Origin of the sequence: Imperialibacter sp. EC-SDR9, assembly GCF_902498805.1 — a bacterium.
GTDB lineage: Bacteria > Bacteroidota > Bacteroidia > Cytophagales > Cyclobacteriaceae > Imperialibacter.
In genome coordinates this window covers 1-57,671 of sequence record NZ_LR701578.1, presented here as the reverse complement: position 1 = coordinate 57,671, position 57,671 = coordinate 1, and the positions used below count along the sequence as shown (strand labels likewise).

Sequence of the window (57,671 nt, the reverse complement as noted above, 5' to 3'; positions counted from 1 at the left end):
CATTGCAGAGTACGGTGGGGTTTTCAAAGCGACGGATGGCTTTGTTGAGAAATTTGGAAAAGACAGGGTGCGCAACACGCCATTGTGTGAGTCGGCCATTATAGGCACCGGCCTTGGGCTTTCCATCAAAGGCATGAAGTCGATGGTGGAAATGCAGTTTGCCGATTTCGTAACTGAGGGCTTTAATCAAATCGTGAACAACCTGGCCAAAAGCCACTGGCGGTGGGGCCAGAAGGCAGATGTGGTAGTGAGGATGCCAACAGGGGCTGGTGTCGCAGCAGGGCCATTCCACAGTCAATCCAACGAAGCCTGGTTTTTTCACACACCAGGGTTGAAAATCGTCTATCCGTCCACCGTGTATGACGCCAAGGGTCTGCTGAATGCGGCTTTGGAAGACCCCAACCCCTACATGTACTTTGAGCACAAAGTGCTCTACCGCTCCCTTACAGAAGAGATTCCTGATGATTACTACACTGTCGAAATAGGCAAAGCCCGACTAGCGGCCGAAGGCGCCGATATTTCCATTATTACTTACGGCATGGGGGTACACTGGGCTCAGCATGTTTGTAAAGAACTGGGCGTGTCGGCCGACATTGTCGATCTGAGGACATTATTACCCTGGGACAAGGAAGCGGTAAGGGAGACAGTGAAGAAAACAGGCAAAGTGTTGGTGCTGCACGAGGATTGCCTCACGGGTGGCATCGGTGCCGAAATCGCTGCCTGGATAAGTGAGCATTGCTTCACCAGTCTTGATGCGCCAGTTATGCGTGAAGCAAGTCTTGACACGCCAGTGCCTTTTGCACCGGCATTGGAGCAAAATTTTTTACCAAAAGGCCGCCTGAAGGAAAGAATCGAAGAACTTTTGCGTTTTTAGTAAAGGCTGTCAATTCTTCATTTGGGCATTAATTTTATATATTGCCGCTTTAGGTTTACTTAATTGAGTTTAACGGGTGTTTATTTCTTCTTCTTTTAAATCTTTCACCTCATCAGCCTTGAGGCTTACCTGGATTAGCTTGTTGGCCGTTCTGTTATGGATGGCTTCTGCTGATGCGGCAAGGGGTCAGTTGCTGGAGGGGAGGAATAAACTAAAGACCGTTGACGAAAAGCCTGAAAACCCCGGTTTTTTCCTCAATAGAAAAAAGGGGCGATCCGAAAAAAACAATGCGGGACGTGTTTCAAGGAAAGACAGGAAAGTAGACACAAGAACCGTTAAGCGGCCAAAAAAGAATATCAGGCAGGGAGCCAACTATCAGTCAACTGGCGGCGGTGTTTCTATCGATAATTCGCCCCGATCCTCCGCCCGTTTTTCAGAGCCTGAAAAGGTCTCCCGAAGAAAATCAAAAGTTAAGTACAGGTCCAATAGCGAAAAGGCAAGCAAGCAACGCAGACGTGTGCCCATGATCAGGCTCTCGCCAAGAATTGGCATCTACAATCCTAATTCACCAAATCCCAGGTACTCAAAGAACCCCGGGTTTGATCGAACCAAACGATACGCCGCCTCACCCAGGTATTCTGTGCCGCAACCAAGAGTAAGCCCTCAGTCAGTTAACCCCCGGTACAGTCAAAGCCAGGGGTTTGTCGTTAAAAAGGGGGGCTATGTCATTGGCTTTAAGAATACCCCCGGAATACTTCCAATTGCCAAAGCGGGCCCCCGCTATAGCAAGCCTCAAAAGAGGGTGTCGCCCGGAAGTGTATCTCCAAGGTATAGCAAAGCACCTAAGCAGGTTTCTCCCGGAAGTGTTTCGCCACGGTACAGCGAAAGCCAGGGTTTTGTGACCAACAAGAGTAAGTGGATTTTTGGTTTTAGAAAGACCCCCGGAATATTGCCAATAGCCAAAGCTGGCCCGAGGTATAGCAAACCTCAGAAGCGAGTGTCACCCGAGAGTGTTTCACCTCGCTACAGTGTGGCACCCAAGCAGGTATCTCCCAAAAGTGTATCACCAAGATACAGTGTACCTCCCAAGCTGGTTTCTCCTGGAAGTGTGTCCCCCAGGTATAGCAAGGCTCCCAAACAGGTTTCGCCGGAAAGCGTTTCTCCGAGGTATAGCAAAGACCCCGGCTTTGTTGTAAAAAAGGGAGGTTGGGCAATTGGGTTCAATAATACATCAGGGTTTCTCCCAATAGGAAAGGCTACGCCGAGGTACAGCAAGGAAGCCGGGTTCTATCGGCCAGGGAACGGAGTTAACAGGTCAATCTCCGAGGAAGCAAGACAGTTTTCCCTGCCTGATAAAGAAAAGAGAAGAGACAATAATTATAATCCACTGGTGTCTACCCATATTCCCACCATCGTAACCACGCCAAGAGACAGGAGCTTCAGGAAAAGATATAATGAGATGATCACCGACTGGCAGGGTGACGAAAAAAGGGTGTCTAAGTTTGCTGAAAAGCTACAAGACAAAGGATACGCCTTGATGTACAATGAATACAGCGGCTTCTTGAAGGTGAGAACTGAGGGAAGAGAAAAGCATCACTCCGAGAAAGAGGCCGGACGCCTCGCTGAATATACCGGTGGTTTTAAAATAAAACGAGGAGCGGGTGATAACCACCCCAGTATTGCCTATGTCACAGGCAAGAAGATTAACTCCAGAAAGCTCAGAAAGGAGTGGCGGGAGCTTAATATCATATTGGTGAGAGTGAGCGGGAACAAAGAGGTAGCAAAGGGTGTTAAAAATGGGCCTGATAAGCCTAAGTACGACAAAAAAGAAAGAGACATCTGGAATTATTAGTATGATCAAATGGAATAAGCTCACCTCGCCTGAGCAAATTGAAAGCGTTATCGAAGAATCAAACTCCCATCCAGTGCTCATTTTTAAGCACAGCACCAGCTGTTCTATAAGTGCAGCGTCACTGGACAGGATCGAACGCAAATGGGACGAAAGTGAGATGAAGGACTGGAAACCCTACTACCTGGACCTGCTAGCCAATAGACCAACTTCGCACGCTGTGGCAAATGAGTTGGGTATTGAGCACCAGTCTCCACAAGCTATAGTGCTCTTTCAGGGCAAGCCAGTTTACGACGCCTCGCATTTCAGTATTTCGTATGATGCGATCAAGTCGGCGACCAAAGATGTTGTGCTTTAAAGGCGTCAGAGGAATTTTGTTTTCCTTGTCGACAGCCTGGCAGTCGCTGCTTAGAGTATTTGCCTACTAAGCGATAGGGGTAACAGGTGTTGATTTGTTATTGAAGTCCGAATCAATTTGTTGTCATGCCTTTGCCCCGAGGCAGTCAACCATTTTGATTCAAACTTAGTCTTGCTGATTAACGATTAAGCTAAAAATAGCTAATTTGGTGTAAAATATCTGGTTCCCTTATGAAACGTCTAAATACAGGACTTTCTATCTTTTGTTTGATTCTCCTGGCATCGTCAGTGGCCAAGTCACAGGACAACGGGAACTATGAATATTCAAGAGAATATATCTGGGGTATCAATAAAAACACCAACAGCGGACTCATCGGTGGCATCGTTCTGAAGTACTCTCAGGCTATGGATGAAAAGACCTTCCGAACTTTTGGAATGGAGCTGATCAATGTGAAGCACCCAAAAGAGTATAGGTATATTTCCCAATACGGCAATCCATTTGTCTGGGCTAAGAAAAACTACCTTTATGCTGTTCGCTTGCAGTATGGTAAGGACTATTTGATGTTCCGAAAAGCGCCACAACAGGGTGTTCAGATCAATGCCAGCTGGGCGGCTGGCCCCACTTTGGGAATAGTTGCTCCTTATTATGTGAAATACGCCACCGGGCCCAGTACTTTTACAGTAGAGCAGTTTGACCCGGCAAGACATAGTTTTGGAGGTATTTTGGGAACTGGGAGGCTTTTTCAGGGCCTTGGTCAGTCGAAAATACAGCCAGGTTTAAATGCCAAAGCAGCTATCAACTTCGAATTTGGCACGTTCAAGAGTAATGTCACTGGTTTTGAAATAGGTGTGCTGGCAGAAGCTTTCACAAAAGAGATTATTATCATACCGGCTGCCACAAACACGGCATTTTTCACATCGGCCTTTTTCACACTCTATTACGGCGCCCGCCGGTAACCTTTCCATTTTCCATTTGTTTGTGAACCATGGAGGGTATTATTTTGTAATAATTCAATTGGAAGAAGAAAGCTAACAATGATAGAGTTACCAGTAATTTCTCAGGATGCCACACAGCGGGTGAAAAAGCCCAACTGGCTAAGAGTAAAGCTGCCAGTGGGAAAGGAGTACGCCAAGGTTCGCCAACTTGTCGACACCCACAAACTGCATACGATTTGTGAGAGTGGCAACTGCCCAAATATGGGGGAATGCTGGGGAGCAGGCACCGCCACTTTCATGATCCTCGGTAATGTTTGTACACGCAGTTGCACTTTTTGCGCCGTGGCAACCGGCCGGCCACCCGAATATGATGAAGACGAGCCCAGAAGAGTGGCCGAAGCCATCAAATTGATGGGAGTGAAGCACGCCGTGATTACTTCAGTTAACCGTGACGAACTTAAAGATAAAGGCGCTGAGGTGTGGTACCAAACTGTGGTGCAAACAAAGCTTGCCAGCCCCGAAACAACCATAGAAACGCTTATTCCAGACGTAAAGGCTAATTGGGATGCTCTTTATAGAATGGTAGAAGGCGGACAAGAAGTAGTTTCTCACAACATGGAAACTGTGGAGAGCCTTTACCGCAGGGTGCGCCCGCAAGCCAAGTACGAGAGAAGCCTCGAACAGACCAGAAGAACCAAAGAGCTTGGAAAACGCACAAAGTCGGGTATTATGCTTGGCCTGGGCGAAACACAGGATCAGGTGTTCAAAGCCATCGACGACCTGGTAGCCAACGGGCTCGATATTCTGACGCTGGGTCAGTACCTCCAGCCGACCAAAATGCATATTGAGGTGGCTGAGTTTATCCACCCGGAAACCTTTGACATGTACAGAGAAGAGGGTTTGAAGAGGGGCTTGAAGTATGTGGAATCCGGCCCACTGGTTAGGTCAAGCTACCATGCTGAAAGGCATGTGAACGTGCCTATTTGACAAGAAGAAACTTTAGAAAAAATGAAGGCATGGATTCTACAATCCATGCCTTCATTTTTTTAACTGATCCGTGAACTTATACAACAGATACAGATAGAGAAGCGTAGGTATTGGTAGCACAAGCGCCAGCACATAGATAATTGCCTTCTTCCCCTCGTATTTTCTCTTGTTGACCCAAATGACAATTCCAGCACCGGCTATCAGGTTAACGATGAGCAGTAGCTGGTACTCATTCATTTTTTCGGGAAATCCACCTGAATGATCTCTTTTACATTCCTCTTGATATTCATTGAGATACGTTCCACGGGTAGGTCATTAATATCCTTTCCAAACGGATCTTCAATTTCCTCAGCGATGAGCTCAATACTCACTAAAATGTAGAAGATTAACCCAACGAGTACCACTGTCCAATAACCAAATTCAACAACGAAAGCCAATGGGAGGGTCATTGTGTAGATAAAGAGAAACTTCTTGATATACATGCTGTAGGAGTAGGGAATAGGGGTCGTTTTGATCCTTTCGCAGGCCCCCATGATGTCAGCAAAATTTTTAATTTCTTTGTCAAAAATAATGAGCTGTTCACCAGTGATTTCGCCCTTTTTAAAGATGGCGTTTATCCTTTGGAAAAGCATGGCGTTGATTTTGTTCGGTTTGTGGTCGCACGCCTTTACTTTCTGTTCATCATATTCGTTTTCAAACTCCAACTCTTCCATTTTCGTGCCGTGCCTGAGGTGCTCTTTCATGGCATATACAAAATTTGGAATCATGTGCTCAAAGTAAGAGCGGTCATCTCTGGATTTCTCAGGCAGATAGGCGTTGACCTTCATGGAAAGGCTCCGGGTATCATTCACGAGCTGTCCCCACAATTTTCGGCCTTCCCACCAGCGGTCGTAGGCTGTGTTGGTTCTCAGTACCAGGAAAAGACCGAGCACTACTCCTAATAGTGAGTGAAATACAATAGCTCCCTCGAAAAAAGTATGAATTTCAAATATATCAACGAGTACATAAGTCAAGAATGTGGAATACACCATCATAAATGCCAGCAGCGGGAAAAGCGATTTGATAACATATCGGCTGTAGACATCAAAAATTAGGGAAACCCAGGATTTGGGGTTGTACTCAATCATAGGATCAGAATTTAGGGTAGGTTTTGCTAAAAACAGCTCAAAAGATAGGTAACGAATAATAAACTCCCTAGCTCAAATGGCATCATTTTAAAGCCCTTGTGAAAAAAGCTTTCTAACTTACTGAGAATTCAGTCGCTATGAAAATTCTTTCTCCTCAACAAATCCGTGAAGCTGACGCCTATACTATAGAAAATGAGCCTATAACCTCTATTGACCTGATGGAAAGGGCCAGTAATGCCTTTGTTGCAGAATTTAAAAAGCACTTTTTTAGTGACCACGTCTTATGGGTTTTTTGCGGAACAGGTAACAACGGAGGAGATGGTCTTGCCGTAGCTCGCCTGCTGAAAGATCTAAAATATGAGGTAAAGGTGTGGCTGGCGGGATCGGCAGAAAAAGGAACTGAAGACTTCATGGTCAACCTTAACCGCCTTACAGGCGCTGTCAGCGTGGCCAAAGCGTCGGAGATATACGCTGCGGATATCCCAGACAAGCTGGTTATAGTTGATGCCTTGTTTGGCTCAGGTCTGAACAGGCCGGTTGATGGGGACTATGCGAAACTAATAGACTTTTTGAATGGCATTGAAGCCAGAAAAGTGGCCATTGACATCCCCTCGGGACTTTTTTGCGATCAACCCCAGAATGGCGCAATAGCGTTCCGTTCCGATATTACAATTACATTTCAGGCACCCAAACTAGCCTTTCTTTTGCCTGAAAACTACCCGTATGTGGGTGAATGGAAGTCGGTTGACATTGGTCTGTCGGCGCAGTTTGTGAAGGAAGTGGAATGTTCCTACTACTATCAGCAGGCGGGGGATGAGGATCTGAAGCTTCCCGACCGATCCACGTTTGCTCACAAAGGCGATGCAGGACGTACGCTGCTGATTGCTGGGAGCAAGGGTAAGGTCGGTGCTGCTATTCTTTCTTCGAAAGCCTGCATGCGGGCTGGTGCAGGCCTGCTAACGGTGCATACGTCAGGCTGTGCCGTAACGCCCATTCACGCCGCTGTGCCAGAGGCCATGGTCAGCGAGGATGCCAATAATGACCATATTACCCGAATGCCGAACGATTTGTCAAACTTTGATTGTGTCGCTATAGGGCCAGGTCTTGGCACGCATAATGTGACCGTTAAGGCCTTTGAAAGCGCTCTGAAGATTGTTTCAAAACCTATGGTCATTGACGCCGACGGACTCAATATTTTGAGCCAAAATCCACAGCTTTTCAAGCAAGTTCCAGCCAATAGCATATTAACACCCCACCCCGGGGAGTTCAGGCGACTGGTAGGCGACTGGAGCAACGACTACGAAAGGTTGAACAAACAAATTGAGTTTTCAAAAAAACACCAGTTGATTGTGGTTCTAAAAGGAGCGTACAGCAGCATTTGCACGCCATCAGGAGAGGTCTATTTTAACAGCACAGGAAACCCTGGCATGGCCACCGCAGGGAGCGGCGATGTACTTACAGGCATTGTAGCTGGACTGCTGTCCCAGGCATTTTCCCCAACAAAAAGCGCTCGTTTAGCAGTCTTACTCCATGGAATTTCAGGCGACTTGGGCGCTCAATCCAGGGGAGAATATGGTTTAATCGCCTCTGACATTATTGATTTTCTTCCAGCGGCGTTTACAAAATTGTAATATTCGAGCCGAATTTTGAGTCTGGTCTAATTTCACCGTTCATTTCACCTCCATTTTTGAGGAAACCGCAGATAACGAAAAAGACATTCAAAAATTTCAATTAGGCATTAGAACATTACTATTTTTTTTTCGTACTTTGTTACATAGCCTTATTGGCTCCAGATATGTAGATTATGCGCTTCATTAAATTTGTCATCGGATTGTTACTTGTCGCCCTTCTCGGGGTGAATGGGTATGCGCAATCTACCGAAGACAAGGAGCAAGTGACTACTGAAAGTGCTTTCAGACAGACTCCCACACTGGAGTTGAAGAATCAAATCGAAGTTTATCCTAACCCCGCCGTTGAGTTTATTGTGGTGGAGATAAAAGATTCGAACTTGAAGAAAGTGGAATTTGAGATGCACAGCATCATTGGGAACACTATTAGGATAGAACCTGAAGAAGTGGCGAAGGACACCTACAAGATTCCTGTGAAAACTTTCAATTCCGGGTATTACTTCCTGATCATCAAGGATGACTATACCAGGTACAAAAAGGCAATCAAGTTTCTTAAGAACTAACTATACAACCTTACTGTGAAATAAAAGAGGCAGCTCCAACTCGTTGGGGCTGCCTCTTTTGTGTGTACGGGATTAAAACTCTGCGTTCCCTGGCGTTCTTGGGAAGGGTATCACATCTCTGATGTTGCTCATGCCTGTAACAAACAGCATCAGCCTTTCGAACCCAAGGCCAAAGCCACTATGGGGTACAGTTCCAAACCTTCTGGTGTCCAGAAACCACCACATGCTTTCTGCATCCATATCAAGCTCCTTCATTCTGTTTGTGAGCTTGTCGTAATTCTCCTCTCTTTGTGAGCCCCCTACAATTTCGCCAATGCCTGGAAACAGGATGTCCATGGCTGCGACAGTTTTTCCATCGTCGTTTTGCTTCATATAGAATGACTTGATCTCTTTTGGGTAGTTGATCAAAATCACTGGCTTTTTGAAGTGCTTTTCAACCAGGTAGCGTTCATGCTCCGACTGTAAATCAGCGCCCCAGGCGTCAATCAGGTATTGGAACTTCTTTTTCTTGTTGTAGTTGCTATTTCTAAGGATATCGATGGCTTCCGTATAAGTGAGGCGCACAAACTCATTGTCAGCCACAAAGCGCAACCTTTCTAAAAGGCTGAGTTCGCTTCTTTCTTCCTGCTTTTTAGTGCTCTCTTCATCTTTGGCTCGCTGCTCAAGAAAGGCAAGGTCTTCCTGGCAGTTTTCCAGCGCATAAGTAACGAGATATTTGAGCATCTCCTCGGCCAGATCCATGTTGTCTTCCAGGTCATAAAATGCCATTTCAGGCTCAATCATCCAAAATTCAGCCAGGTGACGGGTGGTGTTGGAGTTTTCAGCCCTGAAGGTGGGGCCAAAAGTATAAATCTCCGAAAGAGCCAATGCGGTCAGCTCACCTTCCAGCTGCCCCGATACGGTGAGGTTTGCCTCTCTTTCAAAAAAGTCTTCCTTAAAGTCTACTTTTCCGTCTTCCGTCTTTGGCAGCTTGTCGAGGTCAAGCGTGGTCACCCGAAACATTTCCCCTGCCCCTTCGGCATCTGAAGCGGTGATAATGGGTGTGTGGATATTGAAAAAGCCCTTTTCGTGAAAGAACTTATGCACAGCAAAAATCATGGAGTGTCGTACTCTCAGTATAGCACTGAAAGTATTCGTGCGGGGTCTTAAGTGGGCAATTTCACGAAGGAATTCCAAAGAGTGCTTTTTCGGTTGCAATGGAAACTTCTCAGGATCAGCTACACCAAGCACATCAATTGTATCTGCTTGCAATTCAAACTTCTGCCCGGATCCCTGCGAGGCAACCAGTAAGCCCACAACAGACAATGAAGCCCCGGTAGTGATTTTTTTCAGCGTTGCCTCGTCAAATTTAGTTGGGTCGCCAACAATTTGAAGGTTATTGATAGTTGAGCCGTCGTTAAGGTTGATAAAGACAACATTCTTGTTTTCACGCTTTGTCCTTACCCAGCCCTTCACAGTCACTGTAACATTCGCTTCAGCTAGCTGAAGAATGTCTTTGATTTTAGTCCTTTTTTTCTGGCTCACCTTATTTATCGTTAATTAAAAAAGTACTCGGTTCTCTTTTTTCGCAAGGTAGCAGTATTTTTACCAAACCTATTTGTTCATCTCAGCTGAGAACTCTAAAATTGCCGCAAAAAAACTATATTGAGTACTTTTATCAAAGGTGAAAGGCATTAAAAATCAACCGGATGCGGCCTTTCTACTATTTCGACATTGCCGACTCAACCTATGGATTCGAATTGCGTAATGAAGTTGGCGGGAAGAATGGCCAAATACCTTATATTTCTTATTTTACAGCACTAATAGGCTAAACTAATCGAAGTATGCAAAAGCTGGGCTTAACCCAATCTCTGAGTCAGAAGCTGTCGCCGCAGCAGATTCAGTTCATTAAGCTCCTGCAAGTACCGACGGCGGAACTGGAGACCAGGATCGAAGAGGAATTGGAGATCAATCCTGCGTTGGAGGAAGGTAAGGAGGAGGAGCCTAAAGAGGCAGATGATTTTGATGATATAGACAATTCGGCAAGCGACGAACTGAACATTGATGAATACCTGCCAGACGACGACTACGCTGGGTATAAAATGCAGGGTGACGGCCCCGGTGGCGATGAAGAGGAGCGTGAGGTGCCATTTAGTGAGAGCTCCACGCTGTCAGAGCAACTGATCTCTCAACTCGGATTTCTCAAGCTGGACGAGCGTCAGTATGCCATTGGCAGGCAGCTGATAGGCAGTATTGAGGCCGACGGATACATCAGGCGAGACCTGGATGCCATAGTGAACGATATGGCCTTCTCTCAAAACATTGAATGTGAAGCCGACGAAGTGGAAGAAATTCTTCACCTTATCCAGGAATTTGATCCTGCTGGCATAGGAGCCCGCTCTTTGCAGGAGTGTCTGCAGTTGCAAATCGACCGGAAAATAGAAACTGGCGGCGAAGTAGCGCAGCTGGCACATCATGTAGTCACCGACTGTTTTGATGAGTTTACTAAAAAGCACTACGACAAAATTTCAAAGAAACTTGAACTTGAAGATGATGAACTGCTGAAGGAGGCGATCAAGCTCATTACCCACCTCAATCCAAAGCCCGGTGGCGTAGGGTCTGGCCTTGTTAAAACGCAGTACCTCATTCCAGACTTTATGCTCTTTAACAATCATGGAAACCTGGAACTCTCTTTGAATTCCAGAAATGCTCCTGAGTTGAAGGTAAGCCGGGACTATTCGGAAATGCTTCAGGCCTACGATAAGAGCAACAAGAAGGACAAGAAACTCAAGGAGACCGTCACTTTTGTGAAGCAAAAGCTTGATTCGGCGAAGTGGTTCATCGACGCCATCAAGCAACGCCAGCAAACGTTGCTCAATACAATGAACTCAATCATTAAGTATCAGTACGACTTTTTCCTTGAGGGAGACGAGAGCAAGCTGAGGCCAATGATTTTGAAAGATATAGCGGAAGAGATAGGAATGGATATTTCCACGGTGTCGAGAGTGGCCAACTCCAAAACTATTCAAACGGAATTTGGCATATATCCATTGAAGTATTTCTTTTCGGAGGGGATTTCTACCGACTCCGGCGACGATGTAAGTAGCAGAGAGGTGAAGCATTTCCTGAAAGAAATGATTGACGCCGAAGAAAAGCGCAAGCCGCTTTCGGACGATAAACTTGAAAAATTGCTTAAAAAGAAGGGGTATCAAATCGCCAGGCGAACTGTAGCCAAATACCGGGAACAACTAAATATTCCTGTGGCCAGATTAAGGAAGGAGCTCTAGTGCTAAGGTTTTTTATGCAGGCATTATCGGTGGTCTTTCACCCGCTTCTTCTGCCGACGATCATGTTTTTTGTTATTTTTCGGTACGTGCCTCAGGCGTTCAGGCCGCTGGCCGACGAAAATGTGCCGTACATTCTGCTGGCGCTGTCCACCACCACTCTGATTATACCTGTGCTGAGTCTTTTGGCGCTTAGGCTCACTTCAACTATCAAAAGCCTTCAAATGCACGATAAAAATGACAGGCTGGTTCCTTTTGTTTTTATTACTAGTTTTTATGGGGTAACTACCTATATGTTTTATAGTAAGCTTACTCTAAATCCTGTGTTGGTGCTACTGATGCTCACCACCACTTTGCTGATTGTGTTGCTTACGGGAATCACTTTCTTCTGGAAAATAAGTATTCACAGTGCCGGCATCGGAGGCGTGGTGGGCTTTATTTTGGCCCTGGTCCATATTTTTCCGGGAAGCGAGTTACTTATCCCTTTTGTGGCGGCAATTGTTGTGCTGGGATGGGTAATGACAGCCCGGTTGGTGCTGCAAGCCCATAGTTTTTCTCAAGTGGCAGCTGGCGCTGCTCTCGGAGGAGGATTTTGTTACCTGATGATGATGGTATTTTCCTAGCCTTAGAAGCCGTTAAACGAGATGCCGATTGTATTGGCAGTAACGTTGATGCCGTTCGGGCCTTTGCCACTTTGGAAAACGTCGCTCAATCCCATTTTGTAGTAGACAGAGAATCCGCCAATGCCCAGCCTGGCATGTACACTGTATCTTATTTTGTTAAGATTCCAATCTTCTCTCTGCTTGGTCATTTTCTTGCCTCCATCGTCCTCGTATTTGAACTTGGTATGCGCCTCAAACAGATAACCTATGGAGCCGCCAACACCAACAAACACACTACGCTCTTTGTTTTCCAAGTTGGGGACAAACCGCAGCTCCAATGGAACGTCTATGTAGTTAGTGATTAATTTACTCCTCAATACCTTTACATCGGCAATGGAATCCAGCACGAGGTTGGTTTCACCTCCCGTTGTTTCGTAGCTCAGCCCCACGGCTTTCTTAAAGCTATATCTATCAAAGCCAAAGCCGATGCCTGGCACGAAGGAAAGCTTCAAGCTGGGGATATCGAAGTGATAGGTATAATACAAATCCAATGGGCGTGATTCAAATACTTTCGTTTTCATTCCTTCCGGAGCATCCACAAAATAACTTGAGCCCAAATTGATCAGCAGCTTGCCTGGCAGGTCGGGCCTTGGCCCATGTACTTGTTGCGTTTCTTTATTGTCGTTAGGCTCTGTGCCGGCATTGCCAGACGCAGTAAAAGTGAATGTTAATACCGATAGAGCTAATAAAATGAATCGCTGCATGAATAGAAACGTTGCTTTTTTGAATAATAGAGCGCAAAGATAACTTAAAATTACTAACTAAGAATGTCAAAGTCTTTTTTAATGAATCAAGATATATTAACTTTGCACCCCGTAATTAATGATGAGGTGTAAATTCAGCATCTGATCAGTGATTCAACCGGAAAGCCTTGCCTCTTGTTTAACATGACAAGAAAGCTGGCGAGATGGTTGGGGAATAGCCGGAAATAAATAACTGGACCTGTAGCTTAACTGGATAGAGCATTTGACTACGGATCAGAAGGTTGGGGGTTCGACTCCCTCCAGGTTCACGAATCGGTTTCAGGAAAGCTTCTCAGCAATGGGAGGCTTTCCTTTTTTTGTGCTGTTCCGGTCAAAGACTTGCTTCGCTATAACCGAACTTAACTGCCTCCGTCCCTTTGAACCCGCAATTTTCTACCACAAAAAGTGACCCCGCCAGTGGCTGCTCTTCGAGCTGTTCGTTAGTGAGCCCTACTCTGGCCGATGTGATATAGAGGTCTCGTAGGTCATCCCCTCCGAAAGTGCAGGAAGTAATGCGGGCAGCTGGCATGCGGATGCTCAACAGCTTTTGCCCTGATAGCGGGTTCCAGCGGGCAACTTGCCAGCCGTCCCAGTGACCGATCCACAGCATGCCTTCGCTATCGATGGTCATGCCGTCGGGAGAGCCTTCTTTCTCAGGAATGGAGATCGCTACTCGCTGATTGGAAATATGGCCGGTTGCATGCTTGTAGTCATAAGCCACCACCTTTCGGGTGGGTGAATCGATATAGTACATTGTTCTATGGTCGGAAGTCCATGCCAGGCCGTTGGAGATGCTGACGCCGGGTATTTTTAACGTGCAAGTGCCATCGGTGTCGAGCATGTAAAGATTACCGGCTCCTTCCACTTCCGATAGTGCCATGGTGCCCGCCCAGAGGCGACCCGCCGGATCACATTTTCCTTCGTTGAAGCGGTTGCCTGGCAGGTGACTTTCCGGATCAACCAGCGGCTTTACAGCTCCATTGTTCCGTTCAACTATGGCTAGTCCGCTTTTCATGGCGGCGATGAAGTCACCGTTTTTGCACAAGGCCACTGCTCCGACCATATCGTGCAGTGGGATTTGCCGGTGGCTGTTTTTAGACGGGCTGTACTCATGAATAATGCCATTCAGGATGTCCAGCCAGCAGATGATTTGCCGTTGGCTGTCCCACACGGGGCCTTCGCCCAATAAGCAGCGGTTGGAAGTGACTACTTTGTAAGATTGGGCCAGGGGTTTGGTCATGGTATGGGGGTTTCAATTTAGCGAGAATCTATCGGAATAGGTTCGTTTTGGTCAGTCATCAACCCTTAAATATGTGGGAGTTAATTGGATTGTGCAACAGGGCACTTTTGAAACTACAGCTGTCCATTTCAATTTCATGACGTACGACAAGAACGTCTGCTCGATAGACGCCCTCATCCTGATAAATAGGATTCTTTTTCCTATTTTTCGCAAAATATCCGTTCCCTTCTACTCGTTGAAGTGTCAATGGCAATAAAATATCAAATATCCTCTGTTTTCGTATTGCTGCTTTTAGCCTCTGGCCCTCTTCAGGCGCAGGAGGAGGAATTTTCGTTTGAGCCCAAATATGATTCCCCCCTTACCATTGACCTGGATGCCCTGGACGAGGAGAATGAGAAAATCGACGTCAAGAAGAAAAAGCCAAAGAGGAACGTGTACTATGGAGTAAAGACGAAGAAGGGTTTCACCAGAACGGGCTTTGGAGAGAATACGGTACTGGAATTGTTTAGCTACCTGAAAGTGTATCAGGAGCCGGATGAATATGTGAGAGATATTTATTGGTACAATTTCAAAAGAAAGAAAATTGTAGCCAGCAGAAATATCGACAAGGAGTATGCCGGAATTTTGCACGGCCCCTACCGCAAAGTATTGGGGGATCAGGTGCTGGAAGAAGGGTTTTTCTACAAGGGTACGAAACACGGTCGATGGGTAGAACTCAATAAATCCGACATTCTCCTCAACAAGGAAAAGTACTACAAGGGTTGGCCAAGGGAGTCAAAAATTGCTTATTGGGACGTTGAACGAACCAAAATGAAGGAAGTAATTCCGATTGAGTATGGGGAGAAGGAAGGCTACTACTATGCTTTTCATGCCAACGGACAGATAGCCGTAATGGGCGAGTATAAGTTTGACCACAAAGTTGGCGTTTGGCGGGAGTATTACCCTATCAGGAACAGGAGAAAGCGTGAGGTCGAGTATTCAAAAGATCCTTTCGACGAAAGCTTTAGTCCAGTCATTCTGAGGGAATGGAATGACAAAGGAGAGTTGATATATGACAGGGAGCGCTTAATGGTGCAGCTAAAGTAAATCATTTAGTGAAAGGCATCTTCAAAGTGGGTTATTTCGGCACTGCGCTGCAAGTCGACGGAAATAATATCGAACCTAATGTTGCCCTCCCAGTTAACTTCTTCCATATACGCCTGGGCTGTTTCTATTAGTTTGTCAGCTTTTTTTTGAGTTACAGCTTCCTCCGGATAGCCAAATTTTCCATTGGATCGGGTTTTCACTTCAACAAATATCAGGGTGGCCGCAAGTTTTGCGATTATGTCAATTTCACCCCGACCAGCCCTATAGTTTTTTGCAATTATTTCATAACCTGCTTTTCGCAAATGGTCTGTGGCAATTATTTCTCCTTTTTTCCCTACGCTTTGGTTATGTGACTTGGCAGGCATTTATATATTTGCGGATTAGATTCGATAAACGTGATACAACTAAAATTATATCCTTTAAAGTTTAAAACCATCTTCAAAGACAAAATTTGGGGTGGACAGAAAATTAAGACCATACTTGGCAAAGACTTTGGCAAGTTGCCCAATTGCGGAGAAACCTGGGAAATCTCAGGCGTTGAGGGCAATATCTCCGAGGTGGCAGAGGGACATTTGGAGGGCATGAACCTCAAGGAGCTGATCCAGAAGTTTGAGGCTGCGCTGGTTGGTGAAAAAATCTATGAGAAGTTTGGCGACGAATTCCCTTTGCTGGTGAAGTTTATCGATGCCAATGATGATCTCAGCATACAGGTGCACCCAAATGATGAACTGGCCAAGGCTCGTCACAATGGACATGGTAAGACGGAGATGTGGTATATTTTCCAGGCCGACCATGGTGCGGAGCTCATCACGGGGTTTAACCGCAAAATGTCTAAGGAGAAATTCCTGGACTACTTCGAAAGAGGACGAATAATGGACGTGTTGAACCATGAGAAAGTATTCAACGACGACGTGTTTTATTTGCCAGCTGGCAGGGTGCACACCATTGGCAAGGGGTTGTTGCTGGCCGAGATTCAGCAAACATCTGACACTACCTACCGCATTTACGACTTTGACAGAGTAGACGACAAAGGCAACAAGAGGGAGTTGCATGTGGATGAGTCGCTGGATGCGATTGACTACACCTACCATGAGCATTACAAGACAATGTATCAGAACAAGTTGAATGAGCCGGTGAAGCTTGTGAAGAGCCCATATTTCATCACAAATAAGCTTGAATGCACCAAGGATATTGAGCGTGACTACCACTACCTCGACTCGTTTATTATTTACGTATGCATGAGCGGTGAGCTGAACATAGCTTATGACGGCGGAAGCATAGAAGTGAAAATGGGAGACTGTGTGCTACTACCGGCTGAATTGAAGAAAGTAACGCTTGAAACTACTTCGGGATTCAAAATGTTGGAATCCTATATCAGCTAACCATGCAGGCTACTGCCGCTATCAAAAACAAAACTACACAAGTCATCTCCCTTGGTTTTATTGACTATCAGGAGGCGTGGGACTATCAGGAGAAGCTATTTGCCGAGACTGTGACGCTGAAGATTCAAAACAGGGATGCTGCTGTTGACCTTCAGAAACACACTCCCAACTATCTTTTGTTCTGCCAACACCCACACGTGTTTACGCTGGGAAAAAGCGGAAAAGCAGAGAATCTGTTGGTAAATGATGACGAACTCAAACAAATAGACGCTAACTATTACAAGATCAACAGAGGCGGCGACATTACGTACCATGGCCCGGGCCAGTTGGTTGTTTATCCAATAGTCGACCTCGATAATTTCTTTACCGACATCCACAAATACCTTCGACTACTAGAAGAGGCTGTAATAATGACCTTAGCCGAATACGGGGTGAAGGCCGGAAGAATTGCCGGGCTTACGGGCGTATGGCTTGACTTTGAGGAACAGAAGGACCCACGAAAGATCTGTGCCCTTGGAGTGAAGTCAAGCAGGTGGGTCACCATGCATGGGCTGGCGTTCAATGTGAATACCAATCTCGATTATTTCAAGCACATCGTGCCATGTGGGATAGATGATAAAGCGGTGACTTCCCTACAGCAAGAGCTTGGGATTGAAGTGAGTATGGAAGAGGTACAACAGAGGCTTTTGAAGAACATTGCTTCTCTATTTGAAATGAACCTCGTCACTGCATGAAAAAAGACATTCCCTTTTTACCTGTAAAAGATGTTACCCTGGCTGTGGTTAAAAAGCCGACAGTTGACGAAGAAGCAGAATGGGTGGTGTACCTCATTAACAGAAATGATCGGCCTTTGGAAAATGTGATGGTTACCTCCAAGGGGTATGGCGAACTAGATGGCGAGAAGCAAAAGACTTCTACACTTCGGCACATGTTCCCACTAGTTGACGGAGGAGGAGCGATGCAGGTAGAGTCCATCCATCCCCAGGTTTTTGGCCTTAACAATGAATACTGGGTCAGTTTTTTTATTGGCAACCAGGTGTATGACAAGAAATATATTTTTGTCCCTGATACCATTTTAGAAGATAATTTGAGCTATATCGAAGAGATAGGGCTTGAAGGTGTCTTGCATCCGTAAATATTTTTCTATTTTAATAGAAAAAATATTGTGGCATGGCAGACAGCACTCCAAAGAAGATCCTTTTTATAGACATTGAAACCGTAGCAGGAAGACAGAAATTTGACGAACTCGACCCAATTTGGCAAAAACTCTGGAGCAAAAAGGCTGTTAGCCTCTCAGGGGGAAATGATGAGGTCGATGCGGCTGAAATGTATGAAAACCGGGCAGCAATTTACTCTGAGTTTGGAAAGGTAATCGTTATTGGGCTGGGTTACTTTGCTTTCAATGAGGATAAAAGTGTGGAGTTGAGGGTGACATCGTTGAGCAACGACGATGAACATCAGTTGCTTACAAGCTTCCAAAAGCTGATGGAGCAAAAGTTTAATCAGGGCTACTTCCTCTGTGCCCACAACGGAAAGGAATTTGACTACCCCTATCTATGCAGAAGAATGACTATTCACGGAATCCCGTTGCCCGATATTCTACGACTTGAAGGCAAAAAACCATGGGAGGTGCCACACCTTGACACCATGGAAATGTGGAAGTACGGAGACAGAAAAAGCTTTACCTCCTTGCAACTTCTCACAGCGGTTTTGGGAATTCCATCTCCAAAGGATGATATTGATGGAAGCATGGTAAATGAAGTTTACTATGGCACCGGAGACATTGACAGAATTGCCCGCTACTGTAAAAACGATGTAGTAGCTACTGCCCAGGTTTTCCTTCGGCTGCATCAGCAACCGACTATTCCGAAGGATAAAATATTGTTTGTAGACGTTAACGAATGACTGCCGACCCACCTGTGCTGCTCAATATTTCGGCACTTACCGTCCGATTCGGACAGCAAAATTTACTTGACAATGTTTCGCTGTCGATAGAGCCCGGTGAGTCGTTGGGTATCCTGGGCGAAAGTGGTGCGGGAAAATCCTTGCTGGCACATTGTATGCTACATTTGCTGGATGAAAGGCTTCAACGCTCTGGAAACATATATTGGAAAGGCAGGCCGCTGGAAGATCAAATTGGCGTGCTGAGGGGGCACTCCATTGCTTACATTCCCCAGTCGCCGCTGGAGGCAAGCTTTCCGGTAACTACTCTCCTCAGACAATGGCAGGATCAGTGCCAGGCTTTGGGAATCAAGTTTCAAATGGAAGAAGCGTACGCATTGGTTCAAAAGACAGGCATTGACGACCCCGAAAGATTGTTGGGTAGCCTGCCTCACCAGCTGTCGGGAGGGCAGTTGCAGCGTATTCTTATCGCTATGGCTATGATGGCCAAACCGAGCCTTATTATAGCCGACGAGCCGACAACAGCACTTGATACCGTGAATCAGGCGGCCATTTTGCGACTTCTCAAAGATTTTTCCAAAAAGGAAAAGGCGGCGCTTGTATTTATTACCCACGACCTGTCAATTGTGGAACCCATGTGCGACAAGCTGATGGTGCTTAACAGTGGAAGAGTAGTTGAATATGGGGTGACAAAAGAAATAATGAACCAACCGAGGGAAACCTATACCAGCAGTTTAATTGAGGCCCATAAGCGGCTGGTGTCTCGAAAGGGCAAGCCCGAAGGGCTTTCCGACAGGGACGCTCCGATTTTGGCTGTAAAGAATCTGGACTTTGTTTACCAACCAACTGGATTTTTCTGGCGCAGAAGTAAAGCCGTCAAAGCTGTTCAATCGGTGTCACTGGAGCTTTACCAGGGAGCGATAAGCGGATTGGCAGGTATTTCCGGGTCGGGGAAAACCACCCTAATGCGGACGCTGGCAGGTATGTACCCGAACCATTTCGATAAGTTGTACTATCAGGGCAGGTCTATCGACACCCTGACTGCCGATGAACTGGTGGCCTTCCGAAGAGCTGTTCAGGTGATTTATCAAAACCCTTCCAGCGCTTTCGACCCTCGTCAAAACATGGAACAAATACCCAATGAAGCCATCGCCGAAAACCAAAATGAAACTAAAACTACCATAAAAGACTTATTAGACTGGGTGAGGCTGCCGAAGGGACTTTTGAAAAGCCATACCAGTCAGCTTTCTGGTGGTGAAAAACAACGCCTGGCTATTGCCAGGTCATTAGCGCTACAGCCCAAGATTTTGCTTTGCGACGAGCCTACCTCCTCGTTGGATCAATCCATACAGGCTGAAATTCTCGATCTTTTCCTTTACTTGAAAAAAGAGCGTAACTTGGGCGTTCTGCTGGTATCGCACAATCTTGCAGCTCTCCGCCACACGTGCGATTACCTGACAGTGATGGCAGACGGTGAAATAAAAGAAACGGGAGAGATTGAAAAAGTGTTGGCCAACCCAACATCAGACTACACCCAACAGTTAATTGATGCAGAACCTGCATTGACCCTTAATTTTTTGTAAGAAAACTCCTACATGAGTAAAAAGAATAATAAGAAGAGAAAAAACAGCGGAGAATCACCAGGAAGAAAGACAATATCTGCAGGACAGATCAAAGAATCAGTTCTACATCTGTTCAGACAACAATCGGGCAAGCCCTGGTCTATCAGGCAAATGATACAAACGCTCGGTGTTCGTGATAAGAAATCTAAAAACCTTGTTTCTGAAGTTGCCTTTCGTCTGGAAGACGAAGGGATTATAAGCCGAAACAGAGACGGCCGGTTCGTTAGCCAGCAAATGCCATCGGCTTTGGTGGGCGTGGTCGACCATGTTAACTCACGGTTTGCCTACATTATATGCGCCGAACTGGATGAAGATGTGTACGTGAAAACGGACGATCTTGAGTTTGCTGTGGATGGTGATACGGTGAAATTCGAGCTTTCGGGCAAGTTCCACGGCAAGAAGCACCGAGAAGGCCGGGTAACGGAAATTGTCCAGCGTAAAAAGGACGAGTTTGTTGGAAAGCTTCAGCTATCCAAGAGGTTTGCCTTTGTCATTCCGGATAACAGAAAGATCCATAACGATATTTTTGTTTACCCCGAGCATATCAACAACGCAACGACCAATGATAAGGTCATTGTAAAAATTGACCGATGGCACGACAGAACCAATAAGAGCCCGGTAGGCAAAGTGGTGCGGGTATTGGGCAAGGCGGGTGAAAATGAGGCCGAGATTCACTCAATCATGGCTGAGTTTGATCTGCCGTTTATGTTCCCCGAGGAGGTAATTTCGGAGGCTGATAAGATTTCGGAGACTATTCCTGAGAAGGAAATAGCAGCCAGAAGGGACTTCAGAGGCGTTACCACATTCACCATCGACCCGGAGGACGCTAAGGATTTTGATGATGCGCTCTCTATCAAGTTTCTTGAAAATGGAAACTACGAAATTGGCGTGCACATTGCCGATGTAACCCATTATGTGAAGGAAGAAACCATTCTTGAAAAAGAAGCCTACTCCAGAGCCACATCTGTTTATCTGGTGGATCGCACCGTGCCAATGCTGCCGGAGAAGCTTTCTAACGCACTTTGCTCGTTAAGGCCGAACGAAGACAAGTTGACATTCTCAGCAGTTTTCGAAATGGAGAGCAGCGGAAAAATTGTCAACGAGTGGTTTGGCAGAACGGTGATCCATTCCGACCGGCGCTTTAGTTACGAAGAAGCCCAGGCGGTCATAGAAGCTGGCGTTGGCGACTATTGCAACGAGCTGAAAGTTTTCAATGACCTGGCTAAGCTGCTTAAAAACAAGCGGTATAAAAGTGGGGCTATCAACTTTGAAACCATTGAAGTCAAATTCAAACTGGACGAACAAGGCAAGCCCCTGGGTATTGTGCCCAAAATAAGAAAGGATGCGCACAAGCTCATTGAGGAGTTCATGCTTTTGGCCAATAAGCGGGTGGCCGAATTCGTATTTGGGCAAAAAACTGAAAGTGGAAGAAAGACATTTGTGTATCGTACCCACGATTCACCAAACGAGGAGAAGCTTCATAACTTCACCCTGTTCGCCAAGAAGTTTGGGCATAAGATCGACCTGACAGATGAAAATCTTTCGTCAACGCTCAACAAGCTGATTGACGAGATTGAAGGAAAGCCAGAGCAAAATGTGCTGACATCGCTGGCCATCAGAAGCATGGCAAAAGCAAAGTACACTACAGCGGCCAACGGGCACTTTGGCCTGGCATTTCCACATTATTCTCACTTCACCTCTCCTATCAGGCGTTACCCCGACATGATGGTGCACCGGCTGCTGGCCCACTACCTGAAAGGTGGTAAGTCGGTAGAACAAGACAAATATGAGCCCATGTGCGTGCACAGCTCCGACATGGAGAAAAGAGCAGCCGACGCCGAAAGAGCGTCCATTAAATACAAGCAGGTCGAGTTCATGTCAATGGCAGCCGACAAAGTATTTGATGGTATTGTAGCTGGCGTTACCGAGTGGGGCATTTATGTGGAAATCATCGAAACCAAGTGCGAGGGCATGGTGAGGCTAGCCGACCTGAACGACGATTATTACGAATTTGATGAACAAAATTACCGGATTATTGGTCGTAACAATAAGCGGATGATTACGCTGGGCGACGAGGTAAAAGTGAAGGTCACCAATACAGACATTGATCGCCGGACAATCGATTTGGAATTTGCTAACGAAAAATGACAGAGCTGCTGCGTCAGTACACGGAACTCCTCAACAAGGAACTGACCAAATTTGAATTTGGTAAACACCCCAGAGAATTATACGAGCCGATCAGGTACATCATGGATTTGGGCGGCAAGAGAATGCGGCCTATCCTGGCCCTTCTCGCTTACAAGCTTTTCAGAGACGATGTAGAATCAATCCTTCGTCCAGCTTTGGCTGTGGAGGTGTTCCATAACTTTACGCTCATGCACGACGACATTATGGATAATGCGCCGTTGCGGAGGGGCCGGGCCACCGTTCATGAAAAATGGAACAACAATGTAGCCATCCTTTCGGGCGACACTATGCTGGTGAAGGCTTATGACCTGCTGCTGGACGTGCCGGGCGAAAAACTCCCAGGCATCATTCGCTCTTTTAATCAGTGTGCGGTAGAGGTGTGCGAGGGCCAGCAAATTGACATGAATTTTGAAAAGCTGGACGCCGTGACCGAAGCCGACTACATCGAAATGATTCGGCTCAAAACAGCCGTGCTGCTGGGCTTTAGCCTGGAGTTAGGTGCGGTACTAGGCAACGCCAGTGCCCATGACGCTCAACTTTTGAAAGGCTTTGGTGAAAACATTGGCATCGGATTTCAATTGAAGGACGACCTGCTGGATGTATATGGCGAACAGGCGAAGTTCGGAAAACAGGTAGGCGGAGATATTATTGCCAACAAAAAAACGTTTTTGCTGATACAAGCCCTTCGGACGTCTACTGCAGATGACAAACGCCAGCTCGAAAATTGGCTGATGATGAAGGATTTTGATACGGACGAAAAGGTGGAAGTGGTCAAGGGAATATATGACCGAAATGGGATCAGGGAGCTGACGGATCAAAAAATGAATGATTATTTTGATCTTGCGTTGAAGCAGCTTTCCGACCTTTCTTTGCCGGACAGTAGAAAACAAACAATAAAGGATTTTGCTGACTACCTCATTGCCCGAGAGAACTAAAAATTGACGCTCCAAAATAGCTATTCACCTGAATTATGAGTCCCACACTGATTATCCTGATTGTTACAGTCGTTATTTCAATCATGGGGTTGAACAACCCAAATTTGCTTTACAAACTCACCATGAGTCCCTATGCCATTAGGGAGAAAAAAGAGTACTGGCGATTTCTGACGTCTGGTTTTGTGCACAACAGCTGGATGCACCTGGGCTTTAACATGTTCACCTTCTTTTTCTTTGGGCAGGCTGCAGAGCAGATTATTGGCTATTACTCGGGAGGAAGTAGCATTCAATTCATTGTGTTTTATCTGGTAGCAATCGGCTTGTCGGATGTGCCCAGCTACTTCAAGAACAGAAATAGCATTCACTATCAATCGCTGGGTGCTTCAGGAGGCGTGACTGCTGTAGTTTTTTGCAGCATTCTATTCAACCCCTTGAACAAGATCTACCTGTTTGGCTTGATTGGGTTGCCCGGCTTTATTTTGGGAGTTCTTTATCTGATTTATACGATCAATCAGTCACGGCAAATGAGCGATAATATCAACCATATGGCACACCTGACAGGCGCTATTGTGGGAATCATTTACAGCATTTTCATTCACCCGGGTGTGGTGGGTGACTTCTTTGAGAAAGTGGCGAGCTACAAATTATTCGGGTAAGCTAGTTGGTTCCGTTGGGGTCGGGGTCAAGCAGAGAGTCAGCATTTTTGTTCTTGGTGCTTGCAGCAAATAAGAAGGCCAGGCCAACTACGGCAACCGCCGGCACTACCAGAAACAATACGTTTTGCCCGACACCACTATTTTTCTTTTGTTTACCGAAGATGCCTTTTTGAGAAAGCTTCTCACCAAGATTGTGGTGTCCACCCATTCTTTTCTTCTTCTCCTTGTGTCTTTTCTTCTTTCTGTTTCCTGGGCCAAAAAGTCCCAAAGCTTCCTCTTCCAGGTTTTCAGCCATTTCGGTTTCCATTGCAAGCCCATTTTCTGACAACGGGCTTGTTTCAAAAGTCCTGGAGACTTGTGCGTGCATTTGGCTGGCAACACTAGCGGAAAGATGCAGTGGCATACAGAAAAGCAGAAGATAGGCGCACCCTACAAAAGAAAATTTGCGCATCGAGCTAAATGGTTTGGTGCAAATTAACGATAAAAACGGAACTGTTGTATAAGTTAGTCAATTTTAGCTTCTAAAAAATGTACAGTTTAATATTGGGAAAATTATGAATTATAAATAGAAGGCTACTGCTTGGCTGATGTTATGCCTGGAGTACATCTCTAAAATAACGAAAGCCCTGTCGATTACTCAACAGGGCTTCAATTTCAAATTTCTATTCTAATTACTTCACTGGCTCAACAGATACAAATGATCTGTCTTTGTAGCCTTTCTTGAAGTTAACAGTGCCTTCCACTAGTGCGAACAGGGTGTGGTCTTTGCCCAAACCTACGTTTTCACCTGGGTGATGAGTAGTACCCCTCTGGCGAACAAGAATATTTCCTGCTTTTGCCAACTGGCCACCAAATATTTTCACGCCTAGTCTTTTGCTATGCGATTCACGGCCGTTTCTGGAACTACCTGCGCCTTTCTTGTGTGCCATGGTTTTTTCTTATTTAATGTTCTCGATTAAAACCTTTGTAAACTGCTGACGGTGACCGTTCTTCTTCTTGTAGCTCTTACGACGCTTCTTTTTGAAGACAATCACTTTGTCACCTTTAACGTGTCCAAGGATTTTACCTGACACTTTTACTCCTTTTACGGTAGGAGTACCAACCGCTACTTTGCCGTCATTGTCGACAAGTAGTACATTTTCAAATTCGACGGAAGCGCCTTCTTCGCCAGCCATTTTAGGGGCATAAACGAATTGGTCTTTTGTTACTTTGAACTGCTTTCCGGCGATGTCTACGATAGCGTACATATCCGTTGTTCTTAAAACTTTTGTTGTAAAAAGGACTGCAAAGGTATAACTATAATATATATTTTACAAGCGTCTTGTCAAGAGATACTACCCATTGTTGATGCTAAAATAATTTAACTTTTTTTCGACTGCGAATACAGCGAAAATGAAATGAAGTAGAAGTTCCGATATAAAGTCATAAGCTTTTAGTTTTCAGTATGTTATGAATGTTTTTGCACTATTTTAATAACGTAACTTTGTGTGCCAAACCACTTTTGATTTTTTCAACCGTTTTCACATATTTGTACTGCTTGTTTTTTGAGGGGGTTTCACTCTCATCAGGCCAATCCAGTCGGGCCTTTCGTTTTTAAATACATTATAGCACTATTCCAAGATATCACCTGCTCAGTATGGAATGGTGGCTCTAAGTCATTGTATTTAACGAGACCGGCGTACAGAAGGAAGAAAGTAAGACCAGGAGAAATAAGATTTTGAATTAGTAACAAGTAGTTAATATGTCGACAAAAGCAATTGAGGAGCCAATACTGAAGGAAGACAATAGCAGGTTCGTTCTATTCCCCATCAAGCACCACGATATCTGGGAGTTTTATAAAAAAGCGGAAGCGAGTTTTTGGACAGCTGAAGAAATTGACCTTAGCCATGACCTAAAGGACTGGGCCAATATGAACGAAGGGGAGCAGCACTTTATTAAACACGTCCTTGCTTTCTTTGCTGCCAGCGATGGTATAGTGAATGAGAACCTTGCAGAGAATTTTGTTTCGGAAGTGCAGTACACTGAAGCAAAGTTTTTTTACGGCTTTCAAATTGCGATTGAAAACATTCACTCCGAGACATATTCATTGTTGATTGACACCTATGTAAGAGATGCTAAAGAGAAGGATCTTCTTTTTAATGCAATCGATACCATGGATTGTGTGAAGAAAAAAGCAGACTGGGCGCTTCGCTGGATCGATGAGGGATCGTTTCAGGAAAGGCTTGTGGCTTTTGCTGCTGTTGAGGGCATTTTCTTTTCAGGAAGTTTCTGCTCAATCTTCTGGTTAAAAAAGCGTGGTTTGATGCCAGGCCTTAGCTTCTCTAATGAACTAATTTCCAGAGACGAAGGATTGCACTGTGATTTTGCTTGTTTGCTTTATAACAACCATGTAAAGAAAAAACTGCCGGTTGAAACACTCCAGAAAATCATATCGGATGCTGTAGAGATTGAAAAAGAGTTTGTTACAGACGCACTTCCGGTGAAGCTTATTGGCATGAATTCAGACCTGATGTGCCAGTACATAGAGTTTGTAGCTGACAGATTGCTGGATGAGCTTCATTGCCCTAAATTGTATAATTCAACCAATCCGTTCGACTTCATGGAAATGATCTCGCTTCAGGGAAAAACCAACTTTTTTGAGAAAAGAGTGGCTGAATACCAGAAAGCGGGCGTTATGAATAACAATGACAAGGACTCACACAAGTTCTCACTAGACGAAGAATTTTAATCACCACCACCAATACCTGATAAACCATAGATATGTTAGTAATTAAGAGAGATGGTCACAGAGAGTCAGTGAAATTTGACAAAATCACTGCCAGAATCGAGAAACTCTGCTACGCACTCAATGCAGATTATATTAGCCCTGTTGAAGTTGCCATGAAGGTAATTAACGGTCTGTATGATGGGGTGTCGACCCAGCAGCTAGACAACCTTGCTGCTGAAACGGCAGCAAGCATGGCAACCAAGCACCCGGACTACGCCATTCTGGCTGCCCGTATTGCTGTGAGTAACCTGCACAAGGTTACCAGCAAGTCGTTCTCCAACACAATGAAGAGACTCTACACCTACGTAGATCCTAAAACTGGTGAAAATGCTCCTTTGATCTCAAAGGAAGCGTGGAAGGTGATAAAAGAGAACGCAGCTCATCTCGATTCTTCTATTATATATGACCGTGACTTCGGTTATGATTACTTCGGCTTCAAAACACTGGAGCGCTCCTACCTGATCAGACTTGATGGACAAGTGGTGGAACGCCCGCAGCATATGTTGATGAGAGTGGCAGTGGGTATTCACATGGATGACATCGATTCTGTAATAGAAACCTATAATCTGCTATCAGAAAAATGGTTTACTCATGCGACACCTACATTGTTTAATGCAGGAACACCTAAACCACAGCTTTCATCTTGTTTCCTTCTTCAAATGAAGGACGACAGCATCGACGGTATTTATGATACTTTGAAGCAATGCGCCAAGATTTCTCAGTCTGCTGGTGGTATCGGACTGAGCATTCACAATGTTAGAGCAACGGGTTCTTATATCAGGGGAACCAACGGTGTTTCTAACGGCATCATTCCAATGCTTCGCAATTTTGACATGACAGCTCGTTATGTTGATCAGGGTGGTGGAAAGCGTAAGGGAAGTTTTGCTATTTACATAGAGCCATGGCATGCTGACATTTTCGATTTTCTTCAGTTGAAGAAAAACCACGGTAAAGAAGAGCTTCGTGCCCGTGATTTGTTCTATGCCCTTTGGATTCCAGACCTTTTCATGAAAAGGGTAGAGTCAAACAGCGAATGGTCTTTGTTGGATCCTAACGAGTGTCCAGGCCTTTCCGACTGCTGGGGAGAGGAGTTTGAGCGCCTCTACGAAAAATATGAGAAGGAAGGCAAAGGTCGTCGTTCGGTGAAGGCGCAGGAGCTTTGGTTCGAAATACTGGAAGCACAAATTGAGACTGGTGTTCCTTATATGCTTTTCAAAGATGCGGCCAACAGAAAGTCGAATCAGAAAAACCTTGGTACTATCAAGTCTTCTAACCTATGTACAGAGATCATCGAGTACACTGCACCGGATGAGGTGGCAGTTTGTAACCTTGCTTCTTTGTCGTTGCCTAAGTATGTGAATGAGGATGGCACGTTTGACCATCAGAAACTATATGAGATCACTAAAGTAGCCACCAAAAACCTCAACAAGGTGATTGATGTGAACTACTATCCGGTACCTGAAGCCCGCAAGTCGAATATGCGTCACCGTCCTATTGGGCTAGGTGTGCAGGGGCTGGCCGATGCGTTTATTTTGATGCGTTATCCATTTGAGTCGCCCGAAGCTAAGCAGCTGAACAAGGAGATATTCGAGACCATTTACTTTGCTGCCATGGAAGCTTCTATGGAAATAGCCAAAGTAGAGGGTGCTTATGAAACTTTCAAAGGCTCGCCTACCTCAAAAGGTATCTTCCAGTTCGATATGTGGGGTGTTACACCTGACAGCGGTCGTTGGGATTGGGAAAAACTGAAGCAGGATGTTAAGAAAAATGGTGTGCGTAACTCTCTATTGGTTGCCCCTATGCCAACTGCTTCTACCTCACAGATTTTGGGCAACAACGAATGTTTCGAACCATACACTTCAAATATCTACACCCGTCGTGTATTGTCAGGAGAGTTCATTGTGGTGAACAAGCATTTGCTGAAAGACCTGATTAAGCTGAACCTCTGGAGTGAGGACATGAAGAATCAGCTAATGGGTGAAAACGGCTCAATTCAGAATATTGCTGGAATTCCAGACGATATCAAAGAGTTGTATAAAACCGTTTGGGAGATTTCTCAGAAAACTATTCTGGAAATGGCAGGGGATCGTGGCCCATATATCTGCCAGAGCCAAAGCCTCAACATCCACATGCTGAACCCTAACTTTGGTAAGCTTACTTCTATGCACTTCACCGCATGGAAGCTAGGGTTGAAGACTGGTATGTACTACCTGAGGACTAAGGCTGCCACTGATGCGATTAAGTTCACGGTGGAAAAGCAAAAGAATAAAGTGCCTACTGCAGCAGAGCTAGAGGAGATGGATGCGAAGAATCAGGCCGATATGTCGTGCTCGCTCGACGATCCGGAGTCTTGCGAATCTTGCAGCGGATGATGAAATGATTATTAATTCTGCCTTTTAAATACACCCCTTTTCAGCGATGAGAAGGGGTTATTTTTTGTAGGCCCTTTGAGGAGAAATTACGACCCGCAGAATTCCTCAATCCCCTCTTTGATTCTCTTAAAAATTTCGTCTCTGATCTCATCATTTTCTTCCAGCAAAGTCATGCGAAAGCCCATGAGGTCGGAGCAGAAAGACGAAATAGGCACAAGACAAACCTGCTTAGCCGCCAAAAGATAGTAAACAAACCTTTTGTCCATTTCCATAGGGCCGTTGTTGGACTCGAACCAGCTGTCCAGCAACTGTTTCACTTTGGCGTCTTTGATCGGCATTGTCTGGCCTGGTTTCAAAGCGTCAGGCTTGAAGATCATAGTGTTATAGAAGGCCCCGTTGGTTTCGTTGAAGGTGATATAAGGGTTGTCTTTGAAGGTTTTAGAAAGAAAGGCACTTCTTTCACCAATCCGTTTGTTGGTCGCCTTAATGAAATCCGGGTACCGGCTGTCAGACATGATTCTTGGAATAGCCCTTTGAGGAAGCTTGGTAGAGCTCACCTCTATCATCTTGGCATTGTCGATGGTCTGGCAAAGTCTGGCAAACTCAGCGTCCTTGTCACGGTTGTAATACTCAGCCCATCCGCATCGGGCACCCGGCCATGGAAACTCTTTGGAAATCCCTTTTAGGGACATGCCCGGCACATCGCCAATTACTTCTGACAATGAGCAGGTGTCTGCATTGTTGTAAATGATGTTCATGTAGATTTCGTCGCAAACAATGAACAGGTTAAACTCTTTGGCGATGGCCACCATTCTTTCCAAAATAGGCTTTGGGTATACCATACCCGTTGGGTTATCGGGATTGATAATCAGGATACCCACAATATTTGGGTTGTACTTTACTTTATTGTAAAGGTCATCCAAATCCGGGTACCAGGAGTTCTCCGGATCCAGTTTGTAGGTCAGCGGGTGATTGTTTGCATGTGATGCCTCAGCTGAAGAATGAGTAGAGTAGGCTGGCGACGGCCCTATGACCCTGGCAGAAGGAATCAGGTATTGATAGATCTTTGCAATAGCATCTCCCAGTCCGTTGAAGAATGTTATGTCGTCGGCTGAAATTTGAGCACCACCCTTCTTGTTGTTTCGCTCTGCTAAAAACTCACGGGTGTGAAGTACCCCTTTCGAATGACTGTATCCGAACGTCTCGTCTTCAAAGAGGAGTCCGGAAATGATTTCTTTGATCCAATCGGGAAGTTTCCGGTTTTTTTGAATAGGGTCGCCGATGTTTTCCCATAGGATGTTGTAGCCAAGCTTTTCCAGCTGTTCCGCCTTTCTAACAATGCCTCTTATTTCATAGGAAAGTTCATTGGCCCCTTCACGTAGTAACTTCTGTCGCATATCAACAATAGGATGCTGGGACTTCTCCCAATAGGTGTCTGAAAAATGTGCTTAAGTCGGGCTAATGAAAGCACAAAGAAAAAAGCTTAGAAGCTTCTTTAAAAGAAGTCTAAGCTTTTTAAATCTTTGGCAGAAAAGTGCTACTTCTTCGAGCCTGCGATAATTTGCTCCACCACCTCTGGATTAAGTAGCGTGGAGATATCCCCCAGATTAGAAACATCACCTTCCGCAGCCTTTCTTAGTATCCGTCTCATGATCTTTCCTGACCTTGTTTTTGGCAGTCCTGGCACAATCTGAATCTTATCAGGCTTTGCAATCGGGCCAATGATCTTGCTGACAGTTTCACGAATTTCGTTGATCAGGTTCTCTTCCGTTCTGTTCGACATGTCGGCAATCACGAAGGCGTAGATGCCCTGGCCTTTTATGTCATGCGGATAGCCAACCACTGCTGACTCTACCACCAGAGGGTGTTCGTTGATGGCGTTTTCCACCTCTGCTGTTCCCATTCTGTGTCCGGATACATTGATGACATCATCTACCCGGCCGAGAATTCGATAGTAGCCGTCCTCGTCTCTCTTTACACCGTCGCCGGTGAAATAGAGGCCGGGATAAGTGCCAAAATAGGTCTGTCTGCATCTTTCGTGGTCACCATAGGTGGTGCGCAACATGCCCGGCCAGGGAAATTTGATGCATAGGTTGCCTTGCACGCTTTTTCCAGTCAGTTCTTTGCCTTCAGGGTCAACAATGATGGGTTGAATGCCTGGGAGTGGCAGCGTAGCGTAGGAAGGCTTCGTAGGTGTAACGCCCGGAATCGGTGAAATCATGATGCCACCGGTTTCAGTTTGCCACCATGTATCGACAAGCGGGCATTGGTTTTTGCCCACATGGTCGTGGTACCAGTGCCAGGCTTCTTCGTTGATGGGCTCGCCTACGGAGCCTATTACTTTCAATGAATCAAGCTTGTAGGGAGTCAGTGGTTCCAATCCGTACGCCTGGAGCGCCCTGATGGCCGTTGGGGCAGTGTAGAACTGGTTCACCTGGTATTTGTCAATTATTTCCCAGAAGCGGCCAGGGTGTGGATAGGTGGGCACGCCCTCGAACATCAGCGTGGTGGCTCCTGCCAAAAGCGGGCCGTATACTATATAGGAGTGCCCGGTGATCCAGCCAACGTCCGCAGTACACCAGTATATATCACCAGCGCTATACTGAAATACGTTTTGGAAGGTGTATTGTGAGTAGATCATGTAGCCACCGCAGGTATGCACCACGCCCTTGGGTTTGCCGGTTGATCCGCTGGTGTAGAGAATGAATAGCAGATCTTCTGCATCCATTTCCTCTGCCTTGTTTTCTTTTGAAACGCCTTCAATAGCCTCATGCCACCAAAGGTCTCTTCCAGGCTTCATCGTGACATCTGACCCCGTTCTTTTGAAAACGATAACCTTTTCAATAGTCGTTGTTTTCTCTATGGCTTCGTCTACCACACCTTTTACGTCGATGGCCTTGTTGCCCCGGAAATTGCCGTCAGAGGTCAGTACCATTTTTGCCTGGCAGTCGTTGATCCGGTCGGCCAGCGAAGTGGAGCTGAAGCCTGCAAAAACCACTGAATGCACGGCACCGATTCTGGCGCATGCCATCATGGCAACAGCTGCCTCAGGCACCATAGGCATATAGATAATGACCCTGTCGCCTTTTTTTACACCATTCTTTTTCATGGTGTTGGCAAACTGGCAGGTCATCTCGTACAATTCCCGAAGGGTAATGACCCTGTTTTTTTCTTTTGGGTCGCTGGGCTCCCATATAATGGCAGGGTGGTCACCCAGTGTGAAAAGATGTCTTTCAAAAATATTTTCAGTAATGTTGAGCTTACCATTGCGGAACCATTTGATAGTGGGTTTGTGAAAGTCCCACTCCACTACTTTGTCCCATTTCTTCCGCCAATAAAAATTTTCAGCAATTCTTGACCAGAAAGCTTCCGGTTCATTCACACTCTTTTGGTACTCGTGAATATACCCGCTGAGGGTTTGTATTTTATCCGTCATCTCAATTCCCTTTCTGTATGGTATGTGTTACAAAAATCTATCGGTTCAAGTTACCCAAAAGTAAAAACGTTCACAACCGCAATGCCTCAAATGGATGAGTAAATTGTTGGCGCACACATTAGCTGTGTGTAGCACCTCCGGCGCCTCTCGGGTAACGGATACTTTCCACCATTTCCTGCACGTCTTCCGGTGGTGCCGGTGTAAACCGTGAAACAACAAGTGAGACAGCAAAGTTGACGAACATGCCCGCTGTGCCAAATCCTTCGGGAGAAATGCCAAACCACCAGTCGGCCGGGGTCGTTGGCCCACCTATCCAACCCAGCTTGTACCGCATCATGTAAAACAGGGTGATACTCAAGCCGGCGATCATGCCGGCGATAGCTCCCTCTTTGTTCATTCTTTTGTAGAAAATGCCCATGATAATGGCCGGGAAAAAGGATGCGGCTGCCAGGCCAAAAGCCAGGGCGACAACTGCTGCCACAAAGCCGGGGGGATTGATGCCGAAATAGCCAGCGACTATCACAGCCAGCAATGCCGCACCTCTGGCAAACCAAAGCTGGTTCTTGTCGGTAAGACCGGGAGCAATTTGTTTTTTGATGAGGTCGTGAGCGATAGACGTAGAAATCACGAGCAGCAAGCCTGCTGCGGTTGACAAAGCAGCTGCAAGCCCGCCTGCTGCTACAAGGGCAATTACCCAATTGGGGAGCCGGGCGATTTCAGGGTTGGCGAGCACCATGATGTCCGGGTCGATGGTCAGTTCGTTGGTGTTGGCATCAGCGCCATAGGTAACGATGCCGTCATTGTTTTTGTCGTCAAACTTGATGAGCCCGGTCGTTTCCCAGTTCGAAAACCACTCAGGCAAACTGCTGTACTCTTTGTTGTGGACGGTGGAGATGAAGTTAGTTCTTGCAAAAGCCGCTATGGCTGGTGCAGTAGTGTAGAGAATAGCTATAAAGATAAGTGCATAGCCAGCCGAAATTCTGGCGTCTTTTACTCTTGGAACGGTGAAGAACCTTACGATCACATGGGGAAGCCCAGCTGTCCCAACCATGAGAGCGGCCGTAATAAATGTCAGGTCAATCATGGTCTTTTTGCCTGTGGTGTAGGCGGCAAAGCCCAATTCCTGATGCAGGCCATCTAGTTTGTCCAGAAGGTAGGTGCCATCAGAAAGCTCGCTGCCGAAACCCAGCTGGGGAATCGGGTTGCCTGTCATAATCAGGGAAATAAAAATTGCGGGCACCATGTAGGCAAAAATCAGTACACAATACTGAGCGACCTGGGTGTAGGTAATGCCTTTCATGCCACCCAGCACGGCATAGATCAACACGATGCACATGCCTATGACAACACCGGTATTGATATCCACTTCCAGAAAACGAGCGAAGACGATGCCGACGCCTCTCATTTGCCCTGCTACGTAGGTAAACGAAACGAAAAGGGCGCAGACGACGGCGACAGTTCTGGCGAGGTTGGAGTAGTACCTGTCGCCAATAAAGTCAGGCACAGTAAACTTGCCAAACTTCCTCAGGTAGGGCGCAAGTAGGAGTGCGAGCAACACGTAACCGCCTGTCCAGCCCATAAGGTAAACAGTGCCATCGTAGCCCATGAACGAAACCAGTCCGGCCATTGAAATGAAGGAGGCAGCTGACATCCAGTCGGCGGCAGTGGCCATGCCATTGGCAAGTGGCGAAACTCCTCCACCGGCTACGTAGAATTCTTTGGTGCTGCCGGCCCTCGACCAAATGGCGATGCCGATGTAAATAGCGAAAGTGAAGCCTACGATAATGTAGGTCCAGGTTTGTACATCCATTGTTTAAGTAGGTTTAAGCAGGTTATTTTTCGTCAACGTCATACTTCTTGTCCAGCTTGTTCATCCAGCGAACATATAAAAAGATGAGTACGACAAATATGTAGATGGAGCCCTGTTGGGCAAACCAAAAGCCGAGTTTGAAGCCACCTAGTCTGACGGTGTTAAGTGTGTCTACAAAGAAAATCCCGAAGCCAAACGAAGAAAGGAACCAAATGATGAGAAGTATGGATAGATAGCGAAGGTTTCTCTGCCAGTATTGTTTGTGCCATTTGTCTTCCATCAGCGAACTTGTTTAGTGTGTTAAGCTTGAGTCGAGCGCCTTGTTGGACACTCGAAACAGTAAGGTACTAAAACAAGTCAAATAATGTAATGGAAAGGGTATTAGTGGCTGCTTTTGTTGCAAGAGGCTGGGTTGAGCGCTACTCCTCATTCCCCTTGTCCATCAGCAGCTTCCTCAGCTCAATGGTGCTCACAATGTCGTCATCGGAGCCCCGGTTGCGCTTGATTTGATCAATGTACTGCTTTTCCTTTTCCTGCAGGGCGGTGACTAGTTCATACTCATTGGCATATTCCACGAAGGCTGTGTCGGGCGACCAGAACTTGATGAAGTCGTCAACTTCGGTGGTTAGCAGAGAGGTGTTGGTAGTTACATACCTCGGACTTAGGCGATTTTTTACAAAATACTCGTAGCGGGCCACCTGGTATTCTTGTTTCCTTATTTTGTCCAGTTTTTTCAGCTGCTGATACTCGCTATTGAATTGAGCTGCTAATAAAGTTAATGCACCCGTTAACCCAACCGACACGCCAGCCCCACCTGGGCTCATGCTTAACCCAGGTTTATAATAGCCAGGCTCCAGTTCTTTTTCTTTGAACTTGTCATAAGGAATGCGCTCGTGGTCATAGAACCCTTCCATTGGCATTTTGCCATAAATGGTGATGCCTTGCAGCTCCACAGGGTCCTGCGACATATAAATAACATGCTCTATTTTTCGGCTGGCTGGAATGTCAGTAAAAAGGAAAAAGCGTGTGGCATACCCAATGGACGATATAACGAGAGTATCGCCTCTTTGAAGCTGGATGATGAATTTGCCTTTCTCATCAGACACCCTGAACCTTTTGTAATCCATCGAATAGGCATGGGCAAACGGCACCGGCACTGTGTCATTTTTATCAAGCAGCGTGCCTTCTACAACAAAAGTATCGTTGAAAATGCCTTGCGACCAGGCGAATGAACTGCCCACCAGCAGGAAAATGATCAGTATGAGATGCTTTTTAATCAACCTTTTCTTAAATGAGCCTCAAAGATAATTAAACTCTTGGGCATTGATGTGTATTCAAGACCAGCCTTTTCAACTATTGGTTGTACTACATCAGCGCTTCTGATATCATGGCAACGATGCCACCAATAATGATGGTCAAATTTTTCTTCCACCCATGATGGTGTTTGGGGCTGCTTTCAAAGAAGATGGTGGTGGAAATATGAAGGAAGTTGCCGCTCACAATCGCAAACAAGGCTATCGACCCAGACTCGGAAAGTAAAAGCTGATCTTTGAGAATATTGCTGACAATCAAACCCAATGGAGATGCAAAGGCAAACAGAACTAGTAACAATATGGCCTTTTTGCTTTTACCCATGAAGTAGCCCAGGACCGACATAAGGGCAAAAGCGGCAGGTATTTTGTGCAAAAGAATGCCAACCAGCAAGGTCCAGGGCTCGTGTTCTCCATGTATTACTCCCGGGTGAGCCAGGACAGTTCCTTCCAAAAAGGCATGTACGCAAAGAGCGACCGTAATAGAATAGGGAGCTAATCCCGATTGGTTTTCCGGTGAGTGATCGTGGCTATGGCCATGCTCGACTCCAGTGGTGAAAAACTCCAGAAAGTGTTGCATGAGAAAGCCCGCCAGCACCAGCATGCCAATATGTTTGCCATCCGTGGATGACTGCATAATTTCAGGCAGAATGTGTATGATGGTGATGGAAAAGAGGTACGAACCTGCGAAGACCAATGCAAGCTTATAGCTGGCGCCTGCAGGTTTTGAAAAGTACTGGGAGGCAAGCCCGCCGGCCAGTGTTAAAACGAACAGAGAGATAATACTAATAACCATCGTGAGCAGGTAAGCTAAAAATGAAGGACTTATGGGTTTCCGTTAGACACATTTGCCAGCAAAAATTTTGTCAGGTATCGTTACTAAATACCGAAAGTACGCAAAAGGTTCAATGCCCTAAAATTTTCCGTTATAGGTAGTTGCTACTGAGATGCGGAATTGCTTGCTTCAGGAAACAGCAGGTAGTGTACATTTGCCTTAATGCCGGAAGTCACAATTGTATGGATGTCGCCATCGGCGCCGCTATAGATGAGTATAGCGTCCAACTCTTTGTGCGCTTCAAAAAGCGTGACTGCCTTCTCCACTCCCATTACCATACAGGCGGTTGCCAGGGCGTCTGCTGTCATACAATCCCTGGCAAAAACTGATGCACTTAGTAAGGAGTGCTGAACAGGCCTGCCGCTCACCGGGTCAATGGTGTGAGCGTATTTTTTTCCATCCACTTCATAGAAGTTTCGATAGTTACCCGAAGTTGCCATCGCCCTGTTGTCGAGGCTCACCGTCGCCGCAATATTTTCATTGGTAATGTCAAGCTTCGGGTTGTCCACGCCAATGAGCCAGGCCTCACCGTTTTCATTTTTGCCATGGCAAGTCACTTCACCACCTATTTCCACCATATAATCGCTGACGGACCTGGAGGCCAGAAAATTTCCGACAAGGTCAACTGCATACCCTTTAGCAACGGCGCTGAAGTCGAGGTACATGCCCGAAACTTCCTTCACGGCATAGGTGGGAGTGAATCGTATCATATCAAACCCAACAAAGTTGAGCAGGGAATCTACTTTTGCCGTGTCGGCGGAAGGTTGCTTCTTAGGGCCAAAACCCCAGGCATTTACCAGTGGCCCAACTGTTGGGTCAAAAGCTCCGTTCGTCATTTCATAAACCAATTTGCTGGTTTCGAGCACAGGAAACATCAGTGGTGAGTCAAAAGCAAGTGAGTCGGCCTTGTTGAATCTCGATATTTCTGAATCTGACACATAAGTAGAAAGAGATTGATTGAATGCCCGCAGCAAAGAATCTACCTGGTTCTGATACGACACCCCATCAGAGGAAATGTATTTCACATGGTAGGGTATGGGCCCCATGGTTGTTCCCTGAAGCATCATTACCTGTGTTGGCGAGCTGTTTCTCCTCACAAACACAACGATAAATAGAGCGATAACAAATAGTAGAGGTAGAACTCGCTTCCTGACAAAAGGATCCATTGACAATCAGTTTTTAGGCCCGCAAGTTACAGTTAAAAATTTTGATTGACTGAACAAAGGCCGGTGAACTATCCACTTAATAAGGCGATTCGTTAACTTAGCGCAAATCCTCAATTGAGTATGAGAGAAGACTACCTCCGTAGCGACGATGAACAAATGAGCTCCACCGAAAAGGAGATAGAGAAGGCATTACGTCCGTTGAACTTTGGTGATTTTACCGGGCAGGAGAAGGTGGTTGAAAATATCAAAATATTTGTCAGTGCCGCCAAGCAACGCAACGAGCCTCTGGATCATGTTTTGCTTCATGGCCCCCCGGGCCTGGGTAAGACCACCCTTTCACACATCATTGCCAACGAGCTCCAGTCGAATATAAAAATCACCTCCGGTCCGGTGCTTGATAAACCGGGCGACCTGGCGGGGCTTCTGACCAATCTGGAGCCTTACGATGTGCTCTTTATTGATGAGATTCACAGGCTCAACCCAGTGGTGGAGGAATATCTTTACTCTGCTATGGAGGATTATCGAATTGACATCATGCTCGATTCAGGGCCTAACGCCCGGAGTGTGCAAATTACCCTCAGCCCTTTTACGCTGATTGGCGCCACTACCCGATCCGGACTGCTCACCTCGCCACTGAGGGCCCGCTTTGGCATCAACGCAAGGCTCGAATACTACGACGCCAAGCTTTTGACACAGATCGTCAAACGTTCGTCTGACATATTGAATACACCTCTTGAGGACGACGCAGCCTACGAAATTGCCAGACGGAGCCGTGGTACCCCCCGGATTTCCAACAACCTGCTGCGCCGGACCAGAGACTTTGCGCAGATAAAGGGTACAGGCACTATCACCATGCCTATTGCGGAAATGGCGTTGAGGGCACTCGATGTCGATCAGAACGGGCTGGACGAGATGGACAACAGGATACTTTCCACTATCATTCATAAATTCAGCGGTGGCCCCGTTGGCCTCAGCACTATTGCTACCGCTTGCGGCGAAGAGGCCGAAACCATTGAGGAAGTGTACGAGCCTTTTCTGATCCAGGAAGGGTATATCAAAAGAACGGCGAGGGGACGAGAGGCCACGCCTATGGCTTACAAGCATTTAAAAGTACCCCTTCCCGGAAGATCAGGTACCCTGTTCGATGAATAAAAGCGGCGTTTAATATGCCCACTCACACAGTTTCAAAAAACACACAGATAATTAAAGCCATAGCCAGCGAGCTGGGTTTTTCCTTTTGTGGTATAGCAAAGGCTGAATTTCTAGCCGAAGAAGCACCAAAACTCGAGGAATGGCTAAATAGAGGCTACCAGGGAAAAATGAGTTACCTGGAGAATCATTTTGATATGCGGCTGGACCCGACGAAACTCGTTCCCGGTGCCAGAAGTGTGGTGTCGCTGGTCTACAATTATTACCCGAAGGCGAAGCACGAAAGCGAGAACAATTTCAAAATTGCCAAATATGCTTACGGCCAGGACTATCACCTGGTGGTGAAAGAAAAGCTCAAGGAATTCTTTTCATCCATACAAAAGCAGATCGGTGCGGTGGAAGGCAGGGTGTTTGTAGACTCCGCTCCCGTGCACGAACGTGCCTGGGCTGCCAAAAGTGGGCTTGGCTGGGTTGGCAAAAACAGCTTGCTGCTGAATAAGCAAATGGGCAGCTTTTTCTTTTTGGCAGAGCTCATCATCGACCTGGAGCTCGAAGCTGACGGCCCCATGAAGGACTATTGTGGTACCTGCACCGCCTGCCAGGATGCCTGCCCCACTAAGGCCATCCCTGAACCCTATGTTGTTGATGGGAGCAGGTGTATTTCTTACCTAACCATTGAGTTGAAGGAGAGCATACCGGATGAGTTTAGCGGGAAAATGGAAAACTGGGCTTTTGGGTGCGATATCTGCCAGGACGTTTGTCCATGGAACCGATTTTCGAAGCCCCATCGTGAGGCTGCCTTTAGTCCACAAGGTTGGGAGGGTTTTTCAAAAAGCGAGTGGGAGGAAATGACCGAAGAGACGTTCGGTAGGGTATTCAAGAAGTCGGCGGTGAAGCGAGCTAAGTTTGCAGGGCTAAAGAGAAATATACAATTTGCGGGAAAAAAGTAAGGGACAAATTCTTGTCCCTTCGGTGGTTAATGTTACAATTTGACTTTACTGAATTGTTTGTTTAGGATTAACTGATACATCTTTCCAAATTGCTCGTAGCACCAATCCCGGAAAACGAGTAGCTCATCCGGTACCAACGCCTTAATAGCTTTTTTCAATTCCTTTTCGAAAAGAAATTTGTCAAAGCTAACTTTGCTTAAGATTGTTTTAAAGTACTCTAACATGGGCATTCTTGTTCTTAACATAACATACAGTCGTTTTCAATCGTTTAGACTTTACGTCGGTTTTAAGTACGTCGAACTTAAAAAAATGTTGGGTAATTGGCAAAGATTTGTCCTACTTTTAATGAAATCTTAATCTGGAAATAGATTTAACATAAAATACAATTTTATGCGTTTGAAATCGTTTGCAAAGACCAGTTTTTTGATAGCTGCTGCGACGCTCTTGATATTGGAAAAATCCTATTCTCAGGAAATTTCTGTTGACCTGGGGCCTTCAGAAATGGCTCTCAATCAATATTTTACAATTACGGTTACTGTTCAAAATGACCGACTGAGAAGCTATGATGAATTTCCTGAAATTTCGGGATTTGTAAAAAGAGGCACGTCTTCTTCCACATCTACTAATTTCATTAATGGGAAAATGAGCTCTACCCAGAGTATTACTCAAAATTATGCCCCACAGAGGGAGGGCAGTTTCCGCCTTCAGCCGTTTACCATCACCGTTAACGGAGAAAAGTTCAAATCTGAGGGGCAAATCATCAAAGTGGGCCCCCCGGTTAACGCCAGAAGGCAGCAGGCAGATCCGTTCGGGGCTGACCCATTTGAAGACTTCTTCGGTCGGAAAAGCACACCAAATGAGTTTGTTGATATTAAGGACGAGGCTTTTTTGGCTCTCACTACCGACAAGGATGAGGTGTTTGTCGGAGAGGGTTTTACAACCACCCTTGCTTTTTATGTCGCCGAGGAGAACAAGGCGCCGCTTCAGTTTTATGAGCTTGGCAAGCAGCTGACCGACATCGTGAAGAAAGTAAAACCTGCCAACACCTGGGAGGAAAACTACAACATTGAAAATGTGCAGAAGGAGCCCGTAACTATCAATGGAAAGCGGTATTCGCAGTATAAACTTTATCAGGCTACCTACTACCCCCTCAACCTCGACGACATCAAATTTCCCTCTGTGGGTTTGGAGCTGATTAAATACAAGGTTGCAAAGAACCCAACATTTTTTGGACAGAATAGAATGGAGGACTATAAGACCTTTAGTTCCAAAGAAAAGGTGGTGGCTGTCAAAGACCTTCCGCCGCATCCGTTGAAGCAAACTGTGCCGGTGGGTAAATACAGGCTGCAAGAAGAGATCAGCAGTACAGAGTTGAACACTGGCGACAGTTTTAATTATTCATTTATAGTAGCCGGGGAAGGAAATATCTCTGCCATTAACAAGCCTCAGGTAGCACAAAGTAAGGCTTTCGACTTTTACGACCCCAACGTAAAGCAAAGTGTGAACAGAAATAACGGGAAGGTGAGAGGCACAAAGACTTTCAATTATTTTGGGATTCCCAATGAGCCAGGCGGGTACAAACTGTCGGACTACTTCCAAATGGTGTTCTTTAACCCCGAAGAGGCCAAATACGATACACTTAAATCGAGAGTGGAATTGGTGGTGAAAGGAGAGAGCCGTAGAAATGAATATATTTCATCCAGCGACCTCGGCTCTTTTTATGACAGAATTGGCCTGGAAGAAAATACCCTTGTAAAACTTTCAAGTGCCGGCTCATCACGTATTTTTGCCAACGTTTTTATTTTAATTATGTTAGCGCTTACCGCTGCATTGTACGTGAAAAGAAAATAGATGGGAAGCTCATTCGGGAAGCTCTTTAAAATATCCACCTTTGGTGAGTCGCATGGAAAAGGTATTGGCGCAGTGCTGGAAGGCTGCCCGGCCGGGCTCGAAATCAACGAAGACTTTATTCAGGCAGAACTAGACCGGAGAAAGCCTGGCCAGTCAAAAATCACTACTCAGCGCCAGGAGGGTGACAAGGTGGAACTCCTTTCAGGGATTTTTGAAGGGAAGGCAACCGGAACACCTATTGGTATGGTGATTTACAATGAAGATCAGCGCAGCAAAGACTATTCCCACATTGCTGAAAAATTTCGGCCATCCCACGCCGACTATACTTATCAGGTTAAATACGGTGTAAGAGACTACCGGGGTGGTGGGCGAAGCTCAGCAAGAGAAACTGCTGCCAGAGTGGCTTCCGGGTCAATAGCAAAAATGTTTCTGAAAACCCTCGGTATTGAGTGCTATGCGTATGTGTCGCAAGTAGGCGGTTTAAAGCTTGAAAAATCTTATCAGGAGCTGGACCTCGGAAAAATCGATGACAACATTGTGCGTTGCCCTGATGGGCCAATGGCCGAAAAGATGATCGACCTGATCGATGAAGTTAGAAAGAGCAGAGACACGATTGGGGGCATTGTGACCGGCGTGATAAAAGGTGTGCCTCCGGGGCTTGGTGAGCCAGTTTTTGAAAAGCTTCATGCGGAACTCGGCAAAGCCATGCTGAGCATCAATGCCGTGAAGGGATTTGAGTTTGGAAGCGGTTTCGAAGGAATTACTATGAGGGGGTCGGAACACAACGACGTTTTTTATAAGGATGGCGATACCGTTAAAACGAAAACAAATCACTCAGGTGGAATTCAGGGTGGTATTTCTAATGGAGAAGATATATATTTCAGGATAGCCTTTAAACCTGTAGCCACTATTATGACAGATCAGGAGAGCGTTGATTTGCATGGTGATGCCACTACAGTAACTGGAAAAGGCCGCCACGACCCCTGCGTAGTGCCAAGGGCAGTGCCAATTGTAGAGGCAATGTCAGCACTTGTTATAGCCGACTACTATTTGATCAACAAAACCGTTAAACTGTGACACGCCAAAAGAAAAAAATTCCCTTACACCTCTGGATAGTAATTGCAATGCTGGCCGGAGTGGTGTGGGGGATGATCGCTATTTTCGGCGGCCTTGGTGAATTTACAACAGACTGGGTGAAGCCATTCGGCACCATCTTCATCAAAATGCTGAAGCTGATAGCAGTTCCTCTGGTGCTGGTGTCCCTAATTGATGGCATTTCTAATCTGAGCGACCTCACCAAGCTCTCGAGAATAGGCGGAAAAACTATTGGCTTTTATTTATTCACAACGGTAGTTGCCATTACCATTGGGTTGCTATTGGTGAATACGATTCAACCTGGCAAGTTTCTTCCTGGCGACAAAAGGGAAGAGCTTCGTATGAAATACGCTTCAGATGCGAACCTGAAAATGACCAGTGCCAAGGGCGTGGAAGAGTCGGGGCCTCTTCAAATGCTTGAAGATATTGTGCCTGACAACTTTTTTAAGGCCGCAACTGACAATGGGGCTATGCTGCAAGTGATTTTCTTTGCATTCATGCTGGGCATCGCCATGGTGATGTCGCCGAAAGACAAACTTGAGCCGGTGAAGGGTTTTTTCGAGGGTATTAATATCACCCTGTTGAATGTTGTGCATATTATAATGAAGTATGCTCCAATCGGCGTTTTTGCGCTTATTGCAGGGCTGCTCGTTGATATCGCCGGAGATGACCCTTCAGGTGCTGTCGACTTGTTTAAAGCACTGGGGGTTTACGCCCTCACAGTTCTTGGAGGACTGGGCACTATGATTTTTCTTATATACCCGCTCTTTATTAGAATTTTCACAAAAATAAAGTACGTACAATTCATCAAGGGTATTTTTCCGGCTCAGATGTTGGCATTCACAACAAGCTCGAGTGCGGCTACTCTGCCTGTAACCATGGATTGTGTGGAGAAAAACCTTGGTGTGTCGGAAGAAGTCACAAGCTTTGTGCTTCCTCTTGGTGCCACCATCAACATGGACGGCACCAGCATTCACCAGGCAGTATCGGCCGTGTTTATTGCGCAGGCTTTTGGCCACGATCTTACGCTCGCTGACCAGCTAATTATCGTGCTCACCGCCACCTTGTCGTCTATTGGAGCGGCGGCTGTACCAAGTGCGGGGCTAATTATGCTGGTGATCGTGTTGGGCGCTATAGGTGTGGAGCCTGAAGGGCTAGCCTTGATAATTGCTATTGACAGGCCTCTCGATATGGTTCGCACCATTGTGAATGTTACCGGTGATGCCTCGGTAGCTGTGATAGTGGCTGCTTCAGAGGGCGACCTCGCCAGCGAATTTGACAAAGGCCTCCTCAATTCTGACACTGTCTCCTAAGTGAATATTTGTCGGTGACAGATTGTATCTTTGGTGCATTAAAACACAAAGCAGCGCTGCTGAACTTATTTGGCAGCAGGTTGTTCCTAAGTAAGCTAAAATTCTGAAACCAATGGAATCTACGATAAAGAAGTCTCAAAGGCTTGTTACTCTATACCTGGAGAACAATCCCAACCCCAATTCATTAAAATTTGTCGCCAACTTTATGTTGGTTGGTGAAGGAGAAAACTATGACTTCCCCGATGAGGCGAGCGCAGAGCATGCCCCACTGGCAAAAGAGCTTTTCAACTATGCCTTTGTAAAGAGGGTATTCTACATGAATAACTTTGTAACGATCACAAAGGACGAAAATGTTGAGTGGATAGATATTCAGGATCAGCTGAAAACCCATATCAGGGAATACCTGGAAGCTGAAAAACCTGTTTTGATAAAAGCAGACCCCCTTCAAAACGACATACTCGACAGCGACCCGGATGTGGTAAAAAACATCAAGAGCGTGTTGGAAGAATACATCAAGCCTGCAGTTGAGTCGGACGGCGGAGCCATTGTGTTCCAGGATTTTGAAGACGGTGTTGTAAAAGTAGCATTGCAGGGCTCTTGCAGTGGCTGTCCTTCCAGCATGGTGACATTGAAAGCAGGTATTGAGAACTTGCTCAAAAGAATGGTGCCTGAAGTGCAGTCAGTAGAGGCAGTCAGCCTTTAACAACAATGACATATTTGATTATTGGCCCCAAGGATGCTGTCCTTGGGTTTTTTTTGTTTTCACACAGTATAACCACCAATAAAAATACCTTTCTCGTTCTCCGTTTTTGTTAGTAAATCGCAGCACAAACCTAAATTTCAATCGATGAAAAGACATTTATCCATTTTATTCGCAGTTGCGCTGGTGGCGTTTGGCTGTGAACAAAAGCCGCCAGTGAACATGCTGGAGGAGATTAACAAAGAGACACTGACCAACTCAAAAGTGTACTCCACACTGGCAGATTGCATGGTTAAGGTAGGTCACAGGCTTACTGGATCCGAAAACGGAGCCAAGGCAGAGGAATACACTTATAACCTCTTCAAATCGTACGGCATTGATGTTGCATATGACCCCTTCGAGGTTGAGTCATGGAGCCGTGGAGAAGTAAAAACGCAGTTTAGCAGTGGATCTGATTGGGAAGAGGTAAGCTCCGTCAGCCTGGCCCACTCACCTGTAAGTGTAGACCTTGAAGGCGAAATTATTGACATGGGTAACGGGATAGAGGAAGACTATGAGGCTAATCCTGGGGCAGTGGAAGGCAAGATTGTATTTGTGTACATCAGTATTTTGCCTGAAACGGTAGACCCTTCTAAAAATCTGCATAGATCTGAAAAAACAAAACTGGCCATCGACAATGGTGCTGCCGGAATTATTTTCTTCAATCAGGTAGAAGGTGGGGTTTTATTGACCGGAACTGCCTCGGTTACAGGAAGCCTTATTCCAATTCCTGCGGTGTGCATTGGCTATGAGGATGGCCTTGCATTAAAAGACAAGCTGACTGCCGGAGCGGTGAAAGCCAAGCTTGAAATGACAAACTTCAGCGAAGTGATCAAAGCAAGAAATGTGGTAGCCACTATCCCTGGAACAGACAAGGCTAGCGAAGTTATTCTTACCGGCGGCCATCTCGACTCGTGGGATTTGGCAACGGGTGCTATCGACAACGGCATCGGTTCTTTCTCTGTTATCGACATAGCCCGAACCTTTAAGGCGCTGGACATCAAGCCACGCAGAACACTTAAGTTTGTGATGTGGATGGGGGAAGAAGAAGGACTGCTGGGTTCGAAACACTATGTTAATGCCCTCAAAGAATCAGGCGAAATTGAGAATCTGAAATATGTTTTCAATCTGGACGCTTCCTCTAATGCTGTTGGATTTAATGCTGGTGGCAGGTTGGAGGCCGAAAAGTTTTTTGTAGACGCAGGCGACAGGATAAAGGCAGTGGATAGCACATTCACTAATAAATTTGCGAACAGGGCTGGTCTTCATAGCGACCATCAGTCGTTTATGCTGGAAGGCGTCCCCTTCTTTGCACCGGTAAGTAACCTGGATCGTTCGGTGTACGACTGCTATCATGCCGACTGCGATGACATCGACCTTGTTAACGAAGAGCACCTGGTCAACAATGTTCGTTTTTCCAGCATGATGCTTTACGAGCTGGACAGGGCACAGGAGCTCCCAGCAGCTAAGCTGGATGACGAAAGCACCCGCAAGTTGCTGGAAGATCAGGGCTTGAAGCTTAAGCTGAGGATACAGGGCGACTGGAGATGGTCGGCTGACGATTGATAGTTAATCCACATAATTATAGAAAGGGGCAACGGCCCCTTTTTTATTTCTCTGGGGAGTAAGTGGTGTGTATCTTGCTGTAAGGCCAAATGTCACATAATGAGGGCGCTTTTTACATTAATTCTGTTTTTGATCACTTTTTGGGCCAAAGCTCAAACTTCTAATGACCTGTCAACGGGCGTTAGCCAACTAGTTCTTAATACGCTTACACGATCTTCTACCGACAACAATACTGTGGAGAGAGCCTGCATTGACGAAAAGCTTACAGGCCAATGCATACAGTACCATAACGACCAGTGGTTTTCCTATATCCCCGCTGATGAGAGTTCATTTTACGTCAACGTAAGGCATGAGCGTTGCAAGGATGATAGGGGTGTGCAGTTGGTTGTTTTCAAAGGTGAGCTTTGCAAAACGGAGACCTACGAGATTATCTCCTGCAACTCACCTGCCACCGCCGACGATTTTTATTTTAAAGTAAATAGCCCTGAGCCTAATGTCAGACATTTTATGATCATTGATGGGTATCTGGGGGATTTCTGCAATTTTACTATCGAGGTGTCGGACAAAGCTAATGGACTTCCGGTGCTGATCGAAGACCCTTTGGCGGAAGGAATATTGGAAGCTAATGAGAAGACAGTCGAGTTGCGCTGGGAATACCAGCCCGACACATCGGAGGTAAGCCATTTTTCCGTTATAAGAACAAGTAAGACTGACAATAAACGTTGGCAATTGCCATTGGCTTTCAATAGCCGTGGTGGCGTGGGGTTTGAATACCTGTTGAAAGACACGCTGACGGGATTTGGTAAGTATTCTTATGAAGTTTATCTCGTTGATGCCAATAATGAGCACCGGCTCTATCTTCATGAGGAGGCAGTACTAACAGAGGCGACGCCAGCAAGGGAGAACACGACAGCTTTTTTCCCATTTGCCGTGAGGAAGGGTACCAACCTGCAGGTAACTATTACGGACGCAGTTACCAAGCGAACGCTTTCCAACAAATTTGTGAAGGACTTTAAACTTGAAGGGATTCAGTACGATTTTCGGGAACTGATCGATAGAGGACATCATTTTTTCGAGGTCAGGATTTATGATTATAAAACCAAACGAACAGAGGTATTCAGCAAACGATTCTAGTTTAGTTGAAGGCAGGCTGCATGGCACTATTGCATGTGCTTAACCTCTTCCAGCTTCCAGTCGATCACTAAGCCGCCACCTATGCCTCGGGCTACCTTTTTACCATACAGATATTCCACCAAATACATGGCAGGGTCGTATGATTTGGCGCCGCCTGAGGAAGTAATGGCTTTTCCGTCGTGAACGAAACTGTATCCCTCCTGAACATTGAGGTGAGGGAACATTTTTTTGAACTTCCCGATATCGGAAGGGAAGGTTGTGCATTTCAAATTGTCGAGAAGGCCGGCCTGGGCGAGTATGAAGGCTCCATCGCATAACGACATAATAAATTTGGCCTTTGCGCCCTTATCTTTCACAAATTCGATCAGAACCGAATCCTGCAAGTCGGTGTCCATGTTGTGCTCAGCACTGGGCACCACCAGTACATCAATGGACGGAGTATCGTCAAAACTAAAATCAGGTATGATTTTGATTCCTTCAAATGTTTTGATGGGCTCATGGGTGGGAGACACGATGAATGTTTTCATGCCTGGAGAGGTGTGAAATACAGTATGCTGAAATACGTCAAAAGGAGCCATCAACTCAGAATTGTAGACGCCATTGATGGCGAGGAAGCCAACATTCAGTGTGTCAGTTGGCAGGTGAGAAGAATCAAACGGGGAGTCAGCCACTGCTGATTCCCCGTTTTGTTGACATGCTTGCAAAGAAAATAGGAGTGCGGTTCCCAGGACAACAGCAGCATGTATCCTCCAACTATCCATAATGTGCTTACTTCAAAGAAAGCTTGCCCAGATTTCTGAACAGGATAACCGTACCGGCGGCGGCTATGCCCAAAAGACCGAATCCAAGACCGATGTTTCCGTAGATAAAGCTTCCAATACCAAACAGCGAACAGTAGATGCTTACACAACCTACAAATACCATCATTACTTGCAAGGGCATTTGCCAGTTTGCGCCTTTGGAAGCATCCAGCACAATGCCTTCGCTCATGGCTTCATCAACGACTTTTTTCCAGCCAGGCCCGCCAGGTTGGGTTCTCAGGTAAAAGCTTCTTAGTGTCTCTTTATCTTCAGGCTTGGTGAGCAGAGTAGTAGAAATCCAGGCAGCACTAACGCCAAATAGAGATATTAAAAGGCGGGTTGAGAAAACGTCCAGATAGGCGTTGTCAAGTGCTTCAGGACTTATCACCAGCACCAGCAGAAAGGCCAGAACAGTAGCTACTACCATGGCAACAATCTCAGTAAGTGCGTTGATTCTCCACCAAAACCACCTGAGGATGTAAATGGCACCTGTGCCGGCTCCGGAGAGAAGCAGGATATCAAATGCCTGCGTAGCATTCTTAAGGATAGTAAGCGAGAAGGTTGCAGCGAAAATCATTAACCCGACGGTAGTGAAACGGGCGATAGACACCTGCTGTTTTTCAGTGGCGTCTGGCTTTACGAAGCGTTTGTAAAAATCGTTGACCACGTAGGATGAGCCCCAGTTGAGGTGTGTTCCGATGGTGGACATGTAGGCAGCAATAATTGAAGCAACAACAAGTCCCTTCCAGCCAGTGCCTAAAAGTGTTAGCATAGCAGGATACGCTATGTCGTGACCCAGATAGTTGTCACTAATACCGGGGAATTCAGCTTTTATTGAAGCCAGGTCAGGGAAGATAACCAGTGAGGCTAGCGCCACCAGGATCCAGGGCCAAGGGCGGAGCGCATAGTGTGCAAAATTGAAAAGTAGTGTAGCCCCGATGGCATTCTTTTCATCTTTAGCTGACAACATTCGTTGGGCAATATAACCTCCACCGCCCGGTTCTGCGCCAGGGTACCAAACTGACCACCACTGCACTGCGATGGGGATAATAAGTAATGGCAAGAACTGCTTTGGATCGTCAAAACTTGGGAAAATATCCAGTTTTGGCATCACATTCGGGTGAGCCAGCAGCTTGGTCAGGCCACCCACTCTCTCATCGCTAACTGCAACCACGGCAGCTATTACTGCACCAAGCATAGCAATTGAATACTGAAAGAAGTCTGCCCAAATCACTCCCTTTATTCCACCAATTGTCGCATAAATAACAACCCCTATTGAGGCACCCACCACAATGTAAACTGGGTTTTCGATACCAAGCATGATCTGCCCAATTTTGATAGCGGCCAGCGTAACTGTTCCCATGATCAGGCAGTTGAAGAAAATGCCAAGATACAGGGACCTGAATCCCCGCAGGAAGGAAGCATATTTTCCGCTGTACCTCAACTCGTAGAACTCCAGGTCGGTCATTACGTTGGAGCGTCTCCAGAGTCTGGCATAGATGAAGACCGTCACCATACCAGTGATGAGAAACGCCCACCAGGCCCAGTTTTTTGCCACACCGTTTTCACGCACCATTCCTGTTACCAGGTTGGGGGTGTCTGCCGAAAAAGTACAGGCCACCATGGAAATACCGAGCAACCACCAGGGCATTCCTCTACCGCCCAGAAAGTATTCAGAGGTGCTTTTCCCGGCGGTGAGCGAGGCAACCCATCCAATTCCTACTACAATAGCAAAAAAAACCGCTATTATTACCCAGTCGAGTGTGCTTAAGACCATTTTGGAGTATAGTTTTTGTTTCGAACCCGTAAAATATAAAATTTGCATGCCGAAACAGACCCCATTAAAAAAAGAATTACAGATAATATGACGCAATCAACAAGTTTGGTAATACTGGCCGCCGGAATAGGAAGTCGATACGGTGGAATAAAGCAGGCCGACTCTTTTGGGCCCTCTGGTGAGTGGCTGATGGACTATGGGATTTATGACTCAATTCAAGCAGGGTTTACCAAGGTGGTTATTATCACCCGTAAAGATTTGCGGGATGTTTTGTACGAGCACCTGAACAAGTGGTGGGGTGACAAGATTGAGATTGAGTTCGTATTTCAGACACCTCCTGCGCAACACCCTGACAGGGTGAAGCCGTGGGGAACTGGCCAAGCTGTGCTGTCAACAAAAGACGTGGTTAAGGAGCCGTTCGCTATTATCAATGCCGACGATTTTTACGGAAGAAAAGCCTACCTGGCAATGGGCAAGTTTCTCCAGTCCGTTGACCCAAAGGCGCTCCATTTTAGCATGGTAGGCTATCCGCTGGTGGAGACGCTCTCAGATGCCGGATCGGTTGCGAGAGGGATATGCAATGTGGACGCCGACGGCAAGTTGATATCTGTGGTAGAGAAAACCAAAATACTTCAGTCAGGTGCTAATATTGTCAATGAAGAAAATGAAGCCAACCCGGAAATTTTGGATCCTAAGGGCTTCGTTTCAATGAATTTTTGGGGCTTCACACCTGCTTTGTTTCCTGAGCTTGTCGGCATTTGGGACGAGTTCTATGCTGCAAATAAAAATGAGCTAAAGGCAGAATTTTATATCCCCTCTGCAGTTACAAACCTGATGCAGAAGAAAAACGCCATTGTCGACGTTCTACCTGACGGCAATGATTGGATGGGTGTAACCTACAGCCAGGAGAAAGATATGGTCATGCAAAAACTGCATCAGCTAGTTAGCAGTGGAGAGTATCCTTCCGGGCTCAGTTGAAAAAGACATAGATGAGTAGCATCAGAAGAAAAGGTATTCCATACATCAGGAGTACCTTTTTTCTGTTTTGGCGGGGCATCCACCATAGCACCCACCAGGGACGGTAAAGGCCTGCTAGTATTAGCATAAAAAAAATGACCATTGTTGCCTGGAGTAGCTTCATAATCCCAGAAACAAAAAATCCGGCCAACTGGCCGGATTTACTTTTATTTATCAGCTCTGTTAAAGAGAGCGTTTTACTTCACGTTGTTCAAAGCCTTCAATGATATCCCCTTCTTCGAGATTATTGAAGTTTTTGATGCTTATACCGCACTCATAGCCTTGTTTTACTTCAGCTACGTCGTCTTTGAATCTGCGGAGCTGTTGTATTTCGCCGGTGTAAACCACAATACCGTCACGTATTATTCTGATCTGATTGTTTCTCTTAATGAAACCATCGGTCACCATACAACCTGCCACTGTACCAACTTTCGAGATCTTAAACACCTCACGAATCTCCACGTTACCAGTAATAACCTCCTGGAACTCCGGCGCAAGCATGCCTTCCATGGCATCTTTGATTTCGTTGATAGCGTCGTAGATGATCGAGTAAAGTCTGATCTCGATTTCTTCCTGCTCAGCCAAACGGCGTGCACTTGAAGAAGGCCTCACCTGGAAACCAACGATGATCGCATCGGAAGCAGAGGCTAGCAAAACGTCTGATTCTGAAATCTGGCCCACAGCTTTATGTATGATGTTGACTTGAACTTCCGGCGTTGAAAGCTTAAGCAATGAGTCGGCAAGTGCCTCAATAGAACCGTCAACATCACCTTTCACAATCACGTTAAGTTCTCTAAATGAGCCAATGGCCAAACGTCGCCCAATTTCATCAAGCGTAATATGCTTCTTGGTTCGCAGGTTCTGCTCACGTTGAATTTGCTGACGCTTGTAGGCAATGTCACGTGCCTCACGGTCACTTTCCATTACGTTCAGCTTTTCACCAGCTTGAGGAGCTCCATCAAGACCAAGCAAAAGCACCGGCGTTGAAGGCCCGGCTTGTTTCAGCCTGGTGCCTCTGTGGTCAAACATCGCTTTCACTTTACCGAAGTGAGAGCCAGCCAATACCACATCACCAATATTCAGGGTTCCGTTTTGTACCATCACGGTGGCTACGTAACCTCTGCCTTTGTCAAGAGAAGCTTCGATAACGCTTCCTACGGCTTTTTTAGAAGCCTTCGCTTTCAGTTCAAGGATTTCAGCTTCCAAAAGTACTTTTTCAAGCAGGTCGTCGATGCCCTGGCCTGTTTTCGCTGAAATCTCCTGGCATTGGTATTTTCCACCCCAATCTTCCACAAGAATGTTGATTTGGGATAACTCCTCTTTGATCTTGTTTGGGTTGGCGTTTGCCTTGTCAACTTTGTTGATAGCAATTACTATCGGAACACCAGCTACTTTCGCATGGTTAATGGCTTCCTTGGTTTGAGGCATGACGTTGTCGTCTGCTGCCACCACAATGATTGCAATATCGGTAAGCGCCGCACCTCTGGCACGCATGGCAGTAAATGCTTCGTGACCTGGTGTGTCGAGGAAGGCAATTTTGTTGCCGCCCGTGGTTTCTACATCGTATGCACCGATGTGCTGCGTGATGCCACCAGCCTCGCCCGCTGTAACTTTGGTCTTCCTTATATAGTCGAGAAGCGAAGTTTTACCGTGGTCAACGTGGCCCATGATGGTAACAATAGGCGCTCTGGGCTCATCGTCCTCAATATCATCCTCAGTATTAATAGCTTCTGACTCTTCTTCTGACGTTGAGAATTCAATATCAAAACCGAATTCGTCCGCAATTACGGTAATCGTTTCTGCATCGAGACGCTGATTAATAGAAACGAAGATTCCCATGCTTAAACAAGCAGAAATTACGTCGTTAACAGAAACCCCCATTAATGAGGCAAGGTCATTGGCAGAAATAAACTCAGTCACCTTAAGGGTCTTCGAATCCTCCTGCTGCTGGAGCATCTTCTCTTCTTCCGCCTCAGCTTTGGCCGATCTCTTATCTCTCCTGTATTTTGACCTGTTGGCTCCTTGCCCGGGCTTACTACCCTTGCTCAACCTGGCGAGAGTAGCTTTTATTTTATCCTGAATCTCCTTGTCGGAGACCTCTTCTTTTTTCTCGAATCGTCCTTTGCCGGGTGTGCTGGCAGGCCTGTCGCCTTCTGGTTTTTTGAACCTCGGAGCATCGCCACTGTCCTTCCCTTCAACAACTATGCGTTTGCGTGGACGTTTCTTTTTCTTCTTGTCTCTGTCGTCAGAGCTGGCAACTGGTTGCTTTTTCTTTGCCTCTGGCAGTTCTATTTTCCCAAGAACAGTCAGACCCTTGAGAGCGTCAGCCTTAGCCTCAATTACCCGATCCTCTTTTTTGATAATTGGTTCGGGCTTGGCCAGCATCGGCGGCTCCTCGGCTACTTTTTCAGTAGCCTCTTTGGGTTCTTCTTTTGGAGCCTTGGGCTCTTCAGCGACTTCGGCGGGAGGTTCAGGTGTTTCTACTTTGGCCACCACTTTAGGGGCCTCTTCTACTACCTTCTTTTCCTCTTTAGGAGGCTCAGGAGTAGGAGCTTTGGGAGCATCTTCCGCTTCTTTTTTAGAAGCCTTTTTGGGCTCAAGATCTATTTTGCCTACAACTTTAATTCCCTGAAGTTTCGGGGTTTGAGTTTTTGGCTCCTCCACCTCTTCAGCAGCTTCTTCCTTAGGCTGCTCTTTGCTGGAAAGGTTCTTTATTAAGATTTCTTCTTCTTCATCAGACGATCCGCTCTCCTGTGGAGAGTTCGTATTGATAACCACATTGTCAGAATGCTTCTTACCAATAGTAATGCCGGAAGCTTCTTCTTTCTCGTGGGCAGAAGTAGCAAATTCTCTTGCCAAAAGATCGTACTGCTCCTGAGTGAGCTTGGCATTCGGGCTGCTATCGATTGAAAAGCCCTTCTTCTCCAGAGCCTGAATGACAGTATTTGTACCAACATTCAACTTTCTGGCGACCTGGCTTAGTCTCCACATTCTGTCTTCACTCATACGCAAATATGACTCTTTAAAGCGTGTTATTAAAATTATTATTCAAATTCCTGACGTAGGATAGAGAGCACATCCTGTACTGTTTCCTCCTCCAAATCGGTCCTTCGGATGAGTTCTTCCTTTGTCAAATTAAGAACGCTACGGGCAGTGTCGAGGCCGATTTTCTTGAGCTCGTCAATTACCCAGCCTTCAATTTCATCTGAGAATTCATCCAGTGATACGTCCTCTACTTCATGACCTTCAAGCTCACGGAACACATCGATTTCAAGATCCACCAAACGGCTGGCCAGTTTGATATTCTGTCCACCTTTTCCGATCGCCAACGACACCTGGTCAGGCTTGAGGTACACAGACACTCTTCCATTTTCAGGCTCCACTTTCATGCTGGATATTTTTGCGGGACTCAACGCCCTTGATATATACAGCTCAGTGTTTTCAGTAAAGTTGATAACATCTATATTTTCATTTTCAAGCTCTCTCACGATACTGTGAATCCTTGAGCCTTTCATGCCTACGCAGGCACCAACCGGGTCAATCCTGTCGTCGTAAGATTCTACAGCCACCTTGGCTCTTTCTCCAGGCTCACGAACTACCTTTTTAATGGTGATCAAGCCATCATAAACCTCTGGCACTTCGCTTTCAAAAAGCCTTTCAAGGAAAACGGTCGAGGTTCTGGAAAGAATAATCTTTGGGTTTCCATTGACCATTTCCACTCTATGAACAATCGCACGTACATTTTCCCCCTTCTTAAAGCGATCCTTAGGAATCTGCTCAAATTTTGGCAGGATCAACTCATTCCCCTCAGCATCAACCAATAGTATCTCTCTCCCAAGCACCTGGTAAACTTCACCAAGGATGATCTCGCCCACGAGTTCCTTATACTTCTGGAAAAGGATGTCCTTCTCAAGGTCTTTGATTTTCTGAATAAGCGTTTGGCGGGCCATTTGTACCGCTCTTCTACCAAAGTCTTCAAGCTTAACTTCTTCTGCTACCTCTTCTCCAATCTCAAAGTCAGGCTCTATTTTTCTTGCTTCTGTAAGGCTTACTTTATCGTGATCCCAAATGTCTTCCGAGTTATCGTCTACGATTTCTCTGAACCGCCAAATCTCAAGGTCTCCTTTGTCCGCATTGATAATGATGTCAAAGTTCTCATCAGTTTCAAATCTCTTCCTGATCATAGTCCTGAATACATCCTCCAGGATACGGATCATTGTTGGGCGGTCAATGTTTTTTCTCTTTGCAAAATCCGCAAAGGATTCTATAAGAAATACGCTATCCATAGTAAACTGCCTAAAAGGTGACTAAAACTTTTGTATGATGAATGTCCTGAAATAGTATTGTGCTCATTTCGGTGACTTTTTTATTTTTTACTTCTATTTGAATCTCCTGCTCACTCACAGCTATCAACTTGCCCTTTTCCTCTTTTCCGTCAGCTTTAAATACCTTCACCGACCTGCCTATGTTCTTATAGTACTGCCTCAACAACTTCAGGGGCTGATCAATGCCTGCAGAAGACACCTCTAGCTGATACGCATCTTTGATCAAGTCTTCTTCATCTAGTTTGGCAGCTAACTTTCGGCTAATCTTCGCACACTGCTCGATGGTGATTCCACTGTCCCCATCCAGAAACACTCTCAGCTTTTGAGCGTTCTTTGGGCCGGTTAGTGACACTTCAACCACAAACAGGTCACTGTCTATTATTTCGTCAAGCCAACCTTTTATAATCGATTCCTCAGCCATACCAAACCAAACTATATAAAGAAAGGGGACGCTCGTCCCCTTTTTCTTAATCCAGCCGCAAATTTATATTAATTTTTCTTGTTAACAAAGGGCCCCTCTCAAACTTCTCCCAAACAAAGTGTTCTTGTGATCGTTTGAAAGCAAATATGTTGACCGGAGGACTCCTTAAATAAAGAATGTTGCCTTCTGCTTACAATTGTTAAATTTGCCGCATGATCCCGAAACTAAGATTATTCAATTCTTTAACTAAGCAAAAGGAAGAGTTTGTGCCCATCAATCCGCCCTATGTGGGTATGTATGTCTGCGGGCCTACGGTTTACAATGATGTGCATTTGGGTAATGTCCGTACGTTTATCAGTTTCGACATTATTTACAGATACCTTTTGCATCTGGGATACAAGGTTCGCTACGTCAGAAATATTACAGATGTAGGGCACTTGACGGGCGATACTGACGACGGAGAAGATAAAATCGGAAAAAGAGCAAAGCTCATGAACCTGGAACCGATGGAGGTGGTGCAGAAATACACCAATGGGTTCCACCAGGTGATGGATATTTTCAACGCTTTGCCTCCCAGCATAGAACCGACGGCAACTGGCCATATTCTCGAACAAATAGAGATGATTAAGACCATTATAGATCATGGATATGCTTACGAGTCTAAAGGGTCTGTTTATTTTGATATCGGCAAGTTCAATGAGAAATATCAATATGGTAAACTGTCAGGTAGGGTTGTAGATGATTTGATGGCTAACACCCGGGAGCTGGATGGACAGGACGAGAAGAGAAACCCGCTGGATTTTGCTATCTGGAAGAACGCCTCTAGCGAACATATCATGCGGTGGAATTCTCCCTGGGGAATTGGTTTCCCTGGCTGGCACCTCGAGTGCTCTGTGATGAGCACGAAGTACCTTGGAGAGTCGTTTGATATACATGGCGGCGGTATGGATCTGAAGTTTCCCCACCATGAATGTGAAATAGCGCAGTCTGTTGGTGCCTCCGGGAAAGAGCCGGTAAAATATTGGCTGCATACGAACATGCTGACTGTGAATGGCCAGAAGATGAGTAAGTCGCTGGGTAATTCTTTTCTGCCTTCAGAGCTGATTACTGGCACACACGAATTGCTCGACAGGCCATACAGCCCGATGACGGTGCGTTTCTTTATGCTGCAAAGCCACTATGCCAGCACGCTTGATTTTTCCAACGAAGCTTTATCTGCTGCCAACAAAGGCTACAAGAAGCTAATGAACGGACTGAAGCTGATTAAAGAAATGAGTTTTGTTCCGGAGGAAGGAGTGGCCCAGAATCAGCAGGCTGTTGACCAAATCAATGGCTTGGCAGATAATTGCTACAGGGCAATGAACGACGACTTCAATACTGCGCTTACTATTGGGCACCTGTTCAATCTTTTGAAAAAGATCAACTCGCTGCAAACAGGCGGACTTAAGTATGGGGAAATCGGACAAGAGGGCTTTGATAAGCTAAAATCTACTTATCTTTCTTTTGTTGAAGAAATTCTTGGGCTAAAAGAAGAACTTATTGTAGAGCCTAAAAACCTCATAGGTATTTTGCTTACGCTTTATAAAGAAGCAAAAGAGGCAAAAAACTATGATAAGGTAGATGAAATAAGAAGCCTGCTAAAGAATGAGGGCATCACCTTAAAAGACATGAAACAAGGAATTGATTGGGCTTACGAAGAATAAGCCCAATCACTTGAGTTTGGCTATTTTCGGCAATAAAAAAGTGCGGCCTGGGTTCTTTCAGGTCTAATTCTACGGCTTTGCATCATAGCCTGAAGATTAACGAAGTGGGTAAAATTGATATTTAGGCTTTGAGCAT

At 45.9% G+C, this 57,671-nt stretch carries 51 protein-coding genes and 1 tRNA gene (1 of these 52 running past the window's edge); 31 read left to right on the top strand and 21 right to left on the bottom strand.

Annotated elements, in window-relative coordinates:
- The 5 genes from GC130_RS07245 to lipA all read left to right on the top strand — a co-directional run.
- Positions 1–874: the 3' portion of a thiamine pyrophosphate-dependent enzyme gene (locus tag GC130_RS07245; protein ID WP_370455760.1), read on the top strand. Its footprint begins 1,133 nt before the window's first position; only the last 874 of its 2,007 coding nucleotides appear in the window; the start codon falls outside the window, past its left edge; its stop codon occupies positions 872–874.
- Between the two features lie 118 nt (positions 875–992).
- On the top strand, positions 993–2,726 hold the full coding sequence (locus GC130_RS07240) for a hypothetical protein (protein ID WP_226940397.1): 1,734 nt from the start codon (positions 993–995) through the stop codon (positions 2,724–2,726).
- Position 2,727: 1 nt separating this feature from the next.
- Entirely contained in the window at positions 2,728–3,081 is a 354-nt protein-coding gene (gene ytxJ, locus GC130_RS07235) for a bacillithiol system redox-active protein YtxJ (RefSeq protein WP_339788592.1), read from the top strand.
- Positions 3,082–3,311: 230 nt separating this feature from the next.
- The gene (locus tag GC130_RS07230) at positions 3,312–4,037 is read left to right on the top strand and encodes a hypothetical protein (protein ID WP_151997613.1); all 726 of its coding nucleotides are present in this window, start codon (positions 3,312–3,314) and stop codon (positions 4,035–4,037) included.
- Between the two features lie 78 nt (positions 4,038–4,115).
- Positions 4,116–5,003, top strand: coding sequence for a lipoyl synthase (lipA, locus tag GC130_RS07225; protein WP_151997612.1), 888 nt, complete (start codon positions 4,116–4,118; stop codon positions 5,001–5,003).
- A gap of 51 nt (positions 5,004–5,054) precedes the next feature.
- Here lipA and GC130_RS07220 read toward each other — a convergent pair whose 3' ends face one another.
- Positions 5,055–5,240, bottom strand: coding sequence for a hypothetical protein (locus GC130_RS07220; RefSeq protein WP_151997611.1), 186 nt, complete (start codon positions 5,238–5,240; stop codon positions 5,055–5,057).
- Positions 5,237–6,130 (bottom strand): bestrophin family protein, encoded by an 894-nt coding sequence (locus tag GC130_RS07215; protein WP_151997610.1) that lies wholly within the window; start codon positions 6,128–6,130, stop codon positions 5,237–5,239. The genes GC130_RS07220 and GC130_RS07215 overlap by 4 nt, the downstream gene beginning before the upstream one ends.
- 137 nt (positions 6,131–6,267) lie before the next feature.
- On the opposite strand from GC130_RS07215, the gene GC130_RS07210 reads away from it, so the two are divergent.
- Entirely contained in the window at positions 6,268–7,761 is a 1,494-nt protein-coding gene (locus tag GC130_RS07210) for an NAD(P)H-hydrate dehydratase (RefSeq protein WP_151997609.1), read from the top strand.
- Positions 7,762–7,934: 173 nt separating this feature from the next.
- Entirely contained in the window at positions 7,935–8,321 is a 387-nt protein-coding gene (locus GC130_RS07205) for a T9SS type A sorting domain-containing protein (RefSeq protein WP_151997608.1), read from the top strand.
- 72 nt (positions 8,322–8,393) lie between these two features.
- Here the strand turns inward: GC130_RS07205 and asnS are convergent, their stop codons facing one another.
- Complete coding sequence (gene asnS, locus GC130_RS07200) at positions 8,394–9,845, bottom strand: asparagine--tRNA ligase (protein WP_151997607.1); 1,452 nt, start codon at positions 9,843–9,845, stop codon at positions 8,394–8,396.
- A gap of 299 nt (positions 9,846–10,144) precedes the next feature.
- On the opposite strand from asnS, the gene rpoN reads away from it, so the two are divergent.
- Together rpoN and GC130_RS07190 are read left to right on the top strand one after the other, a co-directional pair.
- Positions 10,145–11,587 (top strand): RNA polymerase factor sigma-54, encoded by a 1,443-nt coding sequence (gene rpoN, locus GC130_RS07195; protein WP_151997606.1) that lies wholly within the window; start codon positions 10,145–10,147, stop codon positions 11,585–11,587.
- Positions 11,588–11,601: 14 nt separating this feature from the next.
- Positions 11,602–12,207 carry a PA-phosphatase gene (locus GC130_RS07190; protein ID WP_151997605.1) on the top strand — a complete coding sequence of 202 codons (606 nt, stop codon included), beginning with the start codon at positions 11,602–11,604 and terminating at the stop codon, positions 12,205–12,207.
- 2 nt (positions 12,208–12,209) lie between these two features.
- Here the strand turns inward: GC130_RS07190 and GC130_RS07185 are convergent, their stop codons facing one another.
- Positions 12,210–12,950 carry an outer membrane beta-barrel protein gene (locus GC130_RS07185; RefSeq protein ID WP_151997604.1) on the bottom strand — a complete coding sequence of 247 codons (741 nt, stop codon included), beginning with the start codon at positions 12,948–12,950 and terminating at the stop codon, positions 12,210–12,212.
- A gap of 234 nt (positions 12,951–13,184) precedes the next feature.
- On the opposite strand from GC130_RS07185, the gene GC130_RS07180 reads away from it, so the two are divergent.
- Positions 13,185–13,258 (top strand) — tRNA-Arg (locus tag GC130_RS07180).
- Positions 13,259–13,320: 62 nt separating this feature from the next.
- Here the strand turns inward: GC130_RS07180 and GC130_RS07175 are convergent.
- Positions 13,321–14,229 (bottom strand): SMP-30/gluconolactonase/LRE family protein, encoded by a 909-nt coding sequence (locus GC130_RS07175; RefSeq protein WP_151997603.1) that lies wholly within the window; start codon positions 14,227–14,229, stop codon positions 13,321–13,323.
- A gap of 246 nt (positions 14,230–14,475) precedes the next feature.
- On the opposite strand from GC130_RS07175, the gene GC130_RS07170 reads away from it, so the two are divergent.
- Positions 14,476–15,315 (top strand): toxin-antitoxin system YwqK family antitoxin, encoded by an 840-nt coding sequence (locus tag GC130_RS07170; RefSeq protein ID WP_226940396.1) that lies wholly within the window; start codon positions 14,476–14,478, stop codon positions 15,313–15,315.
- Between the two features lie 5 nt (positions 15,316–15,320).
- Here GC130_RS07170 and GC130_RS07165 read toward each other — a convergent pair whose 3' ends face one another.
- The gene (locus GC130_RS07165; RefSeq protein WP_151997602.1) at positions 15,321–15,680 is read right to left on the bottom strand and encodes a YraN family protein; all 360 of its coding nucleotides are present in this window, start codon (positions 15,678–15,680) and stop codon (positions 15,321–15,323) included.
- 33 nt (positions 15,681–15,713) lie between these two features.
- On the opposite strand from GC130_RS07165, the gene GC130_RS07160 reads away from it, so the two are divergent.
- Genes GC130_RS07160 through GC130_RS07125 form a run of 8 tightly spaced genes read left to right on the top strand, consistent with a single transcriptional unit; the run spans position 15,714 to position 23,999 of the window.
- Positions 15,714–16,697 (top strand): type I phosphomannose isomerase catalytic subunit, encoded by a 984-nt coding sequence (locus tag GC130_RS07160; RefSeq protein WP_151997795.1) that lies wholly within the window; start codon positions 15,714–15,716, stop codon positions 16,695–16,697.
- 2 nt (positions 16,698–16,699) lie between these two features.
- Positions 16,700–17,431 (top strand): lipoyl(octanoyl) transferase LipB, encoded by a 732-nt coding sequence (gene lipB / locus GC130_RS07155; RefSeq protein ID WP_151997601.1) that lies wholly within the window; start codon positions 16,700–16,702, stop codon positions 17,429–17,431.
- Positions 17,428–17,832, top strand: coding sequence for a hypothetical protein (locus GC130_RS07150; protein ID WP_151997600.1), 405 nt, complete (start codon positions 17,428–17,430; stop codon positions 17,830–17,832). Before lipB ends, GC130_RS07150 begins: the two co-directional genes overlap by 4 nt.
- A gap of 35 nt (positions 17,833–17,867) precedes the next feature.
- A complete protein-coding gene (locus GC130_RS07145; RefSeq protein WP_151997599.1) occupies positions 17,868–18,602 on the top strand; it encodes a 3'-5' exonuclease in 735 nt (244 codons plus the stop codon).
- Complete coding sequence (locus tag GC130_RS07140; protein ID WP_151997598.1) at positions 18,599–20,182, top strand: ABC transporter ATP-binding protein; 1,584 nt, start codon at positions 18,599–18,601, stop codon at positions 20,180–20,182. The genes GC130_RS07145 and GC130_RS07140 overlap by 4 nt, the downstream gene beginning before the upstream one ends.
- Positions 20,183–20,194: 12 nt before the next feature.
- The gene (rnr, locus tag GC130_RS07135; protein WP_151997597.1) at positions 20,195–22,369 is read left to right on the top strand and encodes a ribonuclease R; all 2,175 of its coding nucleotides are present in this window, start codon (positions 20,195–20,197) and stop codon (positions 22,367–22,369) included.
- The gene (locus GC130_RS07130; protein ID WP_151997596.1) at positions 22,366–23,343 is read left to right on the top strand and encodes a polyprenyl synthetase family protein; all 978 of its coding nucleotides are present in this window, start codon (positions 22,366–22,368) and stop codon (positions 23,341–23,343) included. The genes rnr and GC130_RS07130 overlap by 4 nt, the downstream gene beginning before the upstream one ends.
- Before the next feature lie 35 nt (positions 23,344–23,378).
- Positions 23,379–23,999: a rhomboid family intramembrane serine protease gene (locus GC130_RS07125; RefSeq protein WP_151997595.1), complete on the top strand. Its 621-nt coding sequence runs from the start codon at positions 23,379–23,381 to the stop codon at positions 23,997–23,999.
- Position 24,000: 1 nt separating this feature from the next.
- On the opposite strand, the gene GC130_RS07120 is transcribed toward GC130_RS07125, so the two are convergent.
- The 3 genes from GC130_RS07120 to rplU form a co-directional block, all read right to left on the bottom strand.
- Positions 24,001–24,450 carry a hypothetical protein gene (locus tag GC130_RS07120; RefSeq protein WP_151997594.1) on the bottom strand — a complete coding sequence of 150 codons (450 nt, stop codon included), beginning with the start codon at positions 24,448–24,450 and terminating at the stop codon, positions 24,001–24,003.
- 220 nt (positions 24,451–24,670) lie between these two features.
- Complete coding sequence (rpmA, locus tag GC130_RS07115) at positions 24,671–24,928, bottom strand: 50S ribosomal protein L27 (RefSeq protein WP_151997593.1); 258 nt, start codon at positions 24,926–24,928, stop codon at positions 24,671–24,673.
- A gap of 9 nt (positions 24,929–24,937) precedes the next feature.
- On the bottom strand, positions 24,938–25,246 hold the full coding sequence (gene rplU / locus GC130_RS07110) for a 50S ribosomal protein L21 (RefSeq protein ID WP_151997592.1): 309 nt from the start codon (positions 25,244–25,246) through the stop codon (positions 24,938–24,940).
- 494 nt (positions 25,247–25,740) lie between these two features.
- On the opposite strand from rplU, the gene GC130_RS07105 reads away from it, so the two are divergent.
- Positions 25,741–26,727 (top strand): ribonucleoside-diphosphate reductase small subunit, encoded by a 987-nt coding sequence (locus GC130_RS07105; protein ID WP_151997591.1) that lies wholly within the window; start codon positions 25,741–25,743, stop codon positions 26,725–26,727.
- Positions 26,728–26,759: 32 nt separating this feature from the next.
- Complete coding sequence (locus tag GC130_RS07100; protein WP_151997590.1) at positions 26,760–29,138, top strand: ribonucleoside-diphosphate reductase subunit alpha; 2,379 nt, start codon at positions 26,760–26,762, stop codon at positions 29,136–29,138.
- Positions 29,139–29,224: 86 nt separating this feature from the next.
- Here the strand turns inward: GC130_RS07100 and GC130_RS07095 are convergent, their stop codons facing one another.
- From GC130_RS07095 to GC130_RS07065, 7 genes are all read right to left on the bottom strand, one after another.
- Positions 29,225–30,535: a pyridoxal phosphate-dependent aminotransferase gene (locus GC130_RS07095; protein WP_151997589.1), complete on the bottom strand. Its 1,311-nt coding sequence runs from the start codon at positions 30,533–30,535 to the stop codon at positions 29,225–29,227.
- A 140-nt stretch (positions 30,536–30,675) separates the two neighbouring features.
- Positions 30,676–32,574 carry an acetate--CoA ligase gene (acs, locus tag GC130_RS07090; protein WP_151997588.1) on the bottom strand — a complete coding sequence of 633 codons (1,899 nt, stop codon included), beginning with the start codon at positions 32,572–32,574 and terminating at the stop codon, positions 30,676–30,678.
- A 118-nt stretch (positions 32,575–32,692) separates the two neighbouring features.
- On the bottom strand, positions 32,693–34,384 hold the full coding sequence (locus tag GC130_RS07085; protein WP_151997587.1) for a sodium:solute symporter family protein: 1,692 nt from the start codon (positions 34,382–34,384) through the stop codon (positions 32,693–32,695).
- Positions 34,385–34,406: 22 nt separating this feature from the next.
- Entirely contained in the window at positions 34,407–34,664 is a 258-nt protein-coding gene (locus tag GC130_RS07080) for a DUF4212 domain-containing protein (protein ID WP_151997586.1), read from the bottom strand.
- A gap of 139 nt (positions 34,665–34,803) precedes the next feature.
- The gene (locus tag GC130_RS07075) at positions 34,804–35,664 is read right to left on the bottom strand and encodes a carboxypeptidase-like regulatory domain-containing protein (protein WP_151997585.1); all 861 of its coding nucleotides are present in this window, start codon (positions 35,662–35,664) and stop codon (positions 34,804–34,806) included.
- 85 nt (positions 35,665–35,749) lie between these two features.
- Positions 35,750–36,490, bottom strand: coding sequence for a ZIP family metal transporter (locus GC130_RS07070; RefSeq protein WP_151997584.1), 741 nt, complete (start codon positions 36,488–36,490; stop codon positions 35,750–35,752).
- 143 nt (positions 36,491–36,633) lie between these two features.
- Positions 36,634–37,695 carry an FAD:protein FMN transferase gene (locus tag GC130_RS07065; RefSeq protein ID WP_151997583.1) on the bottom strand — a complete coding sequence of 354 codons (1,062 nt, stop codon included), beginning with the start codon at positions 37,693–37,695 and terminating at the stop codon, positions 36,634–36,636.
- A 120-nt stretch (positions 37,696–37,815) separates the two neighbouring features.
- On the opposite strand from GC130_RS07065, the gene ruvB reads away from it, so the two are divergent.
- From ruvB to GC130_RS07020, 8 genes are all read left to right on the top strand, one after another.
- Positions 37,816–38,847, top strand: coding sequence for a Holliday junction branch migration DNA helicase RuvB (gene ruvB, locus GC130_RS07060; RefSeq protein ID WP_151997582.1), 1,032 nt, complete (start codon positions 37,816–37,818; stop codon positions 38,845–38,847).
- Between the two features lie 14 nt (positions 38,848–38,861).
- Positions 38,862–39,794, top strand: coding sequence for a tRNA epoxyqueuosine(34) reductase QueG (gene queG, locus GC130_RS07055; RefSeq protein ID WP_151997581.1), 933 nt, complete (start codon positions 38,862–38,864; stop codon positions 39,792–39,794).
- A gap of 390 nt (positions 39,795–40,184) precedes the next feature.
- Positions 40,185–41,645, top strand: coding sequence for a BatD family protein (locus GC130_RS07045; protein ID WP_151997580.1), 1,461 nt, complete (start codon positions 40,185–40,187; stop codon positions 41,643–41,645).
- Positions 41,646–42,722, top strand: a complete 1,077-nt coding sequence (gene aroC, locus GC130_RS07040) for a chorismate synthase (RefSeq protein ID WP_151997579.1) — start codon at positions 41,646–41,648, stop codon at positions 42,720–42,722.
- On the top strand, positions 42,719–44,053 hold the full coding sequence (locus tag GC130_RS07035) for a dicarboxylate/amino acid:cation symporter (protein WP_226940395.1): 1,335 nt from the start codon (positions 42,719–42,721) through the stop codon (positions 44,051–44,053). The genes aroC and GC130_RS07035 overlap by 4 nt, the downstream gene beginning before the upstream one ends.
- A 112-nt stretch (positions 44,054–44,165) precedes the next feature.
- Positions 44,166–44,756 carry a NifU family protein gene (locus GC130_RS07030; protein WP_151997578.1) on the top strand — a complete coding sequence of 197 codons (591 nt, stop codon included), beginning with the start codon at positions 44,166–44,168 and terminating at the stop codon, positions 44,754–44,756.
- A gap of 144 nt (positions 44,757–44,900) precedes the next feature.
- A complete protein-coding gene (locus tag GC130_RS07025) occupies positions 44,901–46,358 on the top strand; it encodes a M28 family peptidase (RefSeq protein ID WP_151997577.1) in 1,458 nt (485 codons plus the stop codon).
- A gap of 99 nt (positions 46,359–46,457) precedes the next feature.
- Positions 46,458–47,492, top strand: a complete 1,035-nt coding sequence (locus tag GC130_RS07020; RefSeq protein ID WP_151997576.1) for a hypothetical protein — start codon at positions 46,458–46,460, stop codon at positions 47,490–47,492.
- Between the two features lie 26 nt (positions 47,493–47,518).
- On the opposite strand, the gene GC130_RS07015 is transcribed toward GC130_RS07020, so the two are convergent.
- Positions 47,519–48,163, bottom strand: a complete 645-nt coding sequence (locus GC130_RS07015) for a DJ-1/PfpI family protein (protein WP_201568549.1) — start codon at positions 48,161–48,163, stop codon at positions 47,519–47,521.
- A gap of 97 nt (positions 48,164–48,260) precedes the next feature.
- Positions 48,261–50,069 carry a sodium:solute symporter family protein gene (locus GC130_RS07010; RefSeq protein WP_151997574.1) on the bottom strand — a complete coding sequence of 603 codons (1,809 nt, stop codon included), beginning with the start codon at positions 50,067–50,069 and terminating at the stop codon, positions 48,261–48,263.
- Positions 50,070–50,156: 87 nt separating this feature from the next.
- On the opposite strand from GC130_RS07010, the gene GC130_RS07005 reads away from it, so the two are divergent.
- A complete protein-coding gene (locus GC130_RS07005; protein WP_151997573.1) occupies positions 50,157–51,047 on the top strand; it encodes a sugar phosphate nucleotidyltransferase in 891 nt (296 codons plus the stop codon).
- A gap of 222 nt (positions 51,048–51,269) precedes the next feature.
- Here the strand turns inward: GC130_RS07005 and infB are convergent, their stop codons facing one another.
- Genes infB through rimP form a run of 3 tightly spaced genes read right to left on the bottom strand, consistent with a single transcriptional unit; the run spans position 51,270 to position 55,832 of the window.
- On the bottom strand, positions 51,270–54,092 hold the full coding sequence (infB, locus tag GC130_RS07000) for a translation initiation factor IF-2 (protein ID WP_151997572.1): 2,823 nt from the start codon (positions 54,090–54,092) through the stop codon (positions 51,270–51,272).
- Positions 54,093–54,130: 38 nt separating this feature from the next.
- On the bottom strand, positions 54,131–55,372 hold the full coding sequence (nusA, locus tag GC130_RS06995) for a transcription termination factor NusA (protein ID WP_151997571.1): 1,242 nt from the start codon (positions 55,370–55,372) through the stop codon (positions 54,131–54,133).
- Between the two features lie 10 nt (positions 55,373–55,382).
- Entirely contained in the window at positions 55,383–55,832 is a 450-nt protein-coding gene (gene rimP, locus GC130_RS06990; protein WP_151997570.1) for a ribosome maturation factor RimP, read from the bottom strand.
- A 212-nt stretch (positions 55,833–56,044) separates the two neighbouring features.
- On the opposite strand from rimP, the gene cysS reads away from it, so the two are divergent.
- Complete coding sequence (cysS, locus tag GC130_RS06985) at positions 56,045–57,535, top strand: cysteine--tRNA ligase (protein ID WP_151997569.1); 1,491 nt, start codon at positions 56,045–56,047, stop codon at positions 57,533–57,535.
- The last annotated feature ends 136 nt before the right edge of the window (positions 57,536–57,671 follow it).

What these genes read in the sequence shown, in the direction of transcription:
- queG (WP_151997581.1), top strand. Translation starts at nt 38,862, where the DNA reads ATGCCCACTCACACAGTTTCAAAAAACACACAGATAATTAAAGCCATA.
- GC130_RS07010 (WP_151997574.1), bottom strand. Translation starts at nt 50,069, where the DNA reads ATGGTCTTAAGCACACTCGACTGGGTAATAATAGCGGTTTTTTTTGCT.
- GC130_RS07125 (WP_151997595.1), top strand. Translation starts at nt 23,379, where the DNA reads ATGAGTCCCACACTGATTATCCTGATTGTTACAGTCGTTATTTCAATC.
- GC130_RS07085 (WP_151997587.1), bottom strand. Translation starts at nt 34,384, where the DNA reads ATGGATGTACAAACCTGGACCTACATTATCGTAGGCTTCACTTTCGCT.
- ruvB (WP_151997582.1), top strand. Translation starts at nt 37,816, where the DNA reads ATGAGAGAAGACTACCTCCGTAGCGACGATGAACAAATGAGCTCCACC.
- acs (WP_151997588.1), bottom strand. Translation starts at nt 32,574, where the DNA reads ATGACGGATAAAATACAAACCCTCAGCGGGTATATTCACGAGTACCAA.
- GC130_RS07190 (WP_151997605.1), top strand. Translation starts at nt 11,602, where the DNA reads ATGCAGGCATTATCGGTGGTCTTTCACCCGCTTCTTCTGCCGACGATC.
- GC130_RS07215 (WP_151997610.1), bottom strand. Translation starts at nt 6,130, where the DNA reads ATGATTGAGTACAACCCCAAATCCTGGGTTTCCCTAATTTTTGATGTC.
- GC130_RS07105 (WP_151997591.1), top strand. Translation starts at nt 25,741, where the DNA reads ATGTCGACAAAAGCAATTGAGGAGCCAATACTGAAGGAAGACAATAGC.
- GC130_RS07150 (WP_151997600.1), top strand. Translation starts at nt 17,428, where the DNA reads ATGAAAAAAGACATTCCCTTTTTACCTGTAAAAGATGTTACCCTGGCT.
- GC130_RS07100 (WP_151997590.1), top strand. Translation starts at nt 26,760, where the DNA reads ATGTTAGTAATTAAGAGAGATGGTCACAGAGAGTCAGTGAAATTTGAC.
- GC130_RS07220 (WP_151997611.1), bottom strand. Translation starts at nt 5,240, where the DNA reads ATGAATGAGTACCAGCTACTGCTCATCGTTAACCTGATAGCCGGTGCT.
- GC130_RS07020 (WP_151997576.1), top strand. Translation starts at nt 46,458, where the DNA reads ATGAGGGCGCTTTTTACATTAATTCTGTTTTTGATCACTTTTTGGGCC.
- GC130_RS07080 (WP_151997586.1), bottom strand. Translation starts at nt 34,664, where the DNA reads ATGGAAGACAAATGGCACAAACAATACTGGCAGAGAAACCTTCGCTAT.
- aroC (WP_151997579.1), top strand. Translation starts at nt 41,646, where the DNA reads ATGGGAAGCTCATTCGGGAAGCTCTTTAAAATATCCACCTTTGGTGAG.
- GC130_RS07030 (WP_151997578.1), top strand. Translation starts at nt 44,166, where the DNA reads ATGGAATCTACGATAAAGAAGTCTCAAAGGCTTGTTACTCTATACCTG.
- ytxJ (WP_339788592.1), top strand. Translation starts at nt 2,728, where the DNA reads ATGATCAAATGGAATAAGCTCACCTCGCCTGAGCAAATTGAAAGCGTT.
- GC130_RS07165 (WP_151997602.1), bottom strand. Translation starts at nt 15,680, where the DNA reads ATGCCTGCCAAGTCACATAACCAAAGCGTAGGGAAAAAAGGAGAAATA.
- GC130_RS07175 (WP_151997603.1), bottom strand. Translation starts at nt 14,229, where the DNA reads ATGACCAAACCCCTGGCCCAATCTTACAAAGTAGTCACTTCCAACCGC.
- GC130_RS07045 (WP_151997580.1), top strand. Translation starts at nt 40,185, where the DNA reads ATGCGTTTGAAATCGTTTGCAAAGACCAGTTTTTTGATAGCTGCTGCG.
- GC130_RS07120 (WP_151997594.1), bottom strand. Translation starts at nt 24,450, where the DNA reads ATGCGCAAATTTTCTTTTGTAGGGTGCGCCTATCTTCTGCTTTTCTGT.
- GC130_RS07205 (WP_151997608.1), top strand. Translation starts at nt 7,935, where the DNA reads ATGCGCTTCATTAAATTTGTCATCGGATTGTTACTTGTCGCCCTTCTC.
- GC130_RS07170 (WP_226940396.1), top strand. Translation starts at nt 14,476, where the DNA reads ATGGCAATAAAATATCAAATATCCTCTGTTTTCGTATTGCTGCTTTTA.
- GC130_RS07070 (WP_151997584.1), bottom strand. Translation starts at nt 36,490, where the DNA reads ATGGTTATTAGTATTATCTCTCTGTTCGTTTTAACACTGGCCGGCGGG.
- GC130_RS07230 (WP_151997613.1), top strand. Translation starts at nt 3,312, where the DNA reads ATGAAACGTCTAAATACAGGACTTTCTATCTTTTGTTTGATTCTCCTG.
- GC130_RS07130 (WP_151997596.1), top strand. Translation starts at nt 22,366, where the DNA reads ATGACAGAGCTGCTGCGTCAGTACACGGAACTCCTCAACAAGGAACTG.
- nusA (WP_151997571.1), bottom strand. Translation starts at nt 55,372, where the DNA reads ATGGATAGCGTATTTCTTATAGAATCCTTTGCGGATTTTGCAAAGAGA.
- rpmA (WP_151997593.1), bottom strand. Translation starts at nt 24,928, where the DNA reads ATGGCACACAAGAAAGGCGCAGGTAGTTCCAGAAACGGCCGTGAATCG.
- lipA (WP_151997612.1), top strand. Translation starts at nt 4,116, where the DNA reads ATGATAGAGTTACCAGTAATTTCTCAGGATGCCACACAGCGGGTGAAA.
- GC130_RS07095 (WP_151997589.1), bottom strand. Translation starts at nt 30,535, where the DNA reads ATGCGACAGAAGTTACTACGTGAAGGGGCCAATGAACTTTCCTATGAA.
- GC130_RS07185 (WP_151997604.1), bottom strand. Translation starts at nt 12,950, where the DNA reads ATGCAGCGATTCATTTTATTAGCTCTATCGGTATTAACATTCACTTTT.
- GC130_RS07025 (WP_151997577.1), top strand. Translation starts at nt 44,901, where the DNA reads ATGAAAAGACATTTATCCATTTTATTCGCAGTTGCGCTGGTGGCGTTT.
- rnr (WP_151997597.1), top strand. Translation starts at nt 20,195, where the DNA reads ATGAGTAAAAAGAATAATAAGAAGAGAAAAAACAGCGGAGAATCACCA.
- rimP (WP_151997570.1), bottom strand. Translation starts at nt 55,832, where the DNA reads ATGGCTGAGGAATCGATTATAAAAGGTTGGCTTGACGAAATAATAGAC.
- GC130_RS07145 (WP_151997599.1), top strand. Translation starts at nt 17,868, where the DNA reads ATGGCAGACAGCACTCCAAAGAAGATCCTTTTTATAGACATTGAAACC.
- rplU (WP_151997592.1), bottom strand. Translation starts at nt 25,246, where the DNA reads ATGTACGCTATCGTAGACATCGCCGGAAAGCAGTTCAAAGTAACAAAA.
- GC130_RS07005 (WP_151997573.1), top strand. Translation starts at nt 50,157, where the DNA reads ATGACGCAATCAACAAGTTTGGTAATACTGGCCGCCGGAATAGGAAGT.
- lipB (WP_151997601.1), top strand. Translation starts at nt 16,700, where the DNA reads ATGCAGGCTACTGCCGCTATCAAAAACAAAACTACACAAGTCATCTCC.
- GC130_RS07065 (WP_151997583.1), bottom strand. Translation starts at nt 37,695, where the DNA reads ATGGATCCTTTTGTCAGGAAGCGAGTTCTACCTCTACTATTTGTTATC.
- cysS (WP_151997569.1), top strand. Translation starts at nt 56,045, where the DNA reads ATGATCCCGAAACTAAGATTATTCAATTCTTTAACTAAGCAAAAGGAA.
- GC130_RS07140 (WP_151997598.1), top strand. Translation starts at nt 18,599, where the DNA reads ATGACTGCCGACCCACCTGTGCTGCTCAATATTTCGGCACTTACCGTC.
- rpoN (WP_151997606.1), top strand. Translation starts at nt 10,145, where the DNA reads ATGCAAAAGCTGGGCTTAACCCAATCTCTGAGTCAGAAGCTGTCGCCG.
- infB (WP_151997572.1), bottom strand. Translation starts at nt 54,092, where the DNA reads ATGAGTGAAGACAGAATGTGGAGACTAAGCCAGGTCGCCAGAAAGTTG.
- GC130_RS07210 (WP_151997609.1), top strand. Translation starts at nt 6,268, where the DNA reads ATGAAAATTCTTTCTCCTCAACAAATCCGTGAAGCTGACGCCTATACT.